Origin of the sequence: Massilia phyllosphaerae, from assembly GCF_034659755.1 — a bacterium.
GTDB lineage: Bacteria > Pseudomonadota > Gammaproteobacteria > Burkholderiales > Burkholderiaceae_D > Telluria > Telluria phyllosphaerae.
On sequence record NZ_JAXSQX010000002.1, the window covers coordinates 222,402 to 279,498 of the forward strand.

The window sequence follows — 57,097 nt, forward strand, 5'->3', positions numbered from 1 at the left end:
AGGGCTTCATGCCGGAACCCGGCTGGCGCCAGGCCTGGGTCACGTGGTTGAACTTCTGGAAGTTGTAGTCGAAGCCGCCGACCAGCGCGTGGTAGGCGCCGCTGTCGGCATCGATGGCGACAAAGGCGGCCGCCACCTGCGGCACCTGGGTCACGGTCCAGCGGCCTTTCGCCTCTTTGCTGACGCGGATGATGGCGCCGGGGCCAAGGCGCAGCGCTTCCTTGGCGTTCGGGTTCAGGCCGGCCTGGGCGAAGCGGATGGCGGCGCCGCTCAGGTCGAAGCGCTCGCCGTCCTCGGTTTCGACGCGCGCCGACTTCGACGTCGCCGACAGCACCACCGCCGGGATCAGGCCGTCGCTGCTGGGGCGCTTGCCGAGGGCGTCGGCGATCGCGTCTTCGCGCTCTTCCGGGTCCTCGGGCAGCTCGATGCGGCCTTCCGGACCGCGCCAGCCGTGGCGCTGGTCGTAGGCGATCACGTTGCGGCGCACCGCGGCGTAGGCCGCTTCCTGCTCGGCCTTAAGGATGGTGGTGGTAACCCTGATGCCGCGCGTATAAGCTTCGTCCTTGAACTGGGCGTAGGCGGCCTGGCGCGCCAGTTCGGCCACGTATTCGGCATGGGTATCGAATTCCTGGCCGCGCGTGTTCACGCGCAGCGGTTCCTCCAGCGCGGCCTGGTACTGGCTCTCGGTGATGTAGTTCAGAGCGCGCATGCGCCCCAGCACCGCGTGCTGGCGCTCGCGCGCCCGCTTCGGATTGGCGACCGGGTTATGGCGCGACGGATTCTGCGGCAGGCCGGCCAGCATCGCCATCTCGGCCACCGACAGCTGGTCGAGGTTCTTGTTGAAATAGGCGCGCGCGGCGCTGGCGAAGCCGTAGGCGCGCTGGCCGAGGTAGATCTGGTTCATGTACAGCTCGAGGATCTCGTCCTTGGACAGGGCGGCCTCGATCTTGTAGGCGAGGGCGATCTCGTTGACCTTGCGGCTCAGGTGCTTTTCGCGCGACAGGAAGAAGTTGCGCGCCACCTGCATCGTGATGGTGGAGCCGCCGCCGGCGCCGAAACCGTGGCGCAGGTTGGAGACCACCGCGCCGATGCCACGCTGGAAGTCGATCGCGCCGTGCTCGTAGAAGCGCGCATCCTCGATCGCCAGCAGCGATTTCTTCATCAGGTCGGGGATTTTCTTGATCGGGACGAAATCGCGGTGCTCTTCGCCGAACTCGCCGATGAGCACGTTGTCTGCTGTATATACACGCAGCGGGATCTTCGGCCGGTAATCGGTGACGGCGTCCAGGGCCGGCACGTTGGGCAGCACGCGCAGCGCGATGTAGCCGACGATGAGGGCGACGAACAGGACGATGGCGGCCAGGGCCAGTAGAATGAAACCGCGCAGGCGGCTGGGGCGCTTGGGTGCCGATTTTGTAGTTGCCAAAACTGATTCCTCTATATGGTCGGAATGACCAGAACAGCCCTCCGCAAGGACGGCCGGTGGGAAATTATAATCCGCTTTTCTTCCACTACGGCATGTGCGATAGTCACGCTTTGGTGGTTTGCCAGGCTGGCTCGACGGTACCATCGGTCAGTACTTTTTGATGTTTGAAGGATTTTCATGCCCTACGATCCCGCTCCGCCGCCTGTCAAACCCTATATTCCGGCGACGGCGCATCTTCCCGAGCTGACCTGGCGCGCGCTGATCATGGGCACCGTGCTCGGCATGGTGTTCGGCGCGTCGTCGCTGTACCTGGTGCTGAAGGTCGGCCTCACGGTGAGCGCCTCGATCCCGGTGGCGGTGATCGCCATCACCCTGTTCGGGCTGGCCAAGAAGGCGGGCGGGCGCGAATCGACCATCCTCGAAAACTCGATCACGCAAACCGCCGGATCGGCCGGCGAATCGCTGGCCTTCGGCCTCGGCGTGACGATGCCGGCGATCATGATCCTCGGCTTCGACCTCGAAATCTCGCGCGTCATGCTGGTCGGGATCCTGGGCGGCCTGCTCGGCATCCTGATGATGATCCCGATGCGCCGCACCATGATCGTCGACCAGCACCGCGAACTGAAATACCCGGAAGGCACGGCCTGCGCCGAGGTGCTGAAGGCGGCCGCCACCCCGTCCTCGCGCGCAGCGGCGGGCGAGGTGCAGCTGCCCGGTTCCGACGCCGCCAGGGAGGCGCGCCAGCGTGCCTTCATCATCTTCGGCGGCTTCGGACTGGGCCTGCTGTACAAGGTGCTGAGCATTTCGCTCAAGCTGTGGAAGGACACCGTCAACTTCGTGTTCGGCGCCCCTTTGAAGGCGGGTTCGGCCGGCGCCGAGATCTCGCCCGAGTTGCTCGGCGTCGGCTACATCATCGGCCCGCGCATCGCGATGACGATGGCGGCCGGCGGCGTGCTGTCGTACCTGCTCCTGATCCCGATGATCAAGTTCTTCGGTGAGTTGCTCACCGTGCCGGTGTCGCCGGGCACGATGCTGATCAAGGACATGGGCCCGGACGATATCCGCAGCGCCTACGTGCTGTACATCGGCGCCGGCGCGGTGGCGGCCGGCGGTTTGATCAGCCTGGTGCGGTCGCTGCCGACCATCTGGAACGGTTTGAAGGGCGGGCTGTCGGGCATCGGCAAAAAGAGCACGCTCGATTCGTCCCGGGGTGCCGGACCACTACGCACCGACCAGGATATCCCGCTGAAATGGGTGCTGATCGGCTGCCTCGGCATCATCGCCGTGATCACCTTCGCCGCGCCGCTGCACATGAACCTGCTGGGCGCGCTGCTGATCCTGGTGTTCGGCTTCCTGTTCTCGACCGTGTCGTCGCGCCTGACCGGCGAAGTCGGCTCGTCGTCGAATCCGATTTCCGGCATGGCGGTGGCCACGCTGCTGTTCACCTGCCTGATCTTCCTGGTGATGGGCTGGACCGGCGGCCGCTATTACGTGACCGCGCTGTCGGTCGGCGCCATCGTCTGCATCGCCGCCAGCAATGCCGGCACCACCTCACAGGACCTGAAGACCGGCTTCCTGGTCGGCGCCACGCCGCGCCTGCAGCAGTATGCCATCCTGGCCGGCGCCTTGGCCTCGGCGCTGGTCCTGGGGCCGATCCTGCTGAAGCTGAACGACGCCGGTACCGTCTACGTGCCTGCAGCCCAGGTGGCGCCGCACGTCACGGTCGACGCCACCAAATTGACGCAGACCGCCCAGCTGCAGGGACCGCAGGCCGATACCGACCACGCCACCTATAAAGTCTGGCAGAAGCTCGACACCGCGGGCGGCCCGGCCGGCAAGTACCTGGTGCGCGACGACGGTTCGCTGGCCTACCTGGTCGACCCGGGCATCAACGGCCAGTTCCACACCCGTCCGGACGGCTCGGAAGTCAAGAAATACGATGCGCCCAAGGCGGTGCTGATGTCCTACATCATCAAGGGCATCCTCGACCAGCAGCTGCCCTGGACCCTGGTGGTGTTCGGCGTGATGATCGCCGTGGTGCTGGAAATGGCCGGCGTGAATGCGCTGTCGTTCGCGGTCGGCGTCTACCTGCCGCTGGTCTCGACGCTGCCGATCGCCATCGGCGGCGCGATCCGCTGGATGGTCGACCGCCGCAACGGCACGCTGCCGCAGTACGCCGGCCTGAACGAGGAAGAAATGCAGGCCGCGGGCGACCGCAGCTCGGGCACGCTGCTGGCGTCGGGCTACATCGCCGGCGGGGCGCTGGCCGGCATCATCATCGCGATCACGGCCGGGGTGCTGACCGGGTTCGACAACCAGATGACCAAGTGGGCCGAGGCCATGAACCCATTCTTTGCCGGGGTGGATGCGGATGTGCTGTCGCTGATGCCATATGCGGCGATTTGCGTGCTGCTGTATTGGGTGGGACGGGAGAAGGCGAAGCGGTAGGGCTGCCTGTACCAGGCAGCGTTTGAACGTCGCCCCTGCGCAGGCAGGGGCCCAAGTTTGGTGTACTGGCGCTGCATCCGCAGCACCGGCATGCTGACCATCGACCCGCAGGCGTGATGCGTCGCCGCCATCATGGTCACGCCGCCTTCCGCCCCCACCATTCTTCCAGCGCCGCCGGCGCCAGCGGCCGGCTGAAGTAATATCCCTGGCCGAGCTGGCAGCCGCGCGCACGCAGGTAGTCCAGCGCCGCCTCGGTCTCGATGCCTTCGGCCACCAGCTCCAGGTTCAGGCTGTGCGCCAGCGCGATCACGGCGTCGATCACCGCGCGGCTGGCGTGGTCGGTCTCGATACGGCGCACGAAGGACTGGTCGATCTTCAGCTTGTCCAGCGGCAGGACGGACAGGGCGCCGAGGCTGGAGTAGCCGGTGCCGAAGTCGTCCAGCGCGATCCGCACGCCCAGGGCCTTGACTTCGCCCAGGATCGCGGCCGCCTCCGCCAGGTCCTTGATGATCGCGGTCTCGGTCACCTCGATGACGAGCTGGCGCGGTTCGATGCCGCTGGCGGCGATCAGGTCGCGCACGCGCTGGGCGAGCCCGGCGCGGGAGAACTGCAGCGGCGAGACGTTGACCGACACGCTCAGCGCGAGCCCGGCGGCCTGCCAGGCAACCTGCTGGCGGCAGGCTTCGCGCTTGACCCAGCTGCCGATCGGAAGCACCAGTCCGCAGCTTTCCGCGATCGGCACGAAGGTGGCAGGGCCGATCGCCGGTTCGATGCCGTCTTCCAGACGCACCAGCGCTTCGACGCCGACGGTCGTGCCCGAGGCCAGGTCGACGATCGGCTGGTAATGCAGCCGCAGGCAACCGTGGTCGAGCGCGTGCTGCAGGCGGCGCTCGACGCCCAGCGTGAATTGCGCCTGTTCGTCCATGTGCGGCGCATACCACGCGAATCCGCCGCGGCCGTTCTTCTTGACCTGCAGCATGGCCATGTCGGCGGCATGGATCAGCAGGTTGGCCGTGTCGCCCTGCTCAGGGAAGCGGCTGATGCCGATCGACGCCGACAGTGCCGCCTCGATGCCGCCGGCTTCGATCGGCAGCGCCATGGCGTCGAGGATCGCGCGCGCGACAGCCTCGGGCTGCTCCAGGTCGTCGCCCAGGCACGGCATCACCACCACGAACTCGTCGCCGCCGACGCGCGCCAGCAGCGCACGCTGGTCGACGCAGGCGTACAGGCGCTGCGCGACCGCCTGCAGCACGCGGTCGCCGACTTCGTGCCCATGCTGGTCGTTGACCGGCTTGAAGCGGTCGAGGTCGACGAACAGCAGGGCGCCGCCCGGCGCGCCGGCGCGCTGGTCGTCCAGTGCCTGCTCGAGGACCGCCAGGGCCCTGGCGCGATTCGGCAGCCCGGTCAGGCCGTCGTGGGCGGCGGCCCAGCGCACCGCCCGTTCGACCTGGTGCCGTTCCCCGATGTCGCGTGGGGCAACGTGCATCAGCCATTCGCCCTTCACTTCGAGGACGGTGGCCGTGATCTCGACCGGGACCTGGCTACCGTCCTTGCAGGTGTACACGCGTTCGAAGGGCCGCATCTGCGCCTGGCGCGATTCTGCGAATACCTGGTGCAGTTGCTGCGGGCGGGTCGGCAGGTCGATCTGGAACAGCGTCATCGACAACAGTTCGGCATTGCTGTAGCCGAGGCGCTCGGACGCCCTGCGGTTGGCATAGCGGATGCGGCCGTCCTCGTCGAGCAGCAGCAGCATCTCGTTCGCATGCTCGCTGAAGAATTTGAACTGTTGCAGTTCGTCCTGCTGCGCGCGCAAGGCCGCGTCGCGCTGGCACAGCAGTGCAGCGGCGCGCTCGATCGCGGCGCCGACCTCGGCGGCTTCGCGCAGGTGCACGGCGGGCATCGCCGGCGGCATGCCCTGGCCGAGCGCGGTCGCCGGTGCGATCAGCGCCTGCATCGAGCCGGCGATGCGGCGGCTCATGGCGCGTGCCAGCAGCAGCCCGAGGGTCGACAGGCAGGCCAGCGCGGCCGCCAGGTAGAGCAGCCGGGTGGTCAGCGGGCCAACGACGTCGGCATGGGGGATGCCGACGATGGCGGTGTAGCCGGTGCGCGGCGAGCGTACGAACACGGTAAAATTCGGCACCCCTTCCTTGGTGACGGTGTCGAGCTCGCCCTCTTGCTGCGCGGCGATGGCCGTGCGCAGCTTCTCCATCGCCGGCTGGCCGGCATAGCGGTCGGCCGCCCGGTTACGCCCGGCGATGATGCCGCGGTGGTCGAGCAGAGCGGCCAGCCACCCTTGCGGCAGATGGCGCTGCACCAGCAGTGCGCTCAATTCGGCGGTGGGCATCGAGACGCCCAGCACGTGGCCGGTCTTGCCGTCGTTGGCGATGGGGAGATGCGCCACGACGACACGCTCGCCCGTCGTCGCGTCGGTGGCGACGTTGCCGATCACCGCCTTGCCAGTCGCGAAGACGGACCCGACCGCCTGCAGTTCGAGCGGGTCCGCCGGCGCCTGTTCGCCGCGGCTGGAGATGCCGGTGATCCCGTTGGCGGTGATGCGGTACACGACGACCGGATTGCCGAACACCGAGGCGACCGAGCGCGCGCCCTGGGGCGAAAACAGGTCGGTGTCGTCGCTCGTGCCGCGCGAGACTGGCGACAGCGAGCGTGCGAGTGTCTGGGCATGCAGCAGGTGGGTGTCGACGGTGCGCCCGATGTCGCGCGCCAGCGCCAGCATCTCTTCGTTTTGCTGGCTCCGTTCGTCGCGGTATTCACTGAGCAGGAACAGGGCGCTGCCGAGCACGCCCGGCAGCAGGCAAGCCAGGACCAGGCCGGTCAGGAGGTGGGCGACGGGCAGCTCCCGTCTGATCGAGGGCATTCGGAACATGGGCGGGAACGAAAGATCGGGTAAAACGATAAAACCGATAAATCATATCGCATGTCCTTATAGAAACTCTAGTTATTTGTAAGCAATTGTCGGCTCGACGCCACGACGCCCCAAACGAAAAACGGCAGCCCTCGGGCTGCCGTTTTGAGTTCCCCTGAAAGGGTTAAACCAGGCGCTTACTTCACGCCGTGCATCAGCTTCTGGATCAGCGGCGCGATCAGGAACAGCAGCGCGCCCGAGCCGATCAGGGCCCAGAAACCGAAGGTGTAGCCGGACAGCGCCGATTCCACGGTCATGCCTTTTTCGCCCGAGACGATACTGGCGAAAATGCCCGACAGGTTGTTGCCGATACCGGTCGACAGGAACCAGCCGCCCATGCCCAGGCCGACCAGGCGGGTCGGCGCCAGCTTGGTCACCATCGACAGGCCGATCGGCGACAAACACAGTTCACCGATCGACTGGATCACGTAGACCATGAACAGGGTCCAGAACGGGATCTTGCTGTCGGGGCCGACCAGGAAGCTCAGCGCATACCACAGCAGCACGAAGGCCAGGCCGTTGAAGATCAGGCCGAGGCCGAACTTGCGCGGGATCGACGGGTTGGCGCTGCCCATCCACACCCATACCGCCGCCACCAGCGGCGCGCACACGATGATGGCGAGCGTGTTCACCGACTGGAACCAGCCGGTCGGGAAGATCCAGCCGCTGAAGTCGCGGCGCACGATGTTCTCGGCCAGGAAGGTGAACGAGCTGCCCGCCTGTTCGAAGAAGCACCAGAACATCACGTTGAAGAAGAAGATGATCATCATCGCGATCACCTTGTCGCGCGCCACTTTACCGTTGCGCACGCCTTCGACCACCAGCATCGCGGCCAGCGCCAGGAACAGCACGGTCAGGATGCCCTGCAGCTTTTCGGCGCCCAGCTGCAGCAGGAAGTAGACGCCCGGGATCACGACCAGCGCGCCGATCACGACGCCGATGACGCGCGCCGGGCTGGCCAGCGGACCGGTGGCGGCGCCGATGCCTTTCAGGCCGCGGCGGCCGATCTGGAACCAGATCAGCGACAGGATCATGCCGATGCCGGCGGCGAAGAACACCGCCTTGTAGGCCGGCACGCCGGTCTGGCTGGACATGCGCTCGGCCAGGATGCCGGTCAGGATCGGAGCGATGAAGCCGCCGCCGTTGATACCCATGTAGAAGATGGTGAAGCCGGAATCGCGGCGGGTGTCGTGGATGCCGTACAACTGGCCGACCATGGTCGAGATGTTCGGCTTGAACATGCCGTTGCCGACGATGATGGTGGCCAGGCCGAGCTTGAAGATGTCGGGATTCGGCATCGTGATTGCGAACAGGCCGAGCACCATGAAGGAAGCGCCCACCAGGATCGAGCGCTGGTAGCCGATGACGCGGTCGGCGATGTAGCCGCCGAACACGGCGCCGGCGTACACCAGCGCGAGGTAGGAACCGTAGGTCAGGTTGGCGTCGGCCTGGCCGACGCCGCTGCCGCCGTAGAACTGGGCGACGATGTAGAGTACCAGGGCCCAACGGATGCCGTAGAAAGCAAAGCGTTCCCAGAATTCCGTCATGAAGAGCATCCACAGCGGCGCTGGGTGGCCCATGATCTGGCGGAATTCCGGGATCGCCTTGGCGTCGGCGGTAGTAGTAGCTGCACCGCTCATGCGGTTCCTCCCGAAAATCGTGTTTTATAAGAGTTATTACCAGCCTTGCCTTCCGCTGTACGGACGGCGGCCAATAGCGTCGCATTTTAGTAGAATTCTCACGCTTTCTGGCAACTATTTCCGGCCACTGTCTTGACGGCATCCAAGCGCCGGGCAGACGGCGCCCAATCGGAGACGCGGACTCGGGTGAGTTCGCGTATATTGGGAGAAATGCCACATCGATTCATAGAAGAGTAAAGGAAGCGAACCATGACATACGAGGTTGTCGATACCCTGATTTCGCCGGAAGGCCGGCTGGAAGTCCTGTCCAAGGCCGAGGTGGCCAAGCTGCTCGATACCAGCCAGGGCGGGCTGTACCAGGTGTTCCGAAAATGCGCGCTGGCCGTGCTGAATTCCGGCAGCTCGATCGACGACGGCAAGGAACTGCTGGAGCGCTACAAGGACTTCGATATCAAGATCATCCAGCGCGAACGCGGCATCAAGCTCGACATCCGCGGCGCGCCGGCTCATGCCTTCGTCGACGGCAAGATGATCAAGGGTATCCACGAGCACCTGTTTGCGGTGCTGCGCGACATCGTCTACGTGAATTTCGAAGTCACCGACAATCAGCGCTTCGACCTGAACCGCCCGGAAGGCATCACCGACGCCGTGTTCCACATCCTGCGCAACGCCAACGTGATCCAGCCGCAGCGCAATCCGAACCTGGTGGTGTGCTGGGGCGGCCACTCGATCAACCGCGTCGAGTACAACTATTCGAAACACGTCGGCTACCAGCTCGGCCTGCGCGAGCTCGACATCTGCACCGGCTGCGGCCCGGGCGCGATGAAGGGCCCGATGAAGGGCGCAACCATCGGCCACGCCAAGCAGCGCCTGCAGGGCGGCCGCTACCTCGGCATCTCGGAGCCGGGCATCATCGCGGCCGAGTCGCCGAACCCGATCGTCAACGACCTGGTCATCATGCCGGATATCGAGAAGCGCCTGGAAGCCTTCGTGCGCACCGGCCACGGCATCGTCGTGTTCCCGGGCGGCGCCGGCACTGCCGAAGAGATCCTGTACATCCTCGGCATCCTGCTGCATCCGGAAAACGCCGACCAGCCGTTCCCGCTGGTGTTCACCGGCCCGGCAGCGGCCAAGGAGTACTTCGAGCAGATCGACCAGTTCATCGGCCTGACCCTGGGCGCCGACGCGCAGAAGCGCTACAAGATCATCGTCGACGATCCGGAAGCGGTGGCGCGCGAGATGCACACCGGGATTCGCCAGGTGCGCGAATTCCGCAAGTCGCGCAGCGACGCCTATTACTTCAACTGGGGCTTGCGGATCGACCCCGAGTTCCAGCGCCCGTTCCGTCCGACCCACGAGAACATGCGCAACCTCTCGCTGCACAAGAACCAGGAGACCCACCTGCTGGCGGCCAACCTGCGCCGCGCATTTTCGGGCGTGGTGGCGGGCAACGTCAAGGACGAGGGCATCCGTGCGATCGAGAAGTATGGCAAGTTCGAGATCCACGGCGAGGACGAGATCATGGCGCCGATGGACAAGCTGCTGCAGTCGTTCGTGGAGCAGAGCCGGATGAAGTTGCCGGGTAAGGAATATATCCCTTGCTACCGCGTGGTGCGGTAACGGCGGAAAACGGCCAGCTGCTCTGATTCGTCGTTCCCGCGAAGGCGGGAACCCAAGTTGCGCGCGCAGCCGTAACGCACGCAGAACTTGGATCCCCGCGTTCGCGGGGACGACGTTCTTAAGTTAACAAAAAAGGGGCGCCGCGGCGCCCCTTCATTCATGCGATCGTCGATCAGTCCTCTTTGCGCAGGTGCGGGAACAGCAGCACGTCGCGGATGTTCGGCGAGTCGGTGATGATCATCATCAGGCGATCGATGCCGATGCCGCAGCCGCCGGCCGGCGGCATGCCGTACTCCAGCGCGCGGATGTAGTCGGCGTCGTAGTACATCGCTTCCTCGTCGCCGGCATCCTTGGCGTCCACCTGGGCCAGGAAGCGTGCCGACTGGTCTTCCGGGTCGTTCAGCTCGGAGAAGCCGTTGGCGATCTCGCGGCCGACCATGAACAGTTCGAAGCGCTCGGTGATGCCCTCGCGCGTGTCCGACGCGCGCGCCAGCGGCGAGACTTCGACCGGGTAGTCGATGATGAAGGTCGGTTCCCACAGCTGGGCTTCGGCGGTTTCCTCGAACAGCGCCAGCTGCAGCGCGCCCAGGCCGGCGTGGGCCAGCGGCTTGACGCCGAACTTCAGCAGTTCGGTGCGCAGGAATTCGGCGCTCTCCAGCTGCTCGGCGCTGTAGCCCGGGGCGAACTTGTTGATCGCTTCGACGATGGTCAGGCGGTGGAAGGGCTTGCCCAGGTCCAGCGCGCGCCCGCCGTAGGTCAGCTCGGCGGTGCCGTGGGCGTCGGCGGCGGCCTGGCGGATCACGGCTTCGGTGAAGTCCATCAGCCACTTGTAGTCGGTGTAGGCCGCGTAGAACTCCATCATCGTGAATTCCGGATTGTGGCGGACCGAGACGCCCTCGTTGCGGAAGTTACGGTTGATCTCGAACACCCGGTCGAAGCCGCCCACCACCAGGCGCTTCAGGTACAGCTCGGGCGCGATGCGCAGGAACATCTGCATGTCGAGCGCGTTGTGGTGGGTGATGAAAGGCTTGGCCGCGGCGCCGCCCGGGATCGCGTGCAGCATCGGGGTTTCCACTTCCATGAACTGGTGTTCCTGCATGAAGCGGCGGATCGAGGCGATGGCGGCGGTACGCGCCTTGAAGGTGCGGCGCGTCTCCTCGTTCATGATCAGGTCGACGTAGCGCTGGCGGTACTTGGTTTCCTGGTCGGCCAGGCCGTGGAACTTGTCCGGCAGCGGACGCAGCGACTTGGTGATCAGGCGCAGCGTGGTCACCTTGACGGTCAGCTCGTCGACCTTGGTCTTGAACAGCGTGCCTTCCACGCCCAGGATGTCGCCCAGGTCGTAGCGGCGGAAGGCTTCCATCGCTTCCTCGCCAAGGTTGTCGAGCGTGACGTAGATCTGGATGCGGCCGTCGGCGCGCAGGCCCGACGCGTCCTGCAAGGTTGCGAACGCGGCTTTCTTGCCGGCTTCGCGCTTGAGCATCATGCGGCCGGCCAGCACCACCGCTTGCGGCTCCTTTTCCAGCTCTTCGCGGCTCCAGCCGCCGTACTGCTCGGCCAGGTCGGCCGCCTTGTGCCGGGGGACGAAGTCGTTCGGGAAGGCCACGCCTTTTTCGCGGATCGCGGCCAGCTTGGCACGGCGCTCGGCGATGATCTTGTTGTCGTCGAGGCCCAGGCTCGTGGGTTCCTGGCTTTGTTGTTCTTGATTGTTGTCGGTGCTCATATCAGGTTCACTCTAGTATTGATTGCAGGCGCGGCTCACAGGCTCGCGCACAGGCTGCCGATGTCCAGGTCGGCATAGTCGTCGACCACGCGGATCACGTTGTCGAATTCGGCGAAAGCCTCGGCCGGCAGCGTGGTCGTGATGACCACCGCGCGCATGCCGGCGCGACGCGCCGCTTCCACGCCCATCGGCGCGTCTTCGAACACGATGCAGTCGGCGGGATCGATGCCGAGCTGCTCGGCCGCCTTCAGGAACACGTCCGGATGCGGCTTGCCGTGCTTGACGTCGGCGGCGCCGACCACGGTGTCGAAGTGGCGGCGCAGGTCGAGTTCGTCGAGCGTGAAGACGATGTTCTTCGGCGGCGCGGAGGTCGCCACCGCCAGCTTCACGCCGGTGGCGCGCGCGTTCGTCACGAAGTGCTCGAAGCCCTCGATCGCACGGCGGTGCGGGCCGTACATCTCGCGGTACAGCACATCCTTTTCCTGGGCCAGCACGGCGATCTCGTCGTCCGGGATGTCCGGGCCGAGGCGCGCGCGCAGGATCTCGCGGCCCTGGGCGCCGGCCGTCTCGCGGAAAAAGGCGTCCGCTTCATACGACTTGCCGCGGCGGGCGAAGAACTCGAGCCAGGAGTCGGTATGGAAGGCCATGTTGTCGACGATGGTGCCGTCCATGTCGAAGATGAATGCGCGCGCTTGGGTCATGCTCGTTTGCTCTCGGTTATACGCCTTGCTTCAGCGATGCGGAAATGAAATCGTCGATGTCGCCGTCCAGCACGTTCTTGGTATTGCCGGTCTCGAAGCCGGTGCGCAAGTCCTTGATGCGCGACTGGTCCAGCACATACGAACGGATCTGGTGGCCCCAACCGACGTCGGTCTTGGAGTCTTCCAGTTTCTGCTGCTCGGCCATGCGCTTGCGCAGCTCGAGCTCGAACAGTTTCGCGCGCAGCATGTCGAAGGCCTCGGCCTTGTTGCGGTGCTGCGAGCGGTCGTTCTGGCACTGGACCACGATACCGGAAGGCGCGTGCGTCAGGCGCACGGCGGAGTCGGTCTTGTTGATGTGCTGGCCACCGGCACCGGATGCGCGGTAGGTATCGATGCGCACGTCGGCCGGGTTGATCTCGATCTCGAAGGACTCGTCGACTTCCGGATACACGAACAGCGAGGTGAACGAGGTATGGCGGCCATTGGCCGAGTCGAACGGCGACTTGCGCACCAGGCGGTGCACGCCGGTCTCGGTGCGCAGGTGGCCGTAGGCGTACTCGCCCTCGACCTTGATGGTGGCGGTCTTGATGCCGGCAACCTCGCCCTCGGAGATTTCCATCACCTCGGCCTTGAAGCCCTTGCGCTCGCAATAGCGCAGGTACTGGCGCAGCAGCATCGAGGCCCAGTCCTGGGCTTCGGTGCCGCCGGCGCCGGCCTGGATGTCGATGAAGCAGTTGGCGTGGTCCATCGGGTTGCTGAACATGCGGCGGAATTCCATCGCCTCGATGACCTTCTTGATCTCTTCCGCATCGCCTTCGACGGATTCGATGGTGTCGTCATCGCCTTCTTCGCGCGCCATCTCGAACAGGTCGTTCGCATCGCCGAGGTCGGCGCGGGCCTTTTCCAGCGTCAGCACGACGCCTTCGAGGGCCTTCTTTTCCTTGCCCATCTCGAGGGCGCGTTTCTGGTCGTTCCAGATGGCCGGGTCTTCCAGCTCCTGGTTGACCTGTTCTAGTTTCTCCGACTTCTTATCGAAGTCAAAGATACCTCCGAAGTTCGGCTTCACGATCCGTCAGGTCGTTCAGCAGGGCGGAGAGGGCGTTGATGCGTTCAGCTTCCATGGTCGGTGGTGTGTCTTGTAGTTGAATCGAACCGGAGATTATACCCGACTGCGCCGCCGCCAAGCGCCAAGTTGGCCTGACCTTGCCGGGTGACATGGCGCTTCTGTATGATGGACCGCTGTTGCCAATGTTTCTTGTCATTCCCACCATGCCGAATCGTCTCCGCTCCCACCTTTCCTTCCCCCTTTCCGTGTCGCTGATGTCGGTGCTGGTCGCATCGGCCTGGGCTGCGCCGGCAGCCAGGCCGCCCGCTGCGCCGGTTGCAGGAACGCGCGCCGAACTGGCGCTGCTGGAAACCACCGACATCCACTCGAACGTGGTCGGCTACGATTACTTCAAGCTGGCCGCCGAGCCGTCGCTGGGACTGGACCGCGCCGCGACCCTGATCGCCCAGGCGCGCGCCGAATTCCCCAACACGCTGCTGTTCGATAACGGCGACACCATCCAGGGCACCGCGCTAGCCGACTACCAGGCGCTGGTCAAGCCGGTGAAATGCGACGAGCAGCTCGGCATCTATAAAGTGATGCAGCGGCTCGGCTACGACGGCGCCGGCGTCGGCAACCACGATTTCAACTATGGCCTCGGCTTCCTGGGCCAGGTCAGCGGCAGGGGCTTCGACGCCGATGGCGTGCCGGCCAAGGGTGGCAAGGCATGCGCCGGTCCGGGCTTCCCGATGGTGCTGGCCAACGTCTACAGCAGCAAGACCAAAAAGCCGCTGTTCGCGCCGTACCGGATCATCGAGAAGCGCGTCAAGGCGGTCGACGGCGCCGGCCGCCCGGTCGAGGCAACCGTCAAGGTCGGCATCATCGGCTTCACGCCGCCGACCATCCTGGCCTGGGACAAGCGCTGGCTGGAAGGGAAGGTCTACACCGAGGGCCTGGTCGAGACGGCAAAGCGCTACGTCCCCGAGATGCGCAAGAAGGGGGCCGACCTGGTGGTGGTGATCTCGCACGGCGGCCTGGATGCCGCCCCGTATTCGCCGACGATGGAAAACGGGAACTACTGGCTGGCGCAGCAGAGCGGCGAGGTCGGCGGCATCGACGCCATGCTGCTCGGCCATTCGCACATGCTGTTCCCGAACGCGGCCAGCACGGTCCCGCAATTCAACCTGCCGCACGTCGACAAGGCCAAGGGCACCGTCTTCGGCGTGCCGACCGTGATGGCCAATTTGTGGGGCAAGAACCTGGGCGTGGTCAAGTTGTCGCTGCGCCATGACGGCAAGGGCTGGAAAGTCGAGCGCGACCGCACCGTGGTCGAGAGCCGCACGACCGAGCAGGGCAACAAGCAATACGTGGCCGCCGATCCGCAGGTGATGGGGCTGGTGCGCGCCGAGCACGAGGCCACCATCGAGTACGTGAAGACGCCGGTCGGCAGCACCGACTTCCGCATGTCGACCTATTTCGCCGACGTCGGCGACAGCTCGGCGATCGAGGTCGTCAACCAGGCCCAGACCGAGTACGTGCGCAAGTACGTCGCCGCCAACCTGCCGCAGTACGCGAACCTGCCGGTGCTGTCGATGGCGGCCGCCTTCAAGAGCGGCTTCGGCGGCGCCGGCGACTATACCGACGTCGCGCCGGGCAACCTGGCACTGAACAACGCGGCCGACCTGTACCTGTATCCCAACGCGCTGTACGCGGTGAAGGTCGACGGCGCCGGCCTCAAGGCCTGGCTGGAAAAGGCGGCCGGGCGCTTCAACACCATCGACCCGGCGAACACCGCGCCGCAGGAACTGCTGAATCCCGCCTTCCCCAGCTTTAACTTCGACACCGTCACCTCGGCGGCGCTGGCCTACGAGATCGACGTGACCCGGGCGCCCGGCCAGCGCATCCGCAAGCTGACGCTGAACGGCAAGCCGGTGGCCGACACCCAGGCATTCCTGGTCGCGACCAACAACTACCGTGCCAGCGGCGGCGGCAACTTCCCGGGCCTGGACGGCAGCAAGACCGTGATCGCCTCGCCGGACGCCAGCCGCGACGTGCTGATCGACTACATCCGTACGGCGAAGCAGCTGACGCGCGCCGCCAACGGCGCCCAGCGCAGCTGGCGCTTTGCCCAGGTCAAGACGGCCGGCCCGGTGGTGTTCCACTCGGCGCCGGGCAAGATCGAGCTGGCGCGCGCCGCCGGACTGGCCAACGTGTCGCAGCTGCGCGAGGACGACGGGCAGGGCAAGGGGTTTGCGCTGTACGCGGTCGATTTGTCGAAATGAGGTGGCGGCAGGCCACGGCGCTGCTGCTGGCGGCGGTGCTGCTCGGCGCCGCCGCGGCCGCACCGGCACCTGATGCGGCGGCCGCCCACGCCGACTACCTGCGCGGGCTGGCGTACCGCAACGGCAGCCACGGCCTGCCGGTTGACGCGGCACGGGCGGTCGTTGCGCTGACGGCTGCCGCTCAAGGCGGCGTGCCTGAAGCAATGTTCATCCTGTCGCACATGCTGGCGGAAGGCGAGGGCGCCGCGCGCGACGCGGCCGCGGCGCGACGCTGGCTGGAAGCGGCGGCGCAGGCCGACTATCCGGAGGCCTTGCAGGAGATGGCAATGCGGGCAATGAGCGAGCGCGAACCGGCCCGTGCGGCCGAGTTGCTGCGCGAAGCGGCGCACGCGATGCAACACCGCGCGCACGAGTCACAGCGTCAATAACAGGTAGGGTGGACGGGTTTCCCGTCCACGCGTTCAAGATCGCCGCGTGGACGGCCAAGCCGTCCACCCTACCACGCTCAATGGCGTGATGGCCGCGACGGCGCTTGGATCTCGTTCGCCGCGATCTCGGCCAGGTCGAGCAGGCTCTGCACTTCGGACGCGCGCAGGCGGCGCGGCTCGCGGTCGATGACGCACAGCGTGCCGAGCGGCTGGCCCGACTTGTCGCGCAGCGGCACGCCGGCGTAGAAGCGGATGTTCGGATCCTGCTGCACCAGCGGATTGGCGCGGAAGCGCTCGTCCTCGAGTGCATCTTCGACCACGAACAGTTCGTTCTGCAGGATGGCATGCGAGCAGAACGCCCAGTCGCGCGGCGTTTCCTGTGCCGGCAGGCCGACGCGCGCCTTGAACCACTGGCGGGTCGAGGTCAGCAGCGAGATCAGTGCGATCGGCGAGCCGGTGACCATCGACGCCAGCCGTACCACGCGGTCGAAGCGGGCTTCCTCCGCGCTGTCGACCAGGCCGGACGACGCCAGCGCCGCCAGGCGCGCGCGCTCGTTGGACGGCACCGGGTAGTTCGGGTCCTGCGCCGGCTGGTATTCGGGATCGGTATTCGGATCGGGCGTGTTGCGGGCTTCCTCGCCGTGCATCAAGCCCTGGACCATGCTCAAGCGGGTACGACGGTGCCCTCCCGGGGTTTTCCAGGATTCGATCGCGCCGCTTTCCATCCAGATCTGGACGGTGCTCGTGGCCACGCCTAACAAACGCGCGACCTCGCTGGTAGTGAGAATGGGATCGTCTTCTTTGATGTTGCTTTGCATAAACAGCCTCGTTTCGCTCAGTATAACGGATTTGAGCAGATGGTTTACTGCCTTCGATAAGCTATTTTGTCGTCAATTTCGACTATTTGGACGCTGAGTTTGTTACTTTTTCCACGAATTCCCACCAAATATTTCATTCAATCAACTATTCTGTTGTCAGTTTAATGCTATGCTCGTCAAATGCATCAATTTCCGTCGGTAATCCCTTCCTGTCAACTGACAAAAATATGACAAAACAATCGCAAAGTGTTGGCATTGCTGCACAACTTTATGGCGCCTTTGCGCTCGTGGTCGTCGTCACGGTGGCGCTGGCCCTGTTTTCGGTATCGCGCGTGAACGCGATCGAGCGCGCGCTCGGCAACGCCGACACCTTGCGCAGTACCCGCCTGGAACCCCTGTACGGAGCGCGTGAGGCGCTCGACCAGTCCGGCATCGCTGCACGCAACGCCTTCGTGTTCAAGAACGATGCCGACGCGCTGCGCGAACTCGACCTGGTCGACCGGCACGCGGCCGATTTCCGCGCGGCGCTCGGCAAGCTCGACGGCCCGCTGCAGGGCGACCCGCAGTACGCCAAGGTGCGCGCGGAGCTGATGGCGATGAGCACGGAACTGCAGCGCCCGCGCCGTTACCGCGCGGCCGGCGACATGGACGGCTTCGGCACCTTCCTGACCCAGGAATGCACGCCGCTGCGGCGCCGCATCGTGGCCGACATCGAGGTGCTGCTGAAGCGCCTGCAGGACGGCAGCGACGCGGCCAGCGCGGCCGCGCGCGCCACCGCCTCGTCGGCACGCACCACCATCGCCGCCCTGACCGCGCTGTGCGTGGTGCTGGCGGCGGCGGTCGGCCTCCTGATCGTGCGCAGCCTGGTACGCCAGCTGGGCGGCGAGCCGGCCTATGCGTCGAGCGTGGCGCATGCGATCGCACGCGGCGAGCTGCAGCACCAGGTCGACGTGCGCCGCGCCGCGCCGAGCAGCCTGCTGGCGGCGATGAGCGCAATGCGCGACAGTCTGAGCGGCATCGTCGGCAAGGTGCGCGGCGGCACCCATGCGATCGCGTCGGCGTCGGCCGAGATCGCGCTCGGCAACGTCGACCTGTCGCGCCGTACCGAGTCGCAGGCGGCCGAGCTGGCCCAGGTGGCCGGTTCGATGAAGCACCTGATCGATTCGGTGCGCCGCAACGCAGGCTATGCCGACGAGGCCAGCCGGCTGGCCCAGGACGCGTCCAGCGTATCGCGCCAGGGCGGCGACGCCGTCGATGGCGTGGTCCAGACGATGAGCCTGATTAACGACGCGTCGAAGAAGATCGTCGACATCATCGCCGTGATCGACGGCATCGCGTTCCAGACCAACATCCTGGCCCTGAACGCGGCGGTCGAGGCGGCGCGCGCCGGCGAGCAGGGCCGCGGCTTCGCCGTGGTGGCGTCCGAGGTGCGCAACCTGGCCCATCGCTCGGCCGCGGCCGCCAAGGAAATCAAGGCCCTGATTGAAGATTCGGTGAGCAAGGTGGACGCCGGCACGGTGCTGGTCGGACGCGCCGGCGAGACCATGCGCAAGGTGGTGGACAGTGTGCACCACGTGAGCGGCATCATGGGCCGCATCTCGGAGGCGACCCGTGGCCAGAGCCAGGACATCGAGCGCGTCGACGCCGCCATCGTGCAGCTGGACGAGATGACGCTGCAGAACGCGGCGCTGGTGGAGCAAGCCACGGCGGCCGCGCACTCGCTGCAGGACCAGGCCGACCAGTTGGCCGAGCTGGTCAACGTATTCCAGCTCGACGCCGGGCGTGCCGGCCGCGGCGCGCCCCTCCTGGCCGTTTGATTCGCAGAAGCTTGCGATTGTAGGGTGGGCACCCCGTGCCCACGCATACGCCGGCTAGATGCTGCCCCATCCTGTGCCTGCACTGCCAAATCAGTGCAGGCTTTTCTTTTCCGGCTGCACCAGCACGAACGGGCTCACCACCGACGCCCACAGCGGGCTGTCGGCCGCCTGCCAGGTCTGGGCCTGGACGGTCGTCACCTTGGCCAGTTTGCCTTCGCCCATCCAGCGCGCGATGCTGGCCTTGTCGTCGTGGGCGATGCGCAGCGCGACTTCGATCAGGTCGAGCTCCTCGCTGACGTAGACCACGTTGCCCTGGGCGAAATGGCGTTCCAGCTCGGACCACCGGACGCGCGCTGTCTCGCTGTTGATCTTGTCGTGCAGTTCGCTGTCTTTCAGCGGGTCGGTCTTGATAGGCTCGTTGCTCATGTCGGTACTGGATTAAATGGGTTCGATCTCGGGAATCGGCGAACCCGCCCATGTTAACCGATAGGCGGGACCCTTGCGGACATTCCCGACCAGCGCCGGCCGGAAGCAGGCCAGGTTGGTGCCCTCGGGCCGGCGCACGCTCGGGTAAATCACGCCCATCGAGCCGGCCTCGAGCAGCTCGGCCGCGAGCCCTTGCGAAGCGACGTAGCTGCGCGGGTCGAGGCAGGCGCGCGCCGGCTCGAAGCCGCGCAGGTCGTGGAAGCCGGCGGTGAAATCGGCCAGCAGGCACTGGTAGCTGACGCTGTCTTCGAACAGACCGATCTCCTGGTACTCGACCGCCTTGTGGAAGCCGATCTCGGCCAGCGCGGTCCCGGCGTCGAAGGCGCAATACCAGGCGCCGCGCGCGCCGTCGTTGAAGCGGCTGCCTTCCGGCCGCGCATAGGTGTAGGCGGCATTGATCATGCGGAAGTTGGGCACGCCGAACACCAGTTCGTCCATGCCGATGCCGGGCAACAGGCCCGACTCGCCGCGCAGGCGGTCGTTGGTCGCGTTGTCGAGGTCGAACAGGTCGCGCAGGACGCCATCGTCGCCGCCGGCCAGCGGGGCCAGCACCGAATCCTCGGCCTCGGCGAAGCGCGACGGGATCAGGCGGCAGGTGTCGAACTGGCGCAGGGTGGTGACCGGCGGCAGCGCGCGGCTGGCCGGCTTGTCGAGGAGCCTCACTTCAGAGTCCTCCGCGCCGCGCGTCGAGCAGGCGCCTTACCGTCTGCATGGCCAGCAGCCCGCCGCCCAGCATGTAGGCCAGCGGCGTGGCGCCGCGGAAGATCGCATTTTTATTGGGCAGGCGGATCCATTCGTCGGCCAGCTTGTCGCCGTACAGGATGTGCAGTGCCTTGTAGATGCCGAGCAGGTAGGAGATGCGCGTGATGCGGTCGACCTCGAGCACGCGCTCGTGGTTCTTTTTCCATTCGTAGAACGAGGACGAAGACAGGCCGCCGAGCAGTTCGCGCGCATCGTCGTCGCGCAGTTGCCAGGCCGCGGCGAGCTGGAAGAAGCCCTTCAGGGCGGACCCGGACAGGCGCTCGCGCTCGGCTCGGGCATTCAGGTCAACCAGGGGCGTGGTTTCGAAACGGCTGGTGGGGTAGGCGTAGGCATGGCTCATATTAATCCTCCGATTCTGTAGATTTTATACTCCGCTTTAGGATCGATTGCAAGCCGCTTGTGCAAAGCCGAACGCGATGGCAGAATTGATCAGTTAATAATAAGTAACTAATAGCGGGATACAGGGAGTGCCTGACAAACCTTCAGGGCCAGGCGCATCGTCGAAGACAGTACTGTTAGTACGGCGAGACGATGCAACGCCGCCATCGCGGTTTTGTCAGGCGTTCCAAGTCTGACCGGGAGGTGCACCGTGCGTCTGCTGTCGATTGGCGTCTTATGCCTCAGCATGCTGATACTGGCCCTGGCCAATGCGGCGCGGCCGACCAACGCCGACCTGAAGCGGCAGGTCGTGAGTGCCGAGCGCGCCTTCGCCGCCACCATGAAGGCGCGCGACCATGCCGCCTTTCGCGGTTTCCTGGCCGAGGAAGCCATCTTCTTCGACGGCAGCACCCCGCTGCGCGGCCGCGACGCCATCGCGCGCGCCTGGCGCCCGTATTACGACGGCCGCCGGGCGCCGTTTTCGTGGGAGCCGGACCAGGTCGAGGTGGTCGATTCCGGCACGCTGGCCTACAGCGGCGGCCCGGTGTTCGACGCCGCCGGCAAGCGGGTAGGGCGTTTCAATTCGATCTGGCGGCTGGAGGCGCCGGGACGCTGGAAAATCGTGTTCGACCGTGGCGACACGCCGTGCGCGTGCGCGGCTGCCAATCCCAAGTAGGCATGTAACCCAGACAGGAGCGCATATGAAGCGAGTGACAGGCATCGGCGGCATCTTCTTCCACGCGCAGGACCCGGCCGCGCTGCGCGCCTGGTACGGGCGCCACCTCGGCATCGACGTGCTGCCCTGGGGCGGCGCGGCCTTCAGCTGGCGCGGCGCCGACGGCCAGCCTGCGGGCGGCACCACGATCTGGTCGATCGGCCAGGCCGGCAGCGACCATTTCGCGCCGGGCACCGCATCCTTCATGATCAATTACCGGGTCGATGACCTGGACGCGCTGCTGCAGGCGCTGCGCGCCGAGGGCTGCCAGGTGCTCGACAACACCGACGATGGCGAATTCGGCAAGTTCGGCTGGGTGATCGACCCGGAAGGGAACAAGGTCGAGTTGTGGCAGCCGCCGGCAGGCCAGTAAGCACACGCGAAGGAGTCCATGATGTCCACCCTTGAAACGCCGCCCGTCGCCCTCGCCGCCGCCACAGCGCCGGCGCGCACCAAGCCCTCGAATTATCCGGAACCCTTCGCCGCGATGATGCAGGGCCGGGTCAAACGCCCGCTCGGCGATCCGTTCGGCCTGCAGGGCTTCGGCGTCAACCATGTGACCATGGCGCCGGGGTCGATGTCCGCGCTGTTCCACCGCCACGCGGTGCAGGACGAATGGATCTACGTCCTCAGCGGCGAACTCGTGCTGGTCCACGACGGCGGCGAAACCCTCCTCGGCGCCGGCATGTGCGCCGGTTTTCCGGCCGGCGGCACCGGTCACCAGCTGGTCAACCGCTCGGCGCAGGAAGCGAGCTACCTCGAAGTGGGCGACCGCCGCCCCGGCGACAGTGCCACGTATCCGCGCGACGACCTCGCCGCCGAGCGCAGCGGCGACGGCTGGCGCTTTACGCGTAAGGACGGCACACCGTACCCGGGCTGCTGAGCACGGAAAGGATGATTCGGCGACAATGGGGCATCCATGCAATCCGGAGACTTCATGTCCACACAGGCGATGCCCGCTTCATCGCCGCTGGCGACCGTCATTCGCGTCACCAGCGGCAACTTCCTCGAGATGTTCGACTTTTTCCTGTACGGCTTCTATGCCACCTACATCGCGAGCACCTTTTTCCCATCCGGTAACGAATACCTGTCGCTGATGCTCACCTTCGTGACCTTCGGCGCCGGCTTCCTGATGCGGCCGCTCGGCGCCGTCATCCTGGGCAGCTACATCGACCGTATCGGCCGCCGCAAGGGCTTGATCGTGACGCTGGCGATCATGGCCTGCGGCACCGTATTGATCGCCTTCGTGCCGGGCTACGCCACCATCGGCGTAGCGGCGCCGCTGCTGGTGCTCACCGGCCGCCTGCTGCAGGGCTTCTCGGCCGGCGTCGAGCTCGGCGGCGTGTCGGTGTACCTGTCCGAGATGGCGCCGCCGGGCCAGAAAGGCTTTTACGTGAGCTGGCAGTCGGCCAGCCAGCAGGCCGCGGTGATGGCGGCGGCGGCGCTCGGCTACCTGCTCAACCAGCAGCTGGCGCCGGGCGTGATCGGCGACTGGGGCTGGCGCATTCCCTTCTTCGTCGGCTGCTCGATTATCCCGATCGTGTTCGTGATCCGCCGCTCGCTGCAGGAGACCGAAGCCTTCAAGGCGCGCAAGCACCGCCCGGCCTTCCGCGAGGTGGTCGGCTCGATGGTGGCCAACTGGCGCCTGGTGCTGCTGGGGATGATGCTGGTGGTGATGACCACGGTGTCGTTCTACCTGATCACCGTGTACGCGCCGACCTTCGGCAAGAGCGTGCTGAAGCTGAGCGCGGCGGACAGCCTGCTGGCCACCTTCTGCATCGGCCTGTCCAACTTCATCTGGCTGCCGCTGATGGGCGCGCTGTCGGACCGCATCGGCCGCTGGCCGCTACTGGTCGTGTTCACGGTACTGCCGATCCTGACCGCGCATCCGGTGCTGGCCTGGCTGGTGCGCGACACCACCTTCGCCCACATGCTGGAAGCCGAGCTGTGGCTCTCCTTCATGTACGCCAGCTACAACGGCGCCACCGTGGTCGCGCTCACCGAGATCATGCCGGCCGACGTGCGCACGGTCGGCTTTTCGCTGGCCTACAGCCTGGCGACCGCGATCTTCGGCGGCTTCACGCCGGTGGTGTCGACCTGGCTGATCCAGGTCACCGGCGACAAGGCGGCGCCGGGCTACTGGATGGCGGCCGCCGCGGCCTGCGGGCTGGTGGCCGCGCTGATCCTGTACCGGCCCTGGCGCGGCGGGCGGGCGCAGCCCCAGCCGCAATGAATATGGCGTAAGCGACGGCGCAAGCGGGGCTGCCGATGCCGGAGCTTGCCCTCGGCGCCGCCCGAGCCGTTACGGGCGCTTGCGGCCGAGCGAGGCGACGACCGGCGCCATCAGCACCGCCAGCAGGGCGATCGCGGCGGAGATATAACCGATCTTGTCCAGCCCCAGCGTCGGGATCACGGCGCCACCGAGCATGGCGCCGATGCCGATGCCGGCATTCGCGGCCGAGACATTGGTGGTACCGGCCAGCGCCTGGGAATGCGTCGCCGAGGTCATCACGCGCACCTGGCATACCGGGAACAGGGCGGTGTAGGCGATGCCCCATACCGCCAGCACCAGGCAGAACATCGGAAGCGCATGCACGGCCGGCACGCTCAGCGCCATGCCGATGCCGAGCAGCGCCGCGAAGCCTGCCGTGGCCTTGACCGGCGCGCGGTCGACCGCCTTGCCGCCCAGCCAGTTGCCGACCAGGCCGATCGCGCCGAAGCCCATCAGCCACCAGCCGACCCGGGCCGGGGCGATGCCGGCCAGGCGCTCGAGGATGTCGGCCAGGTAGGTGTAGGCGGTGAACATCGCGGTGAACACGACGATCGACAGTGCGACGTTGGCCAGGAAGTAGGGCTCGCGGAACAGGCGCGCCTGCTGCTTGAAATCCATGCGCGGGGTGCGCGCCACCGCCGGCATCAGCGCCCACAGCGCGGCCGCCATCAGCAGCGACAGCACGGCCAGCATCCAGAACGAATTGCGCCAGCCCACGCTGTTGGCGGCCACGGTGCCGAGCGGGATCCCGAACAGCAGGGCCGCCGAGATGCCGAGGTACACGCGCGACACCGCCTGGCCGGCCTTGGCGGGACCGGCCAACTGGCCCGCGGTTTCGCTGGCCGTGCCCCAGAACACCGGCAGCGCCAGCGCCGGGATGAAGCGCGCCAGCGCCAGCACCCAGATGTTGGGTGCCAGCGCGGCCAGGGCGTTCGACAGGGCGAACACCACCAGGATCGCGATGAACAGCTTCTTGCGGTCCAGGTGCGACAGCCAGGCCGTCAGCGGCGGCCCGAACAGCATGACGGTAAAGGCGAACAGGGTCACCAGCTGGCCGGCGGCCGAGATCGAGATGGCGAGGTCGCGCGACAGCGCCGGCAGCAGGCCGACAATCAGGTATTCGGTGGTGACGATGACGAAGGCGGCGATCGCCAGGATCAGGATCGAGATGGCGGCGCCGGGCTGGGTGGTGTCGTGCGCGGCGCGGGTGATGGTGCTTGGTTGGGACATGGACAGGCCTTCGATTGCAGGGGTAAGCATGCTATTCGATATGTGTGGTCTTATCTCGGGTATTTTTTCTATAATTCGCGGAATTTATTTCCGGAATAAGGCATGCCGAACAGTGAACGTTTGAAAGGGGTCGAAGTGTTTGTCGCCGTGGCCAGGGCTGGCAGCTTCGTGCGCGCCGGCGAGCGCCTGAACCTGACCAGTTCCGCGGTCGGCAAGGCGGTCGCGCGGCTGGAAGCGCGGCTGCAGGTACGCCTGTTCGAGCGCAGCACGCGGCGGCTGGCGCTGACCGAGGCGGGCGGCCGCTTCCTGGCGGCCTGCACCCGGGTGCTGAGCGAACTCGAGGAAGCCGAGCATGCGCTCGGCGGCGACGGCGAAGTGCTGGCCGGGCGCCTGCGCATCGACCTGCCGGTGACCTTCGGCCGCCTGGTGGCGCTGCCGCTGCTGGCGCCGTTCTTCGGGCGCTACCCGCGCCTGCAGCCGGTGCTGTCGTTCACCGATCGCTATGTCGACATCCACGACGAAGGCATCGACGTGGCCCTGCGTATCGGCAGTCCGGAAGCCTGGCCGCCGTCGCTCGGCCATTGCTACCTGGGGCAGGAGCAGAAGGTGTTCTGCGCGGCGCCGGCCTACCTGGCCGCGCACGGGATTCCGGCGACGGTCGAGGATCTGGCGCAGCATGCCGCCATCATGTACCGCAAGGCCGACGGCAGCATCAGCCCGTGGCTGATCCGCAGCGGCGAAGGGCGGGCCGCACCGCGCATCGAAAAGACCGCGCTCGACGCCCGCATCGTGGCCGGCAATGCCGAGGCCCAGCGCGACCTGACGCTGGCCGGCCTCGGCATCGCCCAGTTGCCGACCTGGCTGGTCGGCGGCCAGCTGGCGGACGGCAGCCTGGTGCAGGTGCTGCCCGCCCATGCGACGCCGGGTCTGCCGCTGCACGTGGTCTGGCCCAAGGCCAAGGCGTCGCTGCCGCGCGTCAGCCAGGTGGTGGCGGTGCTGTGCGAGGCGCTGGGCGACGCGTCCGACGCTGCGCTCGACGGCGCGGTCGACGGCGAGGTCGATGCCGCAAGTTGACAAAGTGTCTTTATTTCTCGTCTCTCCTCTGCTAGAGTCCGGCAACACTTTTGGGAGACTCGAGATGAAACGCATCATTGGAGCGGCCGTGCTGGCCTGCGTGCTGGCTTCCGCGGTAACGGCATGCGGCGGCGCCGGCGATGGCCCGCCGCTGGGCGAGTTCGCGGCGATCACCAAGAAGGAAACCGACGCGCCCTTCGTCCTGACCGCGCCGTCATCGCGCAGCCCGGCCGCGTTCGTGTACACCAGTTCGAATCCCGCCGTGGCCACCGTGAGCGGTGCCACGGTCACGATCAAGGGTGTCGGCCAGGCCGAGATCACGGCCGCCCAGCCGGGCTACGAAAGCTACGGCCCGACGCGTACGTCGACCACGCTGACCGTCAGCGCGGCGTGCGTCAGTCCGGCCACGGTAGCGAATTACGCCTGCACCGCGCCGGTGTCGCCCGGCGCGACCGCCGTGACGGTCGACGGCCTGATCTACGCGCGCGTGCTGCACACCGACACCTATGCGCACGCCACCGACTTCTGCGCCGGCACCGTGATCGACAGCGTCGCCAACTGGCGCCTGCCGACCCAGGCCGAGCTGGCGCGGCTGGCGGCGTCGGGCAAGATCGCCGGACACAACTGGCAGCTGGGCAAGGCCTGGACCTCGACCGCGGCGGGCGGCGCGAACGCCGCCCACATGGTGCTGGACCTGGAGACCGGGGATGCCGTCAACCGCACGGATACGGACGTGGCTTACGTCAGCTGCGTGCGTTGAGTTTCGATCCTGTATTTTGATACGACCGTCTGACCACGTCGTTCCCGGCATTGCCGGAAACGACTCCCCGCCTGCGCGGGGACAACGAGGTATGCAGCGGTAGGTTTACGCCGGCTCGGCATGCTCCACCAGCAACTGCACCTTGGTCACGCCGTTGTACTCGTTGGCATCCAGCCGGAACGCCACCCGCGCCATGTCGCCGAGCGCATCGGTGTGGCCGAACCAGATCGCGTCGTAGCGGCGGCCATTGCGTTCCAGCAGCAGCTTGAGGTGCTTGTCCTTCAGGATGCGCTGGCTGACCACGCGGAATTCGTCGACGAACACCGGCGGCGCGAAACCCTGGCCCCAGACCTGGCCATCGAGCAGCTCGATGAACTGGGTGCTGTAGAAATCGTCTTCCAGCGGGCCGTCGGTCTCGACCACGCGTTCCAGCTGCGCTGCGCTGAGCCAGGCCTGGCCGACTGCTTCGAAAGCCTGGCTGAAGGTATCGAAGTGGTCGCCGCGGATGGTCAGGCCGGCCGCCATCGCGTGGCCGCCGAACTTGTCGATCAGCCCCGGCACCCGCTTGGACACCAGGTCGAGCGCGTCGCGCAGGTGGAAGCCGGGGATCGAACGGCCCGAACCCTTGATCCAGCCGTCGCCGGCCGGCGCGAAGGTGATGGTCGGGCGGTAGAATTTTTCTTTCAGGCGCGACGCCACGATGCCGATCACGCCCTGGTGCCAGCCGTCGTCGAACACGGCGATGGTGCTGGCGGCGGCCGGTTCGAAATCGTCCAGGTGCAAGAGGGCAGTGCCCTGCATGTCGGCCTCGATCTCGCGCCGCTTCAGGTTGATTTCGTTGAGCTGCTGGGCGATGGCCCAGGCACGGCCTTCGTCGTCGGTGGTCAGGCACTCAATCCCGAGCGACATGTCTTCCAGGCGGCCGGCGGCGTTCAGGCGCGGCCCCAGCGCGAAGCCGAGGTCGAACGGCGAGGCGGTGCGCGCCTCGCGCCCGGCGACGCGGAACAGCGCGGCCACGCCGGCATGCATGCGCCCGGCACGCATGCGCTTCAGGCCCTGCGCCACCAGGATGCGGTTGTTGGTGTCGAGCTTGACCACGTCGGCCACCGTGCCCAGCGCGACCAGGTCGAGCAGGGAATCCAGCTTGGGCTGGGTCTGCGCATCGAACACGCCGCGCTTGCGCAGTTCCGCGCGCAGCGCCAGCAGCACATAGAACACCACGCCGACGCCGGCCAGGTGCTTGCTGGGGAAGCCGCACTCGGGCTGGTTCGGGTTGACGATCACGCGCGCGTCCGGCAGGCGGTCGCCCGGCAGGTGGTGGTCGGTGACGACCACGTCGATGCCGCGCCGCTTGGCCGCTTCGACGCCGTCGATGCTGGCGATGCCGTTGTCGACCGTGATGATGATGTCCGGCGCTTTTTCGCGCGCGGTCAGCTCGACGATTTCCGGCGTCAGGCCGTAGCCGTACTCGAAACGGTTGGGCACGATGTAGTCGACGTGCGCGTTCATCGCGCGCAGCCCGCGCAGGGCCACCGCGCAGGCGGTGGCGCCGTCGCAGTCGTAGTCGGCGACGATGGTCATCTTCTTGCCGCCCCCGATGGCGTCGGCCAGGTAGACGGCGGCGGCGTCGATCTGCAGCAGGGTGGCCGGCGGCAGCAGCGCCTGCAGCTCGCTGGCGAGTTCACGCGCGTCGGTCAGGCCGCGCGCGGCGAACACGCGCGCGAGCACGGGGTGGATGCCGCCCTGGCGCAGCATTTCGGAATGGCGTGCCGGGCAGGGACGGATGGCGATGCGGGTTTTCACAGTGCGGGTCTTTAAATGAGTGCTTCCAGACTCGGACGGCGCCAGAATTTGCGTTGGGCCATCGGTGTCGTTAGGAGTTCCAGGTGGCCGTCGCGGTGGCTCAGCACCAGGCGCAGGCTCTGCACGCGGCCTTTGCCCAGCAGCGCCAGCAGCGGCGCGAACAGCTCGGCTTCCAGATACTGGATGGCGCGCAGCCAGCCGTCCCAGTCGGCGGCAATCGCCGGCGCAGCCGCGTTGCCGGCCACCAGCAGCAACTGGCCGGCCTGCGCCGCGTCGACCCCTGCCAGCAGGGCCGAGGGCGTAGCGGCGCGCGTGCCGGCGAGGGCATCCAGCCAGCCCGGCACCGCATGGGTCAGCACGGCAGGCCTGTCCATCGACTTGCCCTGGGCGCTGGCCACCAGGCGGGTGGCCTCTTCGGTCGCGCTGCTGGCGCCGCCCCAGGGCCAGATCGAGTTGATCGGCACCTGGCCGCGCGCCTCGCGCGCCGCGTTGACCGGATCGGTGTACCAGCTCACCTGCACGTCATTCTGCAGCTTGCGGAAGGCGCGCGCCTGGGCGCCGGTCGGCATCCAGTCGGTCAGGTTCATGCCCACCGCCGCGTCGAGGCTCGCCGTGTGCAGGTCGTCCCAGGCGTCGGCACGCATGAACCAGGTGTCGGCGCTGCCGTAGCGCAGGTCGTAGCCGGCTTCCGTGAAATCGGCCAGGGCGCTGTCGAACAGGGCGCGGCCTTCGTCCTCGCGCAGGTCGAGCTGGCGCGGGTCGCCCATCATCAGGTGGGTGCGGGCGATCTGGATGTGAGTCGGATTGACCACGAACCAGGTACCATCCTGCGGGTCGAGGCCGAGGCCGCGCATCGCGCTGGCGGCCACGGCCGGCTCGAGGCCGCGCATCAGCCCGAGCGCGCGGGCGATCCACAGCTCGTGCGGCAGGACACGCGCTTTCGGATCGAGCGGATGGTAGCGGCGCTCGGACGTGCGCGACGACAGCGCCGCCAGCGCCGGCGCTTGCAGGGCGCGGATCAGGTCGGGCGCGAATTCGGGAACGGGGAGGGCGAACGGCAGGACAAGCGAAATGTGGGCCATCCTCATATTGTAGGCCATGTCCGCCAGAAATGCGCGGTCTGTGCAGACATGGCCGGTTTGCTAAGGCTGCGGCTTGCCGGGAGGTTTCTCTGGCGTGGCGGCGCCCTAGGTGCTGCCGGCACCGCCGTCGCCTGCGACGTCGGCTGGCGAACCGGCAGCGCGCATGGCGCCGGTGCCGAGATTCGGCCCGCTGCCGGAGGTGCCGGGCACGACGCCGGCGCGCGCATGGACGATGCCGCCGGCGTCGCTGCTGGCCGAGCCGGCGCCGCTCAGGCCGGCCGCGCTCAGGCCGACGGTCTCCTCGTACCAGGTCTGCACCAGCGACAGGTGGGTGCGCTCCTGCACCAGGGCGTCGCTGAAACGGTCGACAAGCTTGTCTTGGCCGCCTTCCTCGGCCAGCGCGATCAGGGTCTCCCAGCCGGCGTCGTCGCACAGTTCGATGGTCAGGATGGCATGCAGGCGTTGGCATCGCAAACGCGGGACAGGCTGGTGCGCGGATCGTTCAGCACCTGCACCATGCCCATCGACTCGACCCCGGCCACGTCCGCGCTGGGCGTCTGCGCGGTCGGGTCGCCACCCATCGATTCGATCGCTTCCTTCATCAGCAGCATGTGGCGCGCCTCGTCGCCGCGGATGCTGGCGGCCTGTTCGCGCGTGATCGATCCCATCGATGTGGCGGCATTGCCATCGGCTTGGAAGACGTCGAGCTTGGTCAGCAGGGCGTCGTACAGGCGCGTGCCGGTGCGCTCGAAGGCCAGCCGTTCAGCCATCTTGTCGAGCAGGATCTGCGGCTTGTCGCCGGTCAGCATGTTGACGCCCATGCTGACCATGCCGGTCACGGTGCCCGGCGCCGGGATCGAGCCGATCCCGCCCGAGTCGGCGATATAGGCTTCGCGCAGCTGCAGCGCGGCGCTGTCGTCGCCGGGCGTGCCGCGCGTGAGGATGTCGTCGTCGTCCAGCATGCGGCCGGTTTCCAGCGGCGACATCTGGATGCCGGTCTTGTTCATTCCGACGTGTTCATGTTGTTGCGCCATGATGTCCTCCGATGGGGCTCAATGCAGGGTGGCCGGCATGCTGGCCGCAGTGGCCATGCCGGTGGCCTGGGCCGCGCCGCTGACTGCGCCGCGGGTGACGATTTCGGTGCCCGGCGCCCACACGTAGCCGGCGGAGATCGCCATGCTGGGCGAGCCGTCGCTGTTCATCCGGGTGCGGTAGGCGATGCTGTCGCGGCTTTCCTGGTCCTTCGGCACGAACTGGGTGCCGAGGGCGCGCAGGTCGACCTCGTCGACCAGCACCTTGCGGTAGAAGTCGCGCTGCGATTTCAGCGGGATCGGCGCGTCGAAGGCGCCGGTGATGACCTCATGCGGATCGCGCCGCTCGTACTTCGCGAAGGCCTCGGCCGCGGTGTGGAAGTGGCCCAGCTCGTAGTCGAGGAAGCGTTCCCAGATCGCCTTGATCTCGTGGTTGGTCTCGCTCTCGACGCAGCTGTAGTAGTTGTAGCACTCGTTTGCCTCGTGCAGCATCCACTTCTCGAGCCAGGTCTCGGTCGGATCCAGCATCGATTCGTACTGGGTGACGTGCTGCTCCTCGACCGAGGCGATCTCGGCGTACAGCTGGCGCGCCACCGGGTCGGCGAACAGCGGCCCCACGTTCATGTAGTACTTCTGGGTCTGCTGTTCGGTGGCGGTGATGGTCAGCGCATGCAGCTTGCTCAGCATGTGCGCCGTGCTGCGGTCATAGGGCACGCGCAGGTCGTCCGACGGATGGCGGTGGTGTTCCCAGGTCGGACGCGCCGGCAGGATGTCGGTGTAGCTCTGCACGATGTTGTTCGGGTCCTTGCCCTCGAGGCGGTCGAGCAGCGCGGAATAGCGGTACAGGTGGTCGACGTCTTCCAGCAGGCCGAAGCGGTAGCACTGGGCCAGGTAGCCGTCCGGCTCGCGCTGGGCCACCGCCGCGGTCAGTTCGATCGCCACCTGTTCGTAGGCAATCGTGGTCTCGAGCGGGGAATGGTCGGGCGACAGCAGCCAGTTGACCATCGTGGCCTGGTGCTGTTCCGAGCGCCGGATCAGTGCCAGCGGCAGGCGCAGCGCGCTGTTGCAGCGTGCGCAGTTGTGCGAGAACGCGAGCGCTTCGAGCTCGATGCCGTTCATGATGATGACGCGCACGCGCGTAAACGCGTCGTCGTCGAGCTTGCTGAGGGGTTTGCGCACCAGGTCGCGCCAGGTGTAGCGCTGGTTGTCGATCGGGGTGCCTCTTGAATCGAACACGCTGAATGCCATGGTGATTCTCCTGAAACGGATGCGCCGTCGGGGTTCGGCCTTTTCGTACGATAGGCGGGCGGGCGCGAAGTTCCGTCGGCGCGGTTTCATTCGAATTTTGGTCGCTCTGTTAGGAAATTGTTATTCCAATTGTGACAAGACCCCACATGGATGAGTTTTGTGTGGCACACTGCCACACCAGATGGTTTTAGACCGGAGCACATGAGCCTCATCCACAAATTGCCCTACGAATGGCTGGTCGGCCTGCGCTACACGCGCGCCGGCAAGCGCAGCAACCGCAACAGCTTCATCTCCTTCATTTCCCTGATTTCGGTGTCCGGTATCGCGCTCGGGGTGGCGGCGCTGATCGTGGTGCTGTCGGTCATGAACGGCTTCCAGAAACAGGTCACCGACCGCATGCTGTCGGTGCTGGCCCATATCGAAGTCTTCGATGCGAGCGGCAGCATGCCGGACTGGCGCAAGGCCGAGCAGGAAGCCTTCCGCAACCCGGCCGTGCGCGGCGCCGCGCCCTTCGTCGAGACCCAGGGCCTGCTGGTCAAGGACGACGCCATGAAACCGTCGAGCATCCGCGGCATCCTGCCCGACGAGGAGCCCAAGGTGTCCGACGTGGCGAAACAGGTGCGCCAGGGCAGCCTGCAGGACTTGCGTCCGGGGCAATTCAATATCGTGCTGGGCTACGCGCTGGCGCGCTCGCTCGGCGTCGGCGTCGGCGACAAGGTCAACATGATGCTGGCCCAGGGCCAGATGACGCCGGCCGGCATCGTGCCGCGCTCGCGCCTGTTCACCGTGGCCGGCATCTTCGAGGCCGGCCACTACGAATTCGATTCGAGCATGGCCTTCATCCACATCCAGGATGCCGAGCGCATGGAACGCCTCGACGCCCCCAACGGCCTGCGCCTGCGCCTCGCCGACATGCACCAGGCGCCGCAGGTGGCGGCCCAGCTCAAGGGGCAGATGTCGGGCAACCTGGTGATGCGCGACTGGTCCAAGCTCAACGCCAACTGGTTCGCCGCGGTGCAGACCGAGAAGCGCATGATGTTCATCATCCTGACGCTGATCATCGCGGTGGCCGCCTTCAACCTGGTCTCGACCCTGGTCATGACCGTCACAGACAAGCAGCCCGACATCGCGATCCTGCGCACCCTCGGCGCCTCGCCGCAGTCGATCATGAAGATCTTCATGATCCAGGGCGCCCTGGTCGGCATCATGGGCACGCTGGCCGGCGTCGGCCTGGGCGTGCTGGTGGCGCTCAACATCGACGTCATCGTGCCCTTCATCGAGCACCTGTTCGGCATCCAGTTCCTGTCCAAGGACATCTATCTGATCAGCGAGATCCCTTCGGACATGCGCTGGCCGGACGTTTTCAAGATCGGCGGCGTCTCGGTGCTGCTGGCATTCGTGGCGACGATCTATCCGAGCTTCTCGGCGTCGCGCGTCAAACCGGCTGAGGCCCTGCGTTATGAATGACATGAACCACACATCCAACAATAATAATCCTACTGCCGGCGGGGTGGCGGTGCTGGCCTGCCGCGGCGTCGGCAAGACCTTCACCCAGGGCGACTATTCGGTCCAGGTGCTCGGCAACATCGACTTTGCGATCGGCCGCGGCGAACGCGTGGCGATCGTCGGCGCCTCCGGTTCCGGCAAGTCGACCCTGCTGCACATCCTCGGCGGCCTCGATACCCCGAGCACCGGTGCGGTCACGTTGCAGGGAGAGGATTTCGCGACGCTGTCCGAAGCCCGCCGCGGCGAGCTGCGCAATGCCTCGCTCGGCTTCGTCTACCAGTTCCACCACCTGCTGCCGGAATTCTCGGCAGTTGATAACGTCGCCATGCCGCTGCTGATCCGGCGCATGAAACGCGCTGATGCGCTGGCCCAGGCCGAGGCCATGCTGGCGCGCGTCGGGCTGACCAAGCGCGCGATCCACCGCCCGGGCGAACTGTCCGGCGGCGAGCGCCAGCGCGTGGCCCTGGCGCGCGCGCTCGTCACCCAGCCTGCATGCGTGCTGGCCGACGAGCCGACCGGTAACCTCGACAGCCAGACCGCGCAGGGCATCTTCGACCTGATGCTGGAACTGTCCAAGACCCTCGGCACCTCCTTCGTCATCGTCACCCACGACCCGGAACTGGCGCGCCGCTGCGACCGCGTGCTGCGCCTGGCCGAGCACGGCCTGCATCCGGAGCGCTGATTCCCATGACGGCGCCGCTCTGGATCGATACCCACTGCCACCTCGACGCCCACGAGTTCGGCGACGAATCGCTGGCCGTGGCCGGCCGCGCCGGCACCCAGGGCGTGGGCATGATCGTGATCCCGGCGGTCGAGCGCGGCAACTTCGACGTCGTGAAACGCCTGGCCGACGGCGCGCCCAACGCCAGCTATGCGCTCGGCATCCACCCGATCTGCGTACCCAGGGCCAGCGACGACGACCTGCTCGAGCTGCGGCGGCGTGTCGAAGCGTCGCTCGGCGACCCGCGCTTCGTCGCCATCGGCGAGATCGGCCTCGATTTCTTCATCCCGATGCTGTGCGAACCGGCGATGCGCGAGAAGCAGGAGCGCTTTTTGCGGGAACAGCTGCGCATCGCGCGCGATTTCGACCTGCCGGTGCTGACCCACGTGCGCCGCTCGCAGGACCAGGTGCTCAAGCACCTACGCCAGATCCGCCCCAACGGGGGTATCGCGCATGCCTTCAACGGCAGCTTCCAGCAGGCGCAGAATTTCATCGACCTCGGCTTCCACCTCGGCTTCGGCGGCGCCATGACATTTACGCGCGCGCTGCAGATCCGCCGGCTGGCGCTGCAACTGCCGCTGGATGCCATCGTGCTCGAGACCGATGCGCCGGACATCGCACCAAGCTGGGTCCATCCGGGGCGCAACAGTCCGGAACAGCTGCCGGCAATCGGCCACATGCTGGCCGAGTTGCGCGGGATCGCGGCCGATGAGGTGCAGGCTTCGACCTACCGCAGCGCATTGGCTGCCATACCGAGACTCGCTGCGATCATGTAGGGTGGGCACGCCGTGCCCCCGCGGAATCCGGCATTGATCGAACCTCCCCGTGGGCTCGGGGAGCCCACCCTACGGCCCCATCGGCGTCGCGTAATCAAAACGCATACCGCCGCTGCATAAACTGCGTTCAGACCGCCCCCGCTGCGCCGAGTTCCACAGCCCTGCCATCGTCCGCGATACACACCTCCACGGTGCGCCGCACGCCACCCTGCAGATGCGCTGGAATCGCTTCCGCGCGTCTGCGGAATCATAATCTCCGTGTCCGGGAAGCATGGAAAAATGACCACATCTACCGCATTGCGGCATCGTCATCGGAGAGATTGTGGAAAGCACCACCGAGTTCCTGCGGGTCCTGCAGCACGAAAAGTCCCTGAGCACCGCGCACCGCGCACTGCGCCTGCGCCTGGCGCACGGCGGGCAGCAGGGCGCCGGCACCTTCGATGACGTCCTGCTGCCGCAGCGCGTGGTCGGCAGCGAAGCGGTCTGCGGTGGCGTCGAGTACCGCATCGCCTGCCTGGCCGGCAGCCCGGCGCTGCCGCTGAAGGAATTCATCGCGCTGCCGGCGGAACTGCAGTTCGTCACCGACCGCGGCCAGCTGCGCAGCGTGTGCGGCATCGTCACCGAAGCGCGCGCCGGCGACGCCGACGGCGGCCTGGCGGCCTACGAACTGGTGCTGCGCGACGTCTTCGCCGTCATGGAAAAGCGCAGCGGCAGCCGCATCTTCCGCTATCACAACGAGCTCGAGATCGTGCAGGTGCTGTGCGACGAATGGCGCCATGCGAACACGGTACTGGCCAGCGCCTTCGAGCTCGAACTGGACCCGCTGTTCGACATGCGCAATTTTCCGCCGCGCGAGCAGACCATGCAGTACAACGAATCCGATGCCGCCTTCGTGCGCCGCCTGTTGAAACGGCGCGGCATCGGCTGGCTGTTCCGGCCGGGCCGCAGCCGCACCACCGCGGTCGACCCACTGCACGACCGCACGCCGGCGCATACGCTGGTGCTGTTCAACGATGCCAACAGCCTGGCCCGGAATGGCGCCGGCACGGTGCGCTACCACCGCGACGCCGCCGCCGACGGCCGCGACACCATTACCTCCTGGACCGCGGCGCGGCGCCTGCAGCCGGGCGTCACCACCCGCCACAGCTGGGATTACAAGAACCCGGGGACGCCGCAGTTCATGACTACCAGCAGCCGCGGCAACGCCGACCAGGGCCCGGGCGGCAACCGCCTCGCGGCCACGCTGGACGATTACCTGGTCGACATTCCGCACGCCGGCAACGACGTCGAGGACGGCTGGCGCCTCGGCCAGGTGCGCATGAACCGCCACGAGTTCGCGTCCAAGTGCTTCGAAGGCGAGGGCAGCGTGCGCGACTTCTGCGCCGGCCAGTATTTTTCGCTGGCGGGCCATCCGGAAATCGACACCCATCCGGCATCCGAGCGCGACTTCGTGATCACCGAACTGCACGTCAGCGCCGACAACAACCTGCCGCGCGAACTCGACGCCCGCGCCAGCCGCCTGCTGCCTGACCCTGCCTGGCCGCCGCTGGCGGCGCCGCGCGCCGGCGACGGCGCCGCGCGCGTGCGCGTGCGCTTCTCGGCGGTACGGCGCGGCATCCCGATCGTGCCGGCCTTCGACCCGCGCATCGACCTGCCGCATCCTCAGCTACAAAGCGCGATCGTGGTCGGCCCGAAAAGCGAAGAAGTCCACTGCGATGCGCTGGGCCGGGTCAAGATCCGCTTTCCCGGCATGCGCGCCGCCGACCACGCGCATGCGCACGGCGCCGGCGCCTCGGATTCGCCGGCCGATTCGGCCTGGGTACGGGTCGCCTCGAACTGGGCCGGCAACGGCGGTCCGGGCAACGGGGGCGGCGCCGGCAGCCGGCACCAGTCCGGTTTCCTGGGCCTGCCGCGCGTCGGCACCGAGGTGCTGGTCGCCTTCCTCGGGGGCGACCCCGACCGTCCCATCGTGCTGGCACAGCTGTACAACCAGCGCGCCGCGCCTCCCAGCTTTAGCGCCGTTGGCGACCTGCCCGGTAACCGCTACCTGTCCGGCACCCGCACCCGCGAAATCCAGGGCCGGCGCGGCAACCAGCTGCGCTTCGACGACAGCCAGGGCGAGATCAGCGCCCAGCTCGCCAGCGACCATTGCGCGTCCGAACTGAACCTCGGCTGGCTGACCCGGCCCAAGTCCGGCGGCGCAGGCAGCCCGCGCGGAGAGGGCGCCGAACTGCGCAGCGACAAGGCGGTTGCCGTGCGCGGCGGCCAGGGCGTCCTGCTCAGCGCCGAAGCCAGCCCGGAGGCGGAGGGCGCCCAGCTGGCGCGCGCCGGCCTGGTCGGGCTGGCCGAGGTCATGCAGGGCATCCTCGACGAAGTCGGCAAGCTGGCGGCCGTCCATACCGGCGACGAGCCGGCTGGCGAGCGCATGGCGGCGCTGGTCGACAAGCTGAAGCGCTGGCACGAAGGCAGCAACGTGGCGGAGGGCGGTACCGGCGGCGGCGCAGCCATCGTCGCCGCCACCGCGCCGGCCGGCATCATCGTCGCCAGCCAGGACAACCTGGCGCTGGGCGCGTCCAGCAAGATCGACGTGGTCAGCGCCGGCGATACCGAAGTCGCGGCCGGGCGCAACCTGTTCCTGCGCGCCGCCCGCAGCATCGCCATGTTCGCCCACGAGCTAGGCTTGAAGCTGGTGGCCGGCCGCGGCAACATCGTGGTGCAGACCGACCAGGGCCACATCGAGATCAAGTCCTCGGGCCGCATCAGCCTGATCGCCGCCGAGGGCATCGAACTCGATGCGCCCTTCGTCAGGGTGGTGGCACCCGGCGCCCAGACCGACTGGGCCGAAGGTTCGATCACGCACCAGACCAGCGGCGCGCAAGTCATGAAAGGCGCCAATTTCGTGCACCTGGGGCCGGGCGGCGCGACGCCACAAGGACTCAAGCTGCCGAGCGCGCGTCTGCAGACCGACGAATACGTGGTGCTGCACCACCAGCAGACCGGCAAGCCGGTACCGAACCAGCGCTACATGGCGCAGCTGGAAGACGGGCGCACGGTCACCGGCCGGACCGACGAGACCGGCAAAACCTCGCTGCTGATCGGCGACATGATCGGCGACGTCGCCATCACCTTCCTCCCCGATTGATCCGTCCCACCCATAACGATAACGGAGCGCCCCATGGCCGACCCGACCCGCCCCTTGCCGAACCTCGTCCCGCAGCCCGACGGCAGCTGGGTGGGGCATACGGTGTTGACGCCGACTGCAATGCATACGCGCGGGTTGTTTACCATGCCTCCCTCGAAAGTGGTGCCGGTGATCGTGGTGCCGGGGATCATGGGGAGCAACTTGCGGTCCAGTACGAATCGAAACGGACCGGCCAACCGCGAACTTGGACGGGGCGAGGCAGCGTGGCGCGCGCCGAACGGCACATTCGAGGGCCTGTATGCCGCGCACGTCTGGAAGAACCGCAAGCCTCGCACGCGCCAACTGATCCTGGATGCCGACAACCTGGAAGTCGACGACGGCGGTCGGATCACCTTGCCCGATGATGCCGGTCGGTACGGTGCAACCATCGAAGAAGTACGAAAGCGCGGATGGGGCGAGGTGCACTGGGACTCGTATGGCAAGCTGCTGTACGAACTGTATATCGGGCTGAATCGCACTTTCGAAATGGACGTGCATGACAAGAGCAGGGTGTTGCGCGGCCACTGGCGCGACGTCATGGAATGTGACCCGGCGCGCTGGGGAGTACGTTCCATCGAGAAGATCACGGAGAAGGAACTGGAAAAACACGCCGACTATTACTTCCCGGTATACGCCAGCGGCTACAACTGGCTGGCATCGTGTGAAGAATCGGCAAAGGACTTACGCAAACGCATCGAGCAAATCATCGGATTCTGGCATCAAGGCACACGCCAGTGCCATAAAGTGATTCTGGTAACGCATTCGATGGGTGGATTGGTGGCGCGCGCCTGTGCCAGGCAGATGCCCGACAGCGTCCTGGGTATCGTCCACGGTGTCATGCCTGCGCTCGGCGCCCCGGTCTGCTATCGCAGGATTGCCTGCGGCACTGAGAAATGGAGTCCAAGTAATAGCAGCGTCGACAATGAAAAAGCGCAGTGCGTGGCCGAGATCCTGGGCGAAGTGCCCGCGTCGACCATGGCCGTGATGGCGACCTCGCCCGGTGCCTTGCAACTGTTGCCGAATCATCTGTATCCGAAACCCTGGTTGCATGTGCATATGGTCAGCCGGGTCAACAACAAGGATGTCGGGCGCGACGTAGTGCATCTGCCGGTCGGCAATCCGTACGACATGTATCGCGACATGGACTCGTGGTATCGGCTGGTAGACCCGCAATTGGTTGACCCGGCGGACAAGTACCGCCGGGACGTCAACAAAATCAAGCATGCCGTGCGCACGGCGATCGACAGCGCTGAACGTTTCCATCGTGACACATTGGGCAGCTACTATCACCCGAACACTTATGTCTTTTATGGCGCGGATCAGGCGCAGATGTCGTTCGGTGCCGTGCGCTGGGTCGCACGTGATCCGGGTAAAGGGGCAGTGTTCACGGAGGCAAACGTGCGTGATGCTGCACGGACCGGCTATGCGGCGTCCGGCGGACGTCGTGTCAGAGTGGAAGGCCGTACCGATCTGCATTTCGTGCCGGCACGCCAGGACGTTGCCGGGGACGGCACAGTGCCTTACCAGTCCGGGGCAGCCCCCGGGGAAAACGCTCGGCAAGTGTTCGACATCCGCGGTTTCGACCATCAGGGTGCGTTCAACCACGATGCCGTCCTGTTGCTGACCCGACATCTTATCGTCAAGATGGTCCAGGCGCTGCCATGAAAAGCGTGAGAGAAGATCGATTGGCCGAGCTTCGCGCGTGCGGGATGCGAAGCGTTTGCACGCAAAGTCAGGCGGTTGCCCATACCGCCGCCAAGCTGATATAGAAGCTTGCCATGAAGCGATTGAGAAGACGCGGATGGCGTGAAGTCATCGTTTTGCTGGCAGCGCTCGTCTGTGCCGGAAGCTGGGCCGCCGGCCAGGTCCGCAGCATGCGAGACAAATCCGAGGTGGCAAAAATGACGGAAAAGATGAAATCGGTGTGTGTCGGACGCTATCTGGTCGACGTGCCGGCACAGGCCGAGGTGAGCCTGTCACACGAGATGATCGATGGGTTCGACGTTGCCACTGTCGATGAGAGCGAGGCCGCATTTCGCGAGCGGCTGGCGTCACGCGAGGCTGACCTTGAGGCCCGCGGCAGCGCCAGCGACGGAACAGGCGGCATGGTCGAAGCAGTAGACCTGCGTATCGACGCGATGGTCGGCCGGACCTTCGTCTTTGGGCGTAATCGTGGCTACCTGATGAAAGGCGATCAGCGTATCGAGGACGAATTCGTATCGGTCGAGGCGCATGCGCATATCGGAGGGCTGAGCTTCATGCTCGCGATGAAATATGCGAACGAAGCCGATGCCGGGCGGGCCGCAGCGCTGCTCACGAGATTGCGCCCACGCGGCCAGGAAGAGATTCCGGCGATCCCGGGTTTTTGTATCGGGCGCGCCATCTTTGCCGAGCCTCTTCCGGCCCACAGGACCGAGCACGCCGCGATGCACGTCAGGCTGCCCGATCATCCGGACGTGGCCATGGCCTTCGTCAGTATGCCGGGCGGCGGTACCGACCCGGATCTTCTTGCGCGGTCGGCCGATACCGATGCCTCCGACACTGCGGTCGACGCGCTGCGCGTGACCAAGCTGCGTGCCGACAAGCGCAATATCAATGGCCTCGCCGGTGAAGAGCTGCTGGAGCGTTTCCGTGAACTGAATTTCGCCACGACGTTTGCATTCATGTGGGAGACGCGCGGCGTCGACGATGACCCAATGCGGTCCTTTCTTTCGCTCGAACTGCAGGCGGGGATCAGTCCCGAACCAGGCGGTAGACCGGCCGACGCCAGCCTGCATGAAGACGCGGTCGTGGCGCTGTGGGATAGCGTCGCTTCCAGCATCCGTGTGCGCCCAACCGGTCCGCTACCGGCAGCCGGTTCGTCCACCGAACCGCCAGGGCCGAAGCTGGGCACCACGGCCGTCGCGGGTGACATGTGCCCGCAGTCCGGCTGGTGGCAATGCCGTGAGGGCGGCCCCGGCCTCGACGTGCATGGCGGCCAGGTGCAATACATCCGCAAGGGAGAGCGCATGCCGCAGGCGCTGCTGCTGCCTAAGCAGACGCTATGGCAGAAGGTCAGGCGTGTCCAGCCGAGCATGGAAAGTCCGCGCCTGACCGCCTGGACGCTGGTCGACAAGCGCATGCGGCCGCGCGTGACGTCAGTCGTGTCGCTGGCGGCGGCCGGCCCGCCACCGGCCGGCTTCGACGCGGCCACCGCCGAGCCGCGCGCAGCGGTCGGTGCCTACGTGCGCACCGGCGAAACTTGTCCGGCGAGCGGCTGGTGGCGCTGCGAGGAAGTGCACGCGCTGGACGGCACGCGCTGGTTCGCACGCGGCAGCGTGCTCCCTGTGGCCACCTTTCAGGTACCGCCCGGCGTGTTCGGCAAGGCAGACGGGCCGGAAGTGATCCAGCGCCGCAGCCTCTGGCTATTGATGCGCCAGGTCGATGCGCCCGCCATGACGCAGGCGACGCCGCCGTCAGGCGCTGGCCTGCCGCTTGGCGAGCCGCCAATGCTGGCTTGAAGCGCCCGGTGGGGCCGGAACCTCATTTGAAAAGCCGTCATGAGAGAACTGAGACATAAACGTTGGTTTCAACGTGCCGTCCTGCTGTCGCTCCTTGTGTGTGCATGCGCATGGGGCAATGGCCAGCTCCGAAGTCATCGGGACAGATCCGAGGTGGCAAACATGACGGAAAAGATGAAATCGGTTTGTGTCGGCCGCTTCCTTGTCGACGTACCCGCAAATGCGGCAGTCATGCTGTCGCGCGAGATGATGGACGGCTACACGATCGTGACGGTTGAGGAAATCGAAATGGCATTCCGTGAGCGAATCACGGCACGCGGAGCTGCCATTCAATCCCCTGGCTCTGCTGTCGATGGAACTGGAGGCATGGTCGAGGCAAGCGACCTTCATGTCCCCGGCATGATCGGGCGGAAATTCGTGTTCGGGCGTAACCGTGGCTATCTGATGGAAGGCGACCGCCGGATCGACGACGAGGATGTCTCGGTCGAAGTCCACGGACATACAGGAGGCATGAGTTTTTCGCTGTCGATGAAAAATGCGGACGTCGCCGATGCAGACCTCGCTGAAGGGCTATTGGCACGTTTAAGACGAAGGGGCGAAGATGAGGTGCCCACCGGTCCGGGATTCTGTATCTGGAGAGGGTTTTTTGTGGAGCCATTACCGGCTCATGCTACCGAACATATCGTGATGCATATCGGTCTGCCCCGTCATCCCGACGTCGGTATCGCATTCGCCAGCTTGCCGGGCGGTGGCACTACACGCAGCCTGCTGAAGCGGGTGAAGGATATGGATGCGGAGGCCGGTGCGGACGAAATGCTGCGCGTGACCAAGCTGAGAACAGGGAAACGCCACATCAATGATCTGTCCGGTGAGGAGGTACTGGAGCGTGTCCGCGAACTCAATTTCGCGACTACCTTTGGATTTGTCTGGGAGACTGAAGGCGTAAAGTACAACCCGCTGAAGCCTTTCTTGTCGCTGGAGCTGCATTCCGGGATCAGCCTGGAACCCGCCGCAAGGCCAGCTGATTCGAGCCTGCATGAAGACGCTGTCCTGGCCCTGTGGGACATGATCTCCTCCAGTATCCGCATGCGTCCGACCAGCCTGCCATTACCCGCCGGTCATTCGCCGCTGCCTGAGCCGAAGTTGGGCGCAATCGCCAACCCAGGCAACGCCTTCCCCTGACCCGGCATGCGCTGCCTGATCCTCGGCTTCGTCGCTGGCGTCCTGGTGCTGCAGAACGCCGCCACGCTGCCGCCGTCCGGACTACAACTGTGCTGCGCCGCCGCCGCCCTGATGCTGCTGCTTGCGGCACGGCGTGCGACCCGGACTTCAAGCGGCATCGCAGCCTGCGCCGGCGCCGGCATCCTGCTCGGCTACGCCTGGGCCGCGCTGCTGGCCCAACTGGCACTGGCGCCGGCCCTGTCCACGGTCGACGAAGGCCGCGACCTGCAGGTCGTCGGCATCGTCGACAGTCTGCCGGCGCGCTTCGAGCAGGGCATCCGCTTCAACCTGAAGGTCGAGCGCACGCTGACGCCGCAGGCTGCCGTACCGCCGCGCGTCGCCCTGTCCTGGTATGCGGACAGGGGCCAGGCCGCCGGCGCGCTCGCCGAGGTGCAGCCCGGGCAGCGCTGGCAGCTCACGGTGCGCCTGCAGCGCCCGCACGGCAACGCCAACCCGGGCGGCTTCGACTACGAAGTCTGGCTGCTGGAGCAGGGCGTGCGCGCCACCGGCTACGTGCGTGCGGCAGGTAGCGACAACCGCCGCCTCGACGAGGTGGTGCCCGGCATCGGCACCGCGGTCGAGCGCAGCCGCGCCTTCCTGCGCGAGCGCATCCTGCATGCGCTGGCGGGCAGGGAATATGCCGGCGTGATCGTGGCGTTGGTGATCGGCGACCAGCGCGGCATCGAGCAGTCCGACTGGCAGGTGTTCAACCGCACCGGCATCGGCCACCTGATCTCGATCTCCGGCCTGCACATCACCATGATCGCCGGGCTGGCGGCGCTGGGCGCATCGACGCTGTGGCGGCGTTCGTTCTTTACCGGTGCCCAGTTGCCCTTGCTGCTGCCGGCGCAAAAGGTGGCGGCGCTGGCCGGCGCCGTGGCCGCCCTGCTGTACGTGCTGCTGGCCGGTTTCGGCGTGCCGGCCCAGCGTACGCTGTATATGCTGACGGTGGTGGCGCTGGCCCTGTGGAGCGGGCGCCTGAGCGCGGTCACGCACGTGCTGTGCGCGGCGCTCGGGGTGGTGGTGGTGCTCGACCCGTGGGCGGTGCTGTGGCCCGGCTTCTGGCTGTCGTTCGGCGCGGTGGCGATGATCCTGTTCGCCGGCCATGGCCGGCTCGGACCGCAACCATACGGCATGCGCGGCACGCTGCTGCTGGCCGGACGCACCCAGTGGGCGGTCACGCTCGGGCTGGTGCCGCTGACGATGCTGCTGTTCGGCCAGGTCTCGCTGGTCAGCCCGCTGGCGAATGCGGTGGCGATCCCGCTGGTGAGTTTCGTCGTCACGCCGCTGGCGCTGGCCGGCAGCCTGCTGCCCGAGCCGCTGTGCGGCTGGCTGCTGGTGCCGGCGCATGCGGCGGTGGCGGCGCTGGCCTGGCTGCTCGGCCACCTGGCCGCGCTGCCGGCCGCGGTGTGGCGGGCGCCGGCGCCGCAGGGCTGGGCGCAGTCGTGGATATTCCTGCTGGCGCTGGGTGGCACCTTGTGGATGTTAATGCCGCGCGGCTGGCCGCAGCGCTGGGCCGGCGCCGTGGCCTGGCTACCGCTGCTGCTGCAGGCGCCCGACCATCCTCCGGACGGTGGCTTGCGCGTGACCGCGTTCGATGTCGGGCAGGGGATGGCGCTGCTGGTCGAGACCGCCGGCCACCGCCTGCTGTACGACACCGGTCCCGGCTATGCGCCGGGCGCCGATGCCGGTAGCCGCGTGCTGTTACCCTACCTGCGCATGCGCGGTATCGGCGCGTTCGACGGCATGGTGATCAGCCACGGCGACGTCGACCACACCGGCGGCGCGGCGGCGCTGCTGGCCGAGCTGAAGGTCGGCTGGCTGGCGTCTTCGCTCGCTGCCGGGCATCCGCTCGCACGGGCTGCGCCGCGCTACCTGCAGTGCGCGGCCGGCCAGCACTGGGAATGGGACGGCGTCCGTTTCGAGATGCTGCATCCGGCGCCGGCCAGCTACGCCGACACCGGCCTGAAGGCGAACGCGCGCAGCTGCGTGCTGCGCATCAGCCGTGGCAAGGGCAGCGGGCGGCGCAGCGTGCTGCTGGCCGGCGACATCGAAGCCGCCCAGGAAGCGGCGCTGGTGGCCGGCGCGCCCGGCCGGCTGCAGGCCGACGTCCTGCTGGCCCCGCACCACGGCAGCGGCACCTCGTCGACGCCGGCGTTCCTGCGCGCGGTGCAGCCCAGCGTCGGGATCTTCCAGGTGGGGTGGCACAACCGCTATCGCCATCCCAAGAAAGAGGTCTATGAACGCTACGGTGCGCTCGGGATCGAGCGCCTGCGGACCGACCTCGCGGGTGCGCTGACGATCGAGGCCGGCGACGCCGTCGCCATCGACAGCTACCGCGCCGTCCATGCCCGTTACTGGTACGGGCACTGATGTTCACAATATGTCAATGTCGGAATACTTTACAGAGACACCGGGCTGAGGCTGGACTGTTGCCGTAAGTCCTTGAAATTGCTGGAAAGAACGCAAATGGCATAAGTTGTGCTTGTGAAAGATGCTTACTGTCAAAAAGTGACTTATGAAAAAGCTAATCACCTGCGCGCTCGCCGCATTGTCCATCCATGCCAGCAGCCAGGCCAACGTCGTCTATGAGTGGCAAGGTAACAACAATGCCGCGCCTTTCAACATCACCTTGCGCATGGAATTCACCGACGCCGCCTTCGAGGCCGGTGCCGTGCACGTGAGGGCGCGCCCGTACCAGTTCCTGCCGAACACCGGCCTGGTCGCCTTCCATTACAGCTTCCCCGGACCGGCGCAGCCGGTTTCCTACTTGCCGACCGAGCGGCCGTTCGGCGAAGGCGAATTGCTCGACATGGATATCGTGTTCGAGGACGACCTGACGCTGTCCGGGACGTTCAAGGCGATCGGTATCGAGAGCCATGTTTTCATGGACAGCGTCGGCAGCTTGTTCACCGTCACCAACGCCAACAGCGATGCCGGCATGGGGTGGGCCGGCTGCGCGCCGTGGACGGCGTGCTCGGGCGCGACCGGGGTGTTCCGCCAGGTACCCGAGCCCGGCAGCATGGCGCTGGTGGGGCTTGGCCTGCTGGGCCTGGCGCGCCGGTTCCGGGCCCGGCGCGGGAAACCACCGGCGCTCTGATCCGCTCAGGCCGGCGGCGCCTCCGCCAACGGCAGCGTGATCGTCACCCGCAGGCCGCCGCCGATGCGGTTGGCCGCGGTGATGCGTCCGCCGTGGCTGTCGACCACGCGCCTCGCGATCGCCAGGCCCAGGCCGTGGCCGTCGACGTTGTTCATGGTCGGATTCGAGCGGAAGAAGGGTTCGAAGATCTCGCCCAGGTGTTCGGGCGCGATGCCGGGACCGCGGTCGAGCACGTCGATGTCGGCCTCGCCGTTCCCGCCGCGCAGCTCGACCTCGACCTCGCTGCCGGCGCCGCCGTGCTTGACGGCGTTGCGCACGATGTTTTCCACCGCGCTCCACAGCAGGTCCGGGGCACCGCGCACCGTCACCGGTGCCGGCGCATGGACCTGGATGCGGGCGCCGGCCTCGAAGCGGGCGTCGTCGGCGATCTGGTCGATCATCTCGACCAGGTCGACCGGCTCGCAGGCCGGCAGCGTGGTCGATGCTTCCAGCCGCGACAGCGTCAGCAGCTCGCCGACCAGGCGGTCCATGCGCACGCTCTCGCGCTCGATGCGTTCGAGCGAGGGCTGGATCTTGTCCGGCTGCTGGTGCGCCAGGCCGATCGCCGCCTGCAGGCGCGCCAGCGGTGAACGCAATTCGTGCGAGACGTCGTGCAGCAGGCGGCGCTGGCCCTCCATCAGGGTGCGCAGGCGCGCGCTCATGCGGTCGAAGTCCTGGCCCAGTTCGGCCAGCTCGTCGCCGCCGACGCGCGAGCGGGCGCTGGCGAATTTCGGCGCCAAGTCGCCGGCGGCGGCCGATTCGAAGGCGTTGCGCAGCGCCCGGATCGGACGCGAGAAGTACCAGGCCAGCAGGGCGGCGAACAGCAGGCTGGCCAGCGTTGCGGCAGCCACGCCGAACCAGCGTCCGACGTGCGGCGGGAAACCGAAACCGCCCATCCCGCCCGGCATGGGGCCGGGACCGAAACCCGGCCCCATATGCGCACCGTGGCCGCCGCGCCTGGCGCCGTCCATGCGGCCATCCATGCCGCCGCCCATCGGGCCGATCGGCGCCGCGGTGCCGATGGCGCCGCCGCCGGCTTCGATGCGCGCCGCATCCTGCAGGATCGCGTCCGGGGCGCTGCGCGGGATGCGCGAGGCGAAGGCGATGTACTTGCGTCCGTCGGGGCCGGTGAGCTGGGCCACCGCGCGCGCTGGGTTGTCGTCGCCGAGGTTGCGCGTGACTTCCTCGCGCAGCTTGGCAGGCACCGGGCGGCCCAGCAGTTCGCGGCCTTGCGCGTCCAGCACGTACAGGCGCATGCGGCGGCTGTTGCCGGCCAGGTCGCGCAGGCCGTCGACGCCCGCATGGCGCAGGGTGGCGCGCGCCGCGTCCAGCATCATCATGCCCGGCGGGCCGACGTCGAGGGTGGTCTCGACGTTGCGGTTACGGGTCTGGTCGCGCAGCCAGACCGTGGCGAGCGTGCCGATGGTGGCCGCGACCTGGGCCAGCAGGATGCACAGGAAGAATTTCCAGAACAGCCGGCCCATCGCTACTCGCGGATCAGCTGGTAGCCGAGACGGTAGACGGTCTGCAGGCAGGAGCGGCCGTCGGACAGGGTGCCCAGCTTGTGGCGCAGGCTGCTCAGGTGGACGTCGATGTTGCGGTCGAAGCGCGCCAGCGGCCGCCCCAGGCCCTGCTCGGACAGGTCGTTCTTGCTGACCGGGCGCCCGGCATTGCGCGCCAGGACTTCGAGCAGGTTGAATTCGGTGCTGGTGAGTTCCAGCACGCTGCCGTCCCAGGTGGCGCGGCGCTGCTCGGGCAGCATGGTGAGCTTGCCGACCGTGAGCGTGATGCCGGGGCCGTCATTGGGCGAGCCCTGGGTGCGGCGCAGGATGGCGCGCACGCGCGCCGTCAGTTCGCGCGGCGTGCAGGGCTTGGCCACGTAGTCGTCGGCCCCTAGCTCGAGGCCGAGGATGCGGTCTGCGTCGTCGCCGCGGCCGGTCAGCATCAGCACCGGCATGCGGCTGGCGGCGCGGATGCGGCGCAGGGTGTCGATGCCGTTCATGCGCGGCATCATCACATCGAGGATGGCAATCGCGTACTGGCCGGACAGGGCTTCACGGGCACCGGTTTCGCCATCATGCGCACATGCCACGCGGAAACCTTCCTGCTCCAGGTATTCCGTGAACATCCCGACCAGTTCGGTATCGTCGTCAATTAACAGCACTTGGTTCATGCTCGCATCTTAGCAAACCCGAGGCCCGCGGCGGCGCTGCCGGGCTTGTCTTTACCCCAATTTACACAGGGCTAACACTAATTAACAAGGCGCACGATGAGAATGGCATTCCTGAATCAACAAGGATGTGGAACATGACATTTTCTCGCCGTTTTACCCGTCATTCAGCGGCAGCGCTGCTGGCCGCCTGCATTGCCGCCACCGGCGCCGAACCCGCTCTTGCGGCCGGCCAGGCCGATGCGCCAGCGGGTGCCGCACCGGGTGCCGCACCGGGTGCCGATGGCGCCGCCAGCCAGGGGCAGCGTGGCGGCCGCGCACCCGGCGCGGGCGCGGAACGCGGTTTCGCCGATCAAAGTTCCGGTGATCAAAGTTTCGCTGATCAAGGTTTCGGTAAATCCAGGCCCGGTGTACCGGGCCTGGATGGGCCGACCCCTGCAGGGCCGCCGCACGACGGTCCCCCACACGACGGTCCCCCACATGAAGGCCCACCCCATGGTCCGGGCGGTTTCGGCCCGTTCGGGCACCTGCATCGCCTGCGCCTGAGCGAAGCCCAGCAAGACCAGCTGTTCGCGATCATGCATGCCGCCGCGCCCCGGCAGCGCACGCAGGCAAAGGCGGAACGCAAGGCGCACGAAGCGCTGCGCACCCTCGGTGCCGCGCCGCAGTTCGACGAAGCCCGCGCCATTGCCGCGGCGCGTGAACTCGGCCAGGCGATTGCCGACGGCGCGCTGCTGCGCGCCCGCCTCGAATCGCAGGTGCTGGCGGTGCTAACGCCCGAGCAGCGCCAGCAACTGCGCCGGGAGCGCCCGCCGGGCCCGCCGGACCATCCATGAACGCGACAGTTGACAGAGATAGTAAACAGTGGGAGAGATGGGCTAAACAGCAACGCAGGTGGTAGTGTTTTTCCTCTAATCCGGCCACAGCGAGTACGATCGCGTTTCGTAAAGACATTACAATAAGCGCCGATTTCGCTTAGCTTGCCGCCATGACCAAACCACTACTCCACTTCACGCACGGAAACAGTTATCCGGCGGGTTCGTACGTGAAGCTGCTCGAAGACCTGGGGTGTGATTACGAAGTGCGGGTCACGCCGATGCTCGGCCACGATCCACGCTTCCCGGTGGGCGACAACTGGCACACGCTGGTCGACGAACTCATCGTGCAGCTGGAGCGCTACGACGGGCCGGCGATCCTGGTCGGCCACTCGCTCGGCGGCGTCGTCAGCATGCTGGCGGCATGGCGCCGTCCAGAGCTTGCCCGCTGCGTGGTGATGCTGGATTCGCCGGTGGTGGCCGGCTGGCGCGCGCTGGTCTGGCGCCTGGCCAAGGCCTTCGGGCTGGGACGCCGGCTGTCGCCGGGCAGCGTGGCCGAACGGCGCCGCACTACCTGGCCGTCGCCAGAAGCGGCGTACGATCACTTCCACGCCAAGCCGCTGTTCCGTGCCTGGGCGCCGGGGACCCTCGAAGATTACCTGCAGCACGGTCTCAAGCCGCATCCGGAGGGTGTGCAGTTGCGCTTTTCGCGCGAGATCGAAGCCGACATCTACGCCACGCTTCCGCACGACATGGGGCGTGTGCTGCGCCAGCCGTTCCCGGTGCCGGTCGGCCTGATCGCCGGCACCGAGTCCGAAGAGCTGCGCCAGGCCGGCATGGGTGCCACCCGCAAGCTGGTCGGCCGCAACCTGGTCATGATCGAGGGCAGCCACATGTACCCGATGGAATCGCCGCAGATGACGGCGCAGCTCACGCGCGAAATGGTCAGGCGCCTGCTGGCCGGTGATCGCGGCTACCCGGCCGGCAAGGCCGGACCCAAAGGCGGCGGCGACCGCGCGCCGGTTTTCGCGTAGAATCGCGGGTTTATGATTTCCCAACTTCCCTGAGCCAGCGATGACTATCAAGAGCGACAAATGGATACGCCGGATGGCGGAACAGACCGGCATGATCGAGCCGTTTTCGCCCAACCAGGTGCGCGAGGCCGACGGCCGCAAGATCATTTCCTGGGGCACCTCGTCCTACGGTTACGATATCCGCTGCGCCGACGAATTCAAGGTGTTCACCAACATCAACAGCACCATCGTCGACCCCAAGAATTTCGATTCGAACTCCTTCGTCGACATCAAGAGCGACGTCTGCATCATCCCGCCGAACTCGTTCGCGCTGGCGCGCACCATCGAGTACTTCCGCATCCCGCGCAACGTGCTGACGGTCTGCCTGGGCAAGTCGACCTACGCGCGCTGCGGCATCATCGTCAACGTCACCCCGTTCGAACCGGAATGGGAAGGCTATGTGACGCTCGAATTCTCGAACACCACGCCGCTCCCGGCCAAGATCTACGCCGGCGAAGGCTGCGCGCAGGTGCTGTTCTTCGAGAGCGACGAAGTGTGCGAAACCTCGTACAAGGACCGCGGCGGCAAGTACCAGGGCCAGCATGGCGTGACGCTGCCGAAAACCTGACGCGCTGTGCGGCGCCGCGCCACCCGCAGCATCGAGAGGGACTGCGGTCCCTCTTTTTTCGTCAGCCCATCGCGCGCCGTCCGTTCGGATTGCTGCGCCGGTCCTCGATGTGCCGGTGCTCGACGCCGGTATAGCCGACCCGGCTGCGCGTGCCCTGGGTGCCGAGCGAAAGACTGCCGGTGAGGGCGCCGCTCCTGCGGTTGCGCTCATAGATCTGGCGCACGATCATGCCGGCGGTATCGCGCCCGCCGAGGCCAAAGGACAGGCTCAGCGCCAGGGCCAGCGCGCCGACCACGGCCATGAACAGGATGGTCACCAGCGAGCTGGCGATGCCGACCTGGTTGACGGCGACCAGGATGGTGAAGGCCCAGACCGCCCACCTGGCGGCGGTGCCCAGCACCTCGTGGCTGTTCATGCAGCTGCGTGCGGCCGCCCGCCGCACCAGGTCGCCCAGCGCGTTGGCGGCGATGCCGCCGATCACCAGCACCACCAGCGCCACCGCCAGGTTCGGCAGCCACAGCAGCAGCTGCTGCAGCACCTGCGACACGGCCGGTACGCCGAGCGCATCGAAGGCGGCTACCAGCACGATCAGGCGCACGAACCACTTGGCGATCAAGCCGAGCATGCCCGACGGTTCGCGCTGCACGGTGCGCGCCATCCCGGCCAGGCCGGCGCGGTCGGCGAAGCCGTCGAAGTGGACCGCGCGCAGGATGGCGACCAGCAGTTTTTCGACGAGCGAGGCGACCAGCCAGCCGATCCCGAGGATGACCAGGAAGCCGAGTACGCGCGGCACGGCGGCGAACAGCAGGGACATCGCGGACGACAGCGATGCCATCAGGGAATTACCCCAACTGGTGATGTGCGGGTCCATTGTGTCCTCCGTGGGCGCGTGGGTGGCGACTGGAGGTTCGACCAGAGGGCGGCCGAGGGATTCGGAGGCGAGGGGATGGGGCTTGTGGGGCTTGCGCGGCGTCAAAAGAAACCGGCTTAGGACACTGGCCATGAAACGTCGCCCCTGCGAACGCAGGGGCCCAAGTACGACGCGACACGCCGACCCACGCAGAACTTGGACCCCTGCCTGCGCAGGGGCGACGGTGGCTGAGCGAAGGGCGTCGTGAATCAGTCCTGCTTCACGCAATCCACGAAATACCCCAGCTTGCCATCGATCTCGCGCTTGACCAGGCCGTGCACGTCGGTCTCGAAGCCCGGGAAGCGCTCGTTGAAGTCGCGTGCGAAGCGCAGGTAGTCGACAATGGTCCGGTTGAAGCGCTCGCCCGGGATCAGGAGCGGGATGCCCGGCGGGTACGGCGTCAGCAGGATGGCGGTGATGCGGCCTTCCAGCTCCTCGATCGCCACGCGCTCGATCTCGCGGTGCGCCATCTTGGCAAAGGCGTCCGACGGTTTCATCGCCGGGATCATGTCCGACAAATACATCTCGGTGGTCAGGCGTGCCACGTCGCGCGACTTGTAGAAGTCGTGGATCTGCTGGCACAGGTCGCGCAGGCCCCAGGTCTCGTAGCGCGGATTGGCGGCCGTGAATTCCGGCATGATGCGCCACATCGGCTGGTTGCGGTCGTAGTCGTCCTTGAACTGCTGCAGGGCGGTGACCAGCGTGTTCCAGCGGCCCTTGGTGATGCCGATCGTGAACAGGATGAAGAACGAGTACAGGCCGCACTTCTCGATGATCACGCCGTGCTCGGCCAGGTACTTGGTCACGATCGAGGCCGGAATGCCGGAGTCGCCGAAGGTGCCGTCCAGCGCCAGGCCCGGGGTCACCACGGTGGCCTTGATCGGGTCCAGCATGTTGAAGCCCTCGGCCAGGTGGCCGAAGCCGTGCCAGGTGTCTTCGGCGTGGATCAGCCAGTCGGCCTGGGTGCCGATGCCTTCCTCGCTGGTGACTTGCGGGCCCCAGACCTTGAACCACCAGTCGTCGCCGATTTCCTCGTCAACCTTTTGCATCGCGCGGCGGAAGTCGAGCGCTTCATAGATCGATTCCTCGACCAGCGCGGTGCCGCCCGGCGCTTCCATCATGGCCGCGGCGACGTCGCACGAGGCGATGATCGAGTACTGCGGCGAAGTCGAGGTGTGCATCAGGTAGGCTTCGTTGAAGGCGTCCTGGTCCAGCTTGACCGTTTCCGACTCGCGCACCAGCACCTGCGAAGCCTGCGACAGGCCGGCCAGCAGCTTGTGCGTCGACTGGGTCGAGAAGATCATCGATTCCTTGGCGCGCGGGCGGTCGCGGCCGATCGCGTGCATGTTCTTGTAGAAGTCGTGGAAGGTCGCGTGCGGGATCCAGGCTTCGTCGAAGTGCAGGGTGTCGATCTTGCCGTCCAGGAGTTCGCGCAGGACTTCGACGTTGTAGACCACGCCGTCGTAGGTCGACTGGGTGATGGTCAGGATGCGCGGCTTCTTGTTCTTGGCTTCGCGCGCGAACGGATTCGCTTCGATCTTGCGCTGGATCGATTCCGGCGTGAATTCGGACAGCGGGATCGGGCCGATGATGCCCAGGTTGTTCCGGGTCGGCATCAGGAACACGGGAATCGCGCCGCACATGATGATCGAGTGCAGGATCGACTTGTGGCAGTTGCGGTCGACCACGACGATGTCGCCCGGCGCCACGGTCGAGTGCCAGACCATCTTGTTCGAGGTCGAGGTGCCGTTGGTGACGAAGTAGCAGTGGTCGGCGTTGTAGATGCGCGCGGCGTTGCGCTCGGACTTGGCCACCGGGCCGGTGTGGTCGAGCAGCTGGCCCAGTTCTTCCACGGCGTTGCAGACGTCGGCGCGCAGCATGTTCTCGCCGAAGAACTGGTGGAACATCTGGCCGATCGGCGACTTCAGGAAGGCGACGCCGCCCGAGTGGCCCGGGCAGTGCCACGAGTACGAACCGTCGTTGGCGTAGTTGACCAGCGCGCGGAAGAAGGGCGGCGCCAGGCTGTCCAGGTAGGCCTTGGCTTCGCGGATGATGTGGCGCGCGACGAATTCCGGCGTGTCCTCGAACATGTGGATAAAGCCGTGCAGCTCCTTCAGGATGTCGTTCGGGATGTGGCGGCTGGTGCGGGTCTCGCCGTAGATGTAGATCGGGATGTCCGAGTTCTTGTGGCGGATTTCCTGCACGAAGGCGCGCAGGGCGGTCAGCGCGAAGTTGGTTTCCTCGACCGTGCCGCTGCCGAATTCCTCATCGTCGATGGACAGCACGAAGGCCGAGGCGCGCGACTGCTGCTGGGCGAACTGGGACAGGTCGCCATAGCTCGTCAGTCCCAGCACTTCCATGCCTTCTTTTTCCATCGCGGCGGCAAGCGCGCGAATGCCGAGGCCCGAGGTGTTCTCGGAACGGAAATCCTCGTCAATGATGACGATAGGGAAACGAAATTTCATCGACAGCTCCAAAGCGAAGCGCCGCGCACGCCGTCTTCCCGGTAGGGGAAGGCGGCCGGGCACGGCACCGAAAAAAATAAGAAGCGGATTTTCGCAGAAATGCGCGCTTGTTGGTGAAAAAGTTATGGCCTTGCAGCCAACCGGTACCTGCGCCAGCCTAACGGCCTTTGGCGATCGGCGGCGCACTCTTGTCGAGCATGGCGCAATGCGCATCGGGTTTCGGCGTACTTAGGTTAATCGGCTAACGGAAGCGGACGCGGCAGGCCAATAAGCTGGAGTCCTGTCCTGCACCGCAGAACCGCGCATTGCACAACTGTTTTCGATCTGAGGCCACCATGAGCACCGTCCGCGTCGCATTCCAGAGCAAAGTCGCCACCAGCCCCGAAGAACTGTGGGACTGGAGCACCTCGGTACGCGGCGTCGACGCCGAGATGGCGCCGGTGCTGAAGCTCGACTTCCCAAAGGGAATGACCCATATCCCGCGCGACGGCAGCGGCCTTGGCAAGCCGCTGGGCAAGTGCAAGTTCCTGTTGTTCGGCATCCTGCCGGTCGATCTGTCGCGCCTGACCTTTGTCGAGGTCGAGCCGGGGCGGCGTTTCGTCGAGCAGTCGCCGCTGCTGTCGATGAAATCCTGGCGCCACGAACGCACCATCGCGCCGGGGCCGGACGGCACCGAGGTGGTCGACCGGCTCGAATTCACGCCGCGCTTCGCACCGAAGATGGTGACCTGGTTCATCTCCAAATTCTTCCAGCACCGCCACGACGTGCTCAGGCGCGTGTTCCGCGAACGCCGCGCGACGGCGCGCCCGCAGGTCGCGCACCCGGCCTGAGCGCGGGTGGCGGCGCTGCCGCTCAGTTCGCCGCTCAGTGCGCCGCCGAGTGTCCCGCTTCGTGCGTGGCCGGGCCTGACGCCATCAGTGCGCCGATCGGATCGATGTGCAGGCCGGCGAAGGCGCCCAGCACGAAACCGATGACGGCGACCACATAGGTCACGCGCAGCAGCCAGCGCCGCCGCGTCAGCAGCACGATCGCCGCCAGCGAGATCGCGATCTGCTCGGCGGTGGTGGCCAGCGCCCACTGGTGGTGGCTGTGCAGCGCGCGTTCCGACTTGGCATTCCAGACGTCCGACTCGTGCTCGTACTTCTCGGCTTCCTTCTTGATGCCGCCCTTTTCGCCCTCGTAGCGCGCGACGTCAGCCTTGTATTTGGCGGCATCCACGCCCGGCAGCGACGCGGCCAGTTCGGCCAGGTTCTGCTTGTTCGACTTGGCCTGGTAATAATTCCAGGAATTGGCCGCGGTGGTCTTGGCGATCGCCGCGTTGTTCTTGAAGAGGGCGGCGTCGTTCTGGGTGGCGCCGCCGAGGTAGCCGAACAGCGCGCCGACCGTGGCCAGCACCGCGGTCATCACCGCGATATTGTTGGAAAAGCTGTCGCCGTGGCCGCCGCCCTGGGCGACGTGTTCGACCGCGTGGTCGTGCGGTCCGTGTACGTGAAATCCGTGTCCTGACATGCTGCTGGTACTTGTATCGTTATGTGGTGCGTTCGTAGGTGACGAACGAGAAGTCGAGATCGCCCTCGGCCGCGTGCTGCGGCTCGCGCGCGGTCGCGGTCCAGCGGCCGGCGTCGATCTCGGGGAAGAAGGTGTCGCAAGGGTAGACCTTGTCGATGTGGGTGACGATCATGCGGTCGGCCACCTCCATCGCAGCGGCGAAGATCTGGGCGCCGCCGATGATGCTGGCCGCGTCCTCGCCCACCATCGCGATCGCCTCCTCGAGCGAGTGGGCGACCTCGACGCCTTCATGCGTCCATCCGGCGTTGCGCGTGACGACGATGTTGCGGCGCTTGGGCAGCGGGCGGCCGATCGAATCGAAGGTCTTGCGGCCCATGATGATCGGCTTGCCGAGCGTGACGCGCTTGAAGTGCGCCAGGTCTTCCGGCAGGTGCCAGGGCAGCTGGTTGTCGACGCCGATGCCGCGCGCGGCGTCCATCGCGACCACGAGTGTCAGTTGTGTTGCCATATTCAATCTCCGGGTGGAGCGGCATTCTAACAGCTGATGTCAGTCGGCGTCCTGCAGCGGGAAGCGCACGTGCACGTCGAGGCCGCCCTGGGGCGCATCGCCGAGCGCGATCCGGGCGCCCAGGCGGGCGGCGATGGTGCCGGTGATCGCCAGGCCGAGGCCGGAGCCGATCTGGCCGTTGCCGAGCACGCGGTAAAAGGCGTCGAACACGCGCGCGCGCTCGGCCGCCGGGATGCCGGGACCGCTATCCTCGACGTGCAGGTCGGCCCAGGCACCATCCGGGCCGTTGTCGACGTCGACCCGGATGTCGACCCGGCCGCCCGGCGGCGTGTAGCGGATCGCGTTGTCGATCAAGTTCTTGACCAGGGTCTTGAGGTCGACCAGCGGCCCGGCCACCAGCGGATCGGCGTCGCCGACCACGCCGAGGTCGATTCCCTTGGCTTCGGCCAGCGGCACCAGGTCTTCCAGGCATTCCAGGATCGCGCGCTTGAGCGGCACCGCGCCGCCGTCGCCGCTCTCGCCGGCAGCCGCTTCCTGGGTGCGCGCCAGCGTCAGCAGCTGGTCGAGCAGGATGCGGGTGCGGCCGATGCCGGCCGACAGCGCGTCCAGGCGGGTGCGCGCCTCGGGCGACATCTCGCTTGCCGCCAGGCGCTCGGCCTGCAGCGACATCGCCGTCATCGGCGAGCGCAGCTCGTGGGCGGCGTCGGCGATGAAGCGGCGCTGGCGCGCCATGGTGCGCGCGGTGCGGGCGAGCAGGCGGTTGATCTCGGCGACGAAGGGCCAGACTTCCGACGGCAGCGCGCTGCGGTCGAGCGCCCCGGTCTCGTGTTCCTGGCGCGCACCCAGCTGCGCGGTGAGCGTGCGCAGCGGCCTGAACATCAGGCGCACCAAGATCGTCACCAGCAGTGCCAGCAGCGGCGCCAGGACCAGCAGCGGCAGCACGGTGCGGCCGGCGTCGGCGCGCGCGATGGCGTCGCGCATCGCGGTCTGCTGGGCCACCGCGGCGCGGATGCCCTTGGCATTGGTGCGCACGTACACGCGCCACTGTTCGCCGCCGCTGTCGACGGTCTGCAGGCCGTCGGCCAGGTCGTCGGAGAAGCAGGGTGGCGGCCCGTGGCACAGGATCGGGCGGCCGCCTTCGCCCGCGATGAAGCGCAGCACGATGCGGGCGTCGAAATCGATGTCGCCGGCGCGTGCGCGCGCCTGCGGCGAAGCCGGCACGGCATCGAGCTTGCCGATGATGTAGCCGATCTGGCGCAGCTGCACGTCCTGCAGGCGGTGCGCATCGGCGGTGGCGGCGACGTACGAGTAGGCGCCCGCGGC

General features: G+C 66.7%; 47 protein-coding genes (2 of these 47 only partly in view). 24 read left to right on the forward strand and 23 right to left on the reverse strand.

The window, feature by feature from the left end:
- On the reverse strand, positions 1-1,426 hold the 5' portion of the coding sequence (locus U1H99_RS09205) for a penicillin-binding protein 1A (RefSeq protein WP_323141437.1). It extends 941 nt beyond the left edge of the window; 1,426 of the gene's 2,367 nt are visible here — the first part of the coding sequence; the start codon lies at positions 1,424-1,426; its stop codon lies beyond the left edge, outside the window.
- 177 nt (positions 1,427-1,603) lie between these two features.
- Between U1H99_RS09205 and U1H99_RS09210 the strand changes: the two genes are divergently transcribed.
- A complete protein-coding gene (locus U1H99_RS09210; RefSeq protein ID WP_323141438.1) occupies positions 1,604-3,874 on the forward strand; it encodes an OPT family oligopeptide transporter in 2,271 nt (756 codons plus the stop codon).
- 136 nt (positions 3,875-4,010) lie between these two features.
- Here U1H99_RS09210 and U1H99_RS09215 read toward each other — a convergent pair whose 3' ends face one another.
- Both U1H99_RS09215 and U1H99_RS09220 read right to left on the reverse strand, forming a co-directional pair.
- Entirely contained in the window at positions 4,011-6,758 is a 2,748-nt protein-coding gene (locus U1H99_RS09215) for a bifunctional diguanylate cyclase/phosphodiesterase (RefSeq protein ID WP_323141439.1), read from the reverse strand.
- A gap of 176 nt (positions 6,759-6,934) precedes the next feature.
- Entirely contained in the window at positions 6,935-8,437 is a 1,503-nt protein-coding gene (locus U1H99_RS09220) for a peptide MFS transporter (protein WP_323141440.1), read from the reverse strand.
- A 249-nt stretch (positions 8,438-8,686) separates the two neighbouring features.
- Here U1H99_RS09220 and ppnN point away from each other — a divergent pair, with 249 nt between their 5' ends.
- Positions 8,687-10,057, forward strand: a complete 1,371-nt coding sequence (ppnN, locus tag U1H99_RS09225) for a nucleotide 5'-monophosphate nucleosidase PpnN (RefSeq protein ID WP_323141441.1) — start codon at positions 8,687-8,689, stop codon at positions 10,055-10,057.
- Positions 10,058-10,229: 172 nt separating this feature from the next.
- On the opposite strand, the gene lysS is transcribed toward ppnN, so the two are convergent.
- From lysS to prfB, 3 genes are all read right to left on the reverse strand, one after another.
- Positions 10,230-11,780, reverse strand: coding sequence for a lysine--tRNA ligase (gene lysS, locus U1H99_RS09230; RefSeq protein ID WP_323141442.1), 1,551 nt, complete (start codon positions 11,778-11,780; stop codon positions 10,230-10,232).
- A 35-nt stretch (positions 11,781-11,815) separates the two neighbouring features.
- Positions 11,816-12,481: an HAD family hydrolase gene (locus tag U1H99_RS09235; RefSeq protein ID WP_323141443.1), complete on the reverse strand. Its 666-nt coding sequence runs from the start codon at positions 12,479-12,481 to the stop codon at positions 11,816-11,818.
- 16 nt (positions 12,482-12,497) lie between these two features.
- Positions 12,498-13,602 (reverse strand): peptide chain release factor 2 gene (gene prfB, locus U1H99_RS09240; protein ID WP_323141444.1). Its coding sequence is split into 2 segments (ribosomal slippage): positions 12,498-13,520 and positions 13,522-13,602, totalling 1,104 coding nucleotides; the frame shifts between segments, so codons are not numbered across the junction.
- A 199-nt stretch (positions 13,603-13,801) separates the two neighbouring features.
- On the opposite strand from prfB, the gene U1H99_RS09245 reads away from it, so the two are divergent.
- Positions 13,802-15,808 carry a bifunctional 2',3'-cyclic-nucleotide 2'-phosphodiesterase/3'-nucleotidase gene (locus tag U1H99_RS09245; protein ID WP_323142094.1) on the forward strand — a complete coding sequence of 669 codons (2,007 nt, stop codon included), beginning with the start codon at positions 13,802-13,804 and terminating at the stop codon, positions 15,806-15,808.
- Positions 15,805-16,236, forward strand: coding sequence for an SEL1-like repeat protein (locus U1H99_RS09250; protein ID WP_323141445.1), 432 nt, complete (start codon positions 15,805-15,807; stop codon positions 16,234-16,236). The genes U1H99_RS09245 and U1H99_RS09250 overlap by 4 nt, the downstream gene beginning before the upstream one ends.
- Positions 16,237-16,313: 77 nt before the next feature.
- On the opposite strand, the gene U1H99_RS09255 is transcribed toward U1H99_RS09250, so the two are convergent.
- Positions 16,314-17,054 (reverse strand): GAF domain-containing protein, encoded by a 741-nt coding sequence (locus U1H99_RS09255; RefSeq protein WP_323141446.1) that lies wholly within the window; start codon positions 17,052-17,054, stop codon positions 16,314-16,316.
- A gap of 227 nt (positions 17,055-17,281) precedes the next feature.
- Between U1H99_RS09255 and U1H99_RS09260 the strand changes: the two genes are divergently transcribed.
- Positions 17,282-18,871, forward strand: coding sequence for a methyl-accepting chemotaxis protein (locus U1H99_RS09260; protein ID WP_323141447.1), 1,590 nt, complete (start codon positions 17,282-17,284; stop codon positions 18,869-18,871).
- A gap of 90 nt (positions 18,872-18,961) precedes the next feature.
- On the opposite strand, the gene U1H99_RS09265 is transcribed toward U1H99_RS09260, so the two are convergent.
- Genes U1H99_RS09265 through U1H99_RS09275 form a run of 3 tightly spaced genes read right to left on the reverse strand, consistent with a single transcriptional unit; the run spans position 18,962 to position 20,459 of the window.
- Positions 18,962-19,282, reverse strand: coding sequence for a DUF2288 domain-containing protein (locus U1H99_RS09265; RefSeq protein WP_323142095.1), 321 nt, complete (start codon positions 19,280-19,282; stop codon positions 18,962-18,964).
- Positions 19,283-19,309: 27 nt separating this feature from the next.
- On the reverse strand, positions 19,310-20,020 hold the full coding sequence (locus tag U1H99_RS09270; protein ID WP_323141448.1) for an RES family NAD+ phosphorylase: 711 nt from the start codon (positions 20,018-20,020) through the stop codon (positions 19,310-19,312).
- 1 nt (position 20,021) lies between these two features.
- A complete protein-coding gene (locus U1H99_RS09275) occupies positions 20,022-20,459 on the reverse strand; it encodes an antitoxin Xre/MbcA/ParS toxin-binding domain-containing protein (protein ID WP_323141449.1) in 438 nt (145 codons plus the stop codon).
- A gap of 285 nt (positions 20,460-20,744) precedes the next feature.
- Between U1H99_RS09275 and U1H99_RS09280 the strand changes: the two genes are divergently transcribed.
- From U1H99_RS09280 to U1H99_RS09295, 4 genes are read left to right on the forward strand one after another with little or no spacing between them, the layout of a single operon-like run.
- Positions 20,745-21,173 carry a YybH family protein gene (locus U1H99_RS09280; RefSeq protein WP_323141450.1) on the forward strand — a complete coding sequence of 143 codons (429 nt, stop codon included), beginning with the start codon at positions 20,745-20,747 and terminating at the stop codon, positions 21,171-21,173.
- Positions 21,174-21,198: 25 nt separating this feature from the next.
- On the forward strand, positions 21,199-21,585 hold the full coding sequence (locus tag U1H99_RS09285; RefSeq protein ID WP_323141451.1) for a VOC family protein: 387 nt from the start codon (positions 21,199-21,201) through the stop codon (positions 21,583-21,585).
- An 18-nt stretch (positions 21,586-21,603) separates the two neighbouring features.
- Positions 21,604-22,095: a cupin domain-containing protein gene (locus U1H99_RS09290; protein WP_323141452.1), complete on the forward strand. Its 492-nt coding sequence runs from the start codon at positions 21,604-21,606 to the stop codon at positions 22,093-22,095.
- A 54-nt stretch (positions 22,096-22,149) separates the two neighbouring features.
- A complete protein-coding gene (locus tag U1H99_RS09295) occupies positions 22,150-23,445 on the forward strand; it encodes an MFS transporter (protein ID WP_323141453.1) in 1,296 nt (431 codons plus the stop codon).
- A gap of 69 nt (positions 23,446-23,514) precedes the next feature.
- On the opposite strand, the gene U1H99_RS09300 is transcribed toward U1H99_RS09295, so the two are convergent.
- Positions 23,515-24,714: an MFS transporter gene (locus U1H99_RS09300; protein WP_323141454.1), complete on the reverse strand. Its 1,200-nt coding sequence runs from the start codon at positions 24,712-24,714 to the stop codon at positions 23,515-23,517.
- Positions 24,715-24,816: 102 nt separating this feature from the next.
- On the opposite strand from U1H99_RS09300, the gene U1H99_RS09305 reads away from it, so the two are divergent.
- Both U1H99_RS09305 and U1H99_RS09310 read left to right on the forward strand, forming a co-directional pair.
- Positions 24,817-25,788, forward strand: a complete 972-nt coding sequence (locus tag U1H99_RS09305; protein WP_323141455.1) for a LysR family transcriptional regulator — start codon at positions 24,817-24,819, stop codon at positions 25,786-25,788.
- A 64-nt stretch (positions 25,789-25,852) separates the two neighbouring features.
- Positions 25,853-26,548: an Ig-like domain-containing protein gene (locus tag U1H99_RS09310; protein ID WP_323141456.1), complete on the forward strand. Its 696-nt coding sequence runs from the start codon at positions 25,853-25,855 to the stop codon at positions 26,546-26,548.
- A gap of 105 nt (positions 26,549-26,653) precedes the next feature.
- Here the strand turns inward: U1H99_RS09310 and recJ are convergent, their stop codons facing one another.
- From recJ to U1H99_RS09335, 5 genes are all read right to left on the reverse strand, one after another.
- A complete protein-coding gene (gene recJ, locus U1H99_RS09315) occupies positions 26,654-28,303 on the reverse strand; it encodes a single-stranded-DNA-specific exonuclease RecJ (protein WP_323142096.1) in 1,650 nt (549 codons plus the stop codon).
- A gap of 59 nt (positions 28,304-28,362) precedes the next feature.
- Positions 28,363-29,433 (reverse strand): hypothetical protein, encoded by a 1,071-nt coding sequence (locus tag U1H99_RS09320; RefSeq protein WP_323141457.1) that lies wholly within the window; start codon positions 29,431-29,433, stop codon positions 28,363-28,365.
- A gap of 105 nt (positions 29,434-29,538) precedes the next feature.
- Complete coding sequence (locus tag U1H99_RS09325; RefSeq protein ID WP_323141458.1) at positions 29,539-29,907, reverse strand: hypothetical protein; 369 nt, start codon at positions 29,905-29,907, stop codon at positions 29,539-29,541.
- Positions 29,877-30,467 carry a ferritin Dps family protein gene (locus U1H99_RS09330; RefSeq protein WP_323141459.1) on the reverse strand — a complete coding sequence of 197 codons (591 nt, stop codon included), beginning with the start codon at positions 30,465-30,467 and terminating at the stop codon, positions 29,877-29,879. Before U1H99_RS09330 ends, U1H99_RS09325 begins: the two co-directional genes overlap by 31 nt.
- Before the next feature lie 18 nt (positions 30,468-30,485).
- On the reverse strand, positions 30,486-31,712 hold the full coding sequence (locus U1H99_RS09335) for a hypothetical protein (RefSeq protein WP_323141460.1): 1,227 nt from the start codon (positions 31,710-31,712) through the stop codon (positions 30,486-30,488).
- Positions 31,713-31,913: 201 nt separating this feature from the next.
- On the opposite strand from U1H99_RS09335, the gene U1H99_RS09340 reads away from it, so the two are divergent.
- The 9 genes from U1H99_RS09340 (at position 31,914) to U1H99_RS09380 (ending at position 45,717) form a co-directional block, all read left to right on the forward strand.
- Entirely contained in the window at positions 31,914-33,179 is a 1,266-nt protein-coding gene (locus tag U1H99_RS09340) for a lipoprotein-releasing ABC transporter permease subunit (RefSeq protein ID WP_323141461.1), read from the forward strand.
- A 1-nt stretch (position 33,180) separates the two neighbouring features.
- Entirely contained in the window at positions 33,181-33,900 is a 720-nt protein-coding gene (gene lolD / locus U1H99_RS09345) for a lipoprotein-releasing ABC transporter ATP-binding protein LolD (protein WP_323141462.1), read from the forward strand.
- 5 nt (positions 33,901-33,905) lie between these two features.
- Positions 33,906-34,715, forward strand: coding sequence for a TatD family hydrolase (locus U1H99_RS09350; protein WP_323141463.1), 810 nt, complete (start codon positions 33,906-33,908; stop codon positions 34,713-34,715).
- A gap of 322 nt (positions 34,716-35,037) precedes the next feature.
- Positions 35,038-37,857 carry a type VI secretion system Vgr family protein gene (locus U1H99_RS09355; protein ID WP_323141464.1) on the forward strand — a complete coding sequence of 940 codons (2,820 nt, stop codon included), beginning with the start codon at positions 35,038-35,040 and terminating at the stop codon, positions 37,855-37,857.
- 33 nt (positions 37,858-37,890) lie between these two features.
- Positions 37,891-39,561, forward strand: coding sequence for a Tle4 family T6SS lipase effector (locus U1H99_RS09360; protein ID WP_323141465.1), 1,671 nt, complete (start codon positions 37,891-37,893; stop codon positions 39,559-39,561).
- 113 nt (positions 39,562-39,674) lie between these two features.
- A complete protein-coding gene (locus tag U1H99_RS09365) occupies positions 39,675-41,396 on the forward strand; it encodes a T6SS immunity protein Tli4 family protein (protein WP_323141466.1) in 1,722 nt (573 codons plus the stop codon).
- 162 nt (positions 41,397-41,558) lie between these two features.
- The gene (locus U1H99_RS09370; RefSeq protein ID WP_323141467.1) at positions 41,559-42,578 is read left to right on the forward strand and encodes a T6SS immunity protein Tli4 family protein; all 1,020 of its coding nucleotides are present in this window, start codon (positions 41,559-41,561) and stop codon (positions 42,576-42,578) included.
- A 6-nt stretch (positions 42,579-42,584) separates the two neighbouring features.
- Positions 42,585-44,990: a DNA internalization-related competence protein ComEC/Rec2 gene (locus tag U1H99_RS09375; RefSeq protein WP_323141468.1), complete on the forward strand. Its 2,406-nt coding sequence runs from the start codon at positions 42,585-42,587 to the stop codon at positions 44,988-44,990.
- A gap of 145 nt (positions 44,991-45,135) precedes the next feature.
- A complete protein-coding gene (locus U1H99_RS09380) occupies positions 45,136-45,717 on the forward strand; it encodes a PEP-CTERM sorting domain-containing protein (RefSeq protein ID WP_323141469.1) in 582 nt (193 codons plus the stop codon).
- Between the two features lie 5 nt (positions 45,718-45,722).
- Here U1H99_RS09380 and U1H99_RS09385 read toward each other — a convergent pair whose 3' ends face one another.
- Together U1H99_RS09385 and U1H99_RS09390 are read right to left on the reverse strand one after the other, a co-directional pair.
- Positions 45,723-47,240, reverse strand: coding sequence for a sensor histidine kinase (locus tag U1H99_RS09385; protein ID WP_323141470.1), 1,518 nt, complete (start codon positions 47,238-47,240; stop codon positions 45,723-45,725).
- 2 nt (positions 47,241-47,242) lie between these two features.
- A complete protein-coding gene (locus U1H99_RS09390; protein ID WP_323141471.1) occupies positions 47,243-47,929 on the reverse strand; it encodes a response regulator in 687 nt (228 codons plus the stop codon).
- Between the two features lie 134 nt (positions 47,930-48,063).
- On the opposite strand from U1H99_RS09390, the gene U1H99_RS09395 reads away from it, so the two are divergent.
- The 3 genes from U1H99_RS09395 (at position 48,064) to dcd (ending at position 50,382) form a co-directional block, all read left to right on the forward strand.
- Positions 48,064-48,762, forward strand: a complete 699-nt coding sequence (locus U1H99_RS09395; RefSeq protein WP_323141472.1) for a Spy/CpxP family protein refolding chaperone — start codon at positions 48,064-48,066, stop codon at positions 48,760-48,762.
- A 152-nt stretch (positions 48,763-48,914) separates the two neighbouring features.
- Entirely contained in the window at positions 48,915-49,775 is an 861-nt protein-coding gene (locus tag U1H99_RS09400) for an alpha/beta hydrolase (RefSeq protein WP_323141473.1), read from the forward strand.
- A 40-nt stretch (positions 49,776-49,815) separates the two neighbouring features.
- Positions 49,816-50,382: a dCTP deaminase gene (gene dcd / locus U1H99_RS09405; RefSeq protein WP_141829532.1), complete on the forward strand. Its 567-nt coding sequence runs from the start codon at positions 49,816-49,818 to the stop codon at positions 50,380-50,382.
- A gap of 61 nt (positions 50,383-50,443) precedes the next feature.
- Here dcd and U1H99_RS09410 read toward each other — a convergent pair whose 3' ends face one another.
- The gene (locus U1H99_RS09410) at positions 50,444-51,253 is read right to left on the reverse strand and encodes a mechanosensitive ion channel family protein (protein ID WP_323141474.1); all 810 of its coding nucleotides are present in this window, start codon (positions 51,251-51,253) and stop codon (positions 50,444-50,446) included.
- 248 nt (positions 51,254-51,501) lie between these two features.
- Complete coding sequence (locus U1H99_RS09415; protein WP_323141475.1) at positions 51,502-53,757, reverse strand: Orn/Lys/Arg family decarboxylase; 2,256 nt, start codon at positions 53,755-53,757, stop codon at positions 51,502-51,504.
- Positions 53,758-54,092: 335 nt separating this feature from the next.
- Here U1H99_RS09415 and U1H99_RS09420 point away from each other — a divergent pair, with 335 nt between their 5' ends.
- A complete protein-coding gene (locus tag U1H99_RS09420; protein WP_323141476.1) occupies positions 54,093-54,587 on the forward strand; it encodes an Rv1443c family protein in 495 nt (164 codons plus the stop codon).
- 34 nt (positions 54,588-54,621) lie between these two features.
- On the opposite strand, the gene U1H99_RS09425 is transcribed toward U1H99_RS09420, so the two are convergent.
- The 3 genes in view from U1H99_RS09425 to U1H99_RS09435 are tightly spaced (at most 39 nt apart) and all read right to left on the reverse strand, a layout consistent with a single transcriptional unit that may run on beyond the window.
- Complete coding sequence (locus U1H99_RS09425; RefSeq protein ID WP_323141477.1) at positions 54,622-55,266, reverse strand: DUF4337 domain-containing protein; 645 nt, start codon at positions 55,264-55,266, stop codon at positions 54,622-54,624.
- 19 nt (positions 55,267-55,285) lie between these two features.
- The gene (locus tag U1H99_RS09430) at positions 55,286-55,774 is read right to left on the reverse strand and encodes a dihydrofolate reductase (protein WP_323141478.1); all 489 of its coding nucleotides are present in this window, start codon (positions 55,772-55,774) and stop codon (positions 55,286-55,288) included.
- Positions 55,775-55,813: 39 nt separating this feature from the next.
- Positions 55,814-57,097 carry the 3' portion of an ATP-binding protein gene (locus tag U1H99_RS09435; RefSeq protein ID WP_323141479.1) on the reverse strand. It continues 87 nt past the right edge of the window, so the window shows 1,284 of its 1,371 coding nt (coding positions 88-1,371); the start codon falls outside the window, past its right edge; its stop codon occupies positions 55,814-55,816.

What these genes read in the sequence shown, in the direction of transcription:
- U1H99_RS09210 (WP_323141438.1), top strand. Translation starts at nt 1,604, where the DNA reads ATGCCCTACGATCCCGCTCCGCCGCCTGTCAAACCCTATATTCCGGCG.
- U1H99_RS09215 (WP_323141439.1), bottom strand. Translation starts at nt 6,758, where the DNA reads ATGTTCCGAATGCCCTCGATCAGACGGGAGCTGCCCGTCGCCCACCTC.
- U1H99_RS09220 (WP_323141440.1), bottom strand. Translation starts at nt 8,437, where the DNA reads ATGAGCGGTGCAGCTACTACTACCGCCGACGCCAAGGCGATCCCGGAA.
- ppnN (WP_323141441.1), top strand. Translation starts at nt 8,687, where the DNA reads ATGACATACGAGGTTGTCGATACCCTGATTTCGCCGGAAGGCCGGCTG.
- lysS (WP_323141442.1), bottom strand. Translation starts at nt 11,780, where the DNA reads ATGAGCACCGACAACAATCAAGAACAACAAAGCCAGGAACCCACGAGC.
- U1H99_RS09235 (WP_323141443.1), bottom strand. Translation starts at nt 12,481, where the DNA reads ATGACCCAAGCGCGCGCATTCATCTTCGACATGGACGGCACCATCGTC.
- U1H99_RS09245 (WP_323142094.1), top strand. Translation starts at nt 13,802, where the DNA reads ATGTCGGTGCTGGTCGCATCGGCCTGGGCTGCGCCGGCAGCCAGGCCG.
- U1H99_RS09250 (WP_323141445.1), top strand. Translation starts at nt 15,805, where the DNA reads ATGAGGTGGCGGCAGGCCACGGCGCTGCTGCTGGCGGCGGTGCTGCTC.
- U1H99_RS09255 (WP_323141446.1), bottom strand. Translation starts at nt 17,054, where the DNA reads ATGCAAAGCAACATCAAAGAAGACGATCCCATTCTCACTACCAGCGAG.
- U1H99_RS09260 (WP_323141447.1), top strand. Translation starts at nt 17,282, where the DNA reads ATGACAAAACAATCGCAAAGTGTTGGCATTGCTGCACAACTTTATGGC.
- U1H99_RS09275 (WP_323141449.1), bottom strand. Translation starts at nt 20,459, where the DNA reads ATGAGCCATGCCTACGCCTACCCCACCAGCCGTTTCGAAACCACGCCC.
- U1H99_RS09280 (WP_323141450.1), top strand. Translation starts at nt 20,745, where the DNA reads ATGCTGATACTGGCCCTGGCCAATGCGGCGCGGCCGACCAACGCCGAC.
- U1H99_RS09285 (WP_323141451.1), top strand. Translation starts at nt 21,199, where the DNA reads ATGAAGCGAGTGACAGGCATCGGCGGCATCTTCTTCCACGCGCAGGAC.
- U1H99_RS09290 (WP_323141452.1), top strand. Translation starts at nt 21,604, where the DNA reads ATGATGTCCACCCTTGAAACGCCGCCCGTCGCCCTCGCCGCCGCCACA.
- U1H99_RS09295 (WP_323141453.1), top strand. Translation starts at nt 22,150, where the DNA reads ATGTCCACACAGGCGATGCCCGCTTCATCGCCGCTGGCGACCGTCATT.
- U1H99_RS09300 (WP_323141454.1), bottom strand. Translation starts at nt 24,714, where the DNA reads ATGTCCCAACCAAGCACCATCACCCGCGCCGCGCACGACACCACCCAG.
- U1H99_RS09305 (WP_323141455.1), top strand. Translation starts at nt 24,817, where the DNA reads ATGCCGAACAGTGAACGTTTGAAAGGGGTCGAAGTGTTTGTCGCCGTG.
- U1H99_RS09310 (WP_323141456.1), top strand. Translation starts at nt 25,853, where the DNA reads ATGAAACGCATCATTGGAGCGGCCGTGCTGGCCTGCGTGCTGGCTTCC.
- recJ (WP_323142096.1), bottom strand. Translation starts at nt 28,303, where the DNA reads ATGCTGCGCCAGGGCGGCATCCACCCCGTGCTCGCGCGCGTGTTCGCC.
- U1H99_RS09320 (WP_323141457.1), bottom strand. Translation starts at nt 29,433, where the DNA reads ATGGCCCACATTTCGCTTGTCCTGCCGTTCGCCCTCCCCGTTCCCGAA.
- U1H99_RS09330 (WP_323141459.1), bottom strand. Translation starts at nt 30,467, where the DNA reads ATGGCGCAACAACATGAACACGTCGGAATGAACAAGACCGGCATCCAG.
- U1H99_RS09335 (WP_323141460.1), bottom strand. Translation starts at nt 31,712, where the DNA reads ATGGCATTCAGCGTGTTCGATTCAAGAGGCACCCCGATCGACAACCAG.
- U1H99_RS09340 (WP_323141461.1), top strand. Translation starts at nt 31,914, where the DNA reads ATGAGCCTCATCCACAAATTGCCCTACGAATGGCTGGTCGGCCTGCGC.
- lolD (WP_323141462.1), top strand. Translation starts at nt 33,181, where the DNA reads ATGAACCACACATCCAACAATAATAATCCTACTGCCGGCGGGGTGGCG.
- U1H99_RS09350 (WP_323141463.1), top strand. Translation starts at nt 33,906, where the DNA reads ATGACGGCGCCGCTCTGGATCGATACCCACTGCCACCTCGACGCCCAC.
- U1H99_RS09360 (WP_323141465.1), top strand. Translation starts at nt 37,891, where the DNA reads ATGGCCGACCCGACCCGCCCCTTGCCGAACCTCGTCCCGCAGCCCGAC.
- U1H99_RS09365 (WP_323141466.1), top strand. Translation starts at nt 39,675, where the DNA reads ATGAAGCGATTGAGAAGACGCGGATGGCGTGAAGTCATCGTTTTGCTG.
- U1H99_RS09370 (WP_323141467.1), top strand. Translation starts at nt 41,559, where the DNA reads ATGACGGAAAAGATGAAATCGGTTTGTGTCGGCCGCTTCCTTGTCGAC.
- U1H99_RS09375 (WP_323141468.1), top strand. Translation starts at nt 42,585, where the DNA reads ATGCGCTGCCTGATCCTCGGCTTCGTCGCTGGCGTCCTGGTGCTGCAG.
- U1H99_RS09380 (WP_323141469.1), top strand. Translation starts at nt 45,136, where the DNA reads ATGAAAAAGCTAATCACCTGCGCGCTCGCCGCATTGTCCATCCATGCC.
- U1H99_RS09385 (WP_323141470.1), bottom strand. Translation starts at nt 47,240, where the DNA reads ATGGGCCGGCTGTTCTGGAAATTCTTCCTGTGCATCCTGCTGGCCCAG.
- U1H99_RS09390 (WP_323141471.1), bottom strand. Translation starts at nt 47,929, where the DNA reads ATGAACCAAGTGCTGTTAATTGACGACGATACCGAACTGGTCGGGATG.
- U1H99_RS09395 (WP_323141472.1), top strand. Translation starts at nt 48,064, where the DNA reads ATGACATTTTCTCGCCGTTTTACCCGTCATTCAGCGGCAGCGCTGCTG.
- U1H99_RS09400 (WP_323141473.1), top strand. Translation starts at nt 48,915, where the DNA reads ATGACCAAACCACTACTCCACTTCACGCACGGAAACAGTTATCCGGCG.
- dcd (WP_141829532.1), top strand. Translation starts at nt 49,816, where the DNA reads ATGACTATCAAGAGCGACAAATGGATACGCCGGATGGCGGAACAGACC.
- U1H99_RS09410 (WP_323141474.1), bottom strand. Translation starts at nt 51,253, where the DNA reads ATGGACCCGCACATCACCAGTTGGGGTAATTCCCTGATGGCATCGCTG.
- U1H99_RS09415 (WP_323141475.1), bottom strand. Translation starts at nt 53,757, where the DNA reads ATGAAATTTCGTTTCCCTATCGTCATCATTGACGAGGATTTCCGTTCC.
- U1H99_RS09420 (WP_323141476.1), top strand. Translation starts at nt 54,093, where the DNA reads ATGAGCACCGTCCGCGTCGCATTCCAGAGCAAAGTCGCCACCAGCCCC.
- U1H99_RS09425 (WP_323141477.1), bottom strand. Translation starts at nt 55,266, where the DNA reads ATGTCAGGACACGGATTTCACGTACACGGACCGCACGACCACGCGGTC.
- U1H99_RS09430 (WP_323141478.1), bottom strand. Translation starts at nt 55,774, where the DNA reads ATGGCAACACAACTGACACTCGTGGTCGCGATGGACGCCGCGCGCGGC.